Annotated in this window: 48 protein-coding genes and 1 other RNA gene; 21 read left to right on the top strand and 28 right to left on the bottom strand. The window is 62.7% G+C overall.

Going from position 1 to position 57,671, the window contains the following annotated elements; all coding sequences use genetic code 11:
- Positions 1-16: 16 nt before the first annotated feature.
- From rarD to ACWHXP_RS01745, 5 genes are all read left to right on the top strand, one after another.
- Entirely contained in the window at positions 17-922 is a 906-nt protein-coding gene (rarD, locus tag ACWHXP_RS01765) for an EamA family transporter RarD (protein WP_209582697.1), read from the top strand.
- Between the two features lie 121 nt (positions 923-1,043).
- Complete coding sequence (locus tag ACWHXP_RS01760) at positions 1,044-2,603, top strand: sensor domain-containing diguanylate cyclase (protein ID WP_489634628.1); 1,560 nt, start codon at positions 1,044-1,046, stop codon at positions 2,601-2,603.
- A 296-nt stretch (positions 2,604-2,899) separates the two neighbouring features.
- Positions 2,900-3,232, top strand: a complete 333-nt coding sequence (locus ACWHXP_RS01755) for a type II toxin-antitoxin system Phd/YefM family antitoxin (RefSeq protein ID WP_310838363.1) — start codon at positions 2,900-2,902, stop codon at positions 3,230-3,232.
- A complete protein-coding gene (locus ACWHXP_RS01750; RefSeq protein WP_209582694.1) occupies positions 3,177-3,452 on the top strand; it encodes a type II toxin-antitoxin system RelE family toxin in 276 nt (91 codons plus the stop codon). The genes ACWHXP_RS01755 and ACWHXP_RS01750 overlap by 56 nt, the downstream gene beginning before the upstream one ends.
- 69 nt (positions 3,453-3,521) lie before the next feature.
- Positions 3,522-4,882 (top strand): IS3 family transposase gene (locus tag ACWHXP_RS01745; RefSeq protein ID WP_489624614.1). Its coding sequence is split into 2 segments (ribosomal slippage): positions 3,522-4,005 and positions 4,005-4,882, totalling 1,362 coding nucleotides; the frame shifts between segments, so codons are not numbered across the junction.
- A gap of 122 nt (positions 4,883-5,004) precedes the next feature.
- Here the strand turns inward: ACWHXP_RS01745 and ACWHXP_RS01740 are convergent.
- Together ACWHXP_RS01740 and pepN are read right to left on the bottom strand one after the other, a co-directional pair.
- Positions 5,005-6,006: a class 1 fructose-bisphosphatase gene (locus ACWHXP_RS01740; RefSeq protein WP_039784418.1), complete on the bottom strand. Its 1,002-nt coding sequence runs from the start codon at positions 6,004-6,006 to the stop codon at positions 5,005-5,007.
- Positions 6,007-6,081: 75 nt separating this feature from the next.
- The gene (gene pepN / locus ACWHXP_RS01735; protein ID WP_489623568.1) at positions 6,082-8,778 is read right to left on the bottom strand and encodes an aminopeptidase N; all 2,697 of its coding nucleotides are present in this window, start codon (positions 8,776-8,778) and stop codon (positions 6,082-6,084) included.
- Positions 8,779-9,203: 425 nt separating this feature from the next.
- Here pepN and ACWHXP_RS01730 point away from each other — a divergent pair, with 425 nt between their 5' ends.
- Positions 9,204-9,857 (top strand): DUF4136 domain-containing protein, encoded by a 654-nt coding sequence (locus tag ACWHXP_RS01730; RefSeq protein WP_034339484.1) that lies wholly within the window; start codon positions 9,204-9,206, stop codon positions 9,855-9,857.
- A 6-nt stretch (positions 9,858-9,863) separates the two neighbouring features.
- On the opposite strand, the gene ACWHXP_RS01725 is transcribed toward ACWHXP_RS01730, so the two are convergent.
- The 7 genes from ACWHXP_RS01725 to ACWHXP_RS01695 form a co-directional block, all read right to left on the bottom strand.
- Positions 9,864-10,799: a DMT family transporter gene (locus ACWHXP_RS01725; RefSeq protein ID WP_489623569.1), complete on the bottom strand. Its 936-nt coding sequence runs from the start codon at positions 10,797-10,799 to the stop codon at positions 9,864-9,866.
- Between the two features lie 121 nt (positions 10,800-10,920).
- Positions 10,921-11,124, bottom strand: a complete 204-nt coding sequence (locus tag ACWHXP_RS01720) for a hypothetical protein (RefSeq protein ID WP_489637773.1) — start codon at positions 11,122-11,124, stop codon at positions 10,921-10,923.
- Positions 11,058-12,083 carry an ABC transporter substrate-binding protein gene (locus ACWHXP_RS01715; protein WP_489637756.1) on the bottom strand — a complete coding sequence of 342 codons (1,026 nt, stop codon included), beginning with the start codon at positions 12,081-12,083 and terminating at the stop codon, positions 11,058-11,060. The genes ACWHXP_RS01720 and ACWHXP_RS01715 overlap by 67 nt, the downstream gene beginning before the upstream one ends.
- Before the next feature lie 179 nt (positions 12,084-12,262).
- Entirely contained in the window at positions 12,263-12,433 is a 171-nt protein-coding gene (locus ACWHXP_RS01710; protein WP_166675083.1) for a hypothetical protein, read from the bottom strand.
- A 44-nt stretch (positions 12,434-12,477) separates the two neighbouring features.
- Entirely contained in the window at positions 12,478-13,452 is a 975-nt protein-coding gene (locus tag ACWHXP_RS01705) for a quinone oxidoreductase family protein (protein WP_489623571.1), read from the bottom strand.
- A gap of 69 nt (positions 13,453-13,521) precedes the next feature.
- Positions 13,522-14,442 carry a DMT family transporter gene (locus ACWHXP_RS01700; RefSeq protein WP_209582679.1) on the bottom strand — a complete coding sequence of 307 codons (921 nt, stop codon included), beginning with the start codon at positions 14,440-14,442 and terminating at the stop codon, positions 13,522-13,524.
- A 58-nt stretch (positions 14,443-14,500) separates the two neighbouring features.
- Positions 14,501-16,150 carry a helicase HerA-like C-terminal domain-containing protein gene (locus ACWHXP_RS01695; RefSeq protein ID WP_489634629.1) on the bottom strand — a complete coding sequence of 550 codons (1,650 nt, stop codon included), beginning with the start codon at positions 16,148-16,150 and terminating at the stop codon, positions 14,501-14,503.
- 229 nt (positions 16,151-16,379) lie between these two features.
- Here ACWHXP_RS01695 and ACWHXP_RS01690 point away from each other — a divergent pair, with 229 nt between their 5' ends.
- From ACWHXP_RS01690 to rng, 9 genes are all read left to right on the top strand, one after another.
- Positions 16,380-17,105 (top strand): YebC/PmpR family DNA-binding transcriptional regulator, encoded by a 726-nt coding sequence (locus ACWHXP_RS01690; protein ID WP_034336305.1) that lies wholly within the window; start codon positions 16,380-16,382, stop codon positions 17,103-17,105.
- Between the two features lie 84 nt (positions 17,106-17,189).
- Entirely contained in the window at positions 17,190-18,458 is a 1,269-nt protein-coding gene (gene purD, locus ACWHXP_RS01685; protein WP_034336307.1) for a phosphoribosylamine--glycine ligase, read from the top strand.
- 189 nt (positions 18,459-18,647) lie between these two features.
- Positions 18,648-19,478 carry a mechanosensitive ion channel family protein gene (locus ACWHXP_RS01680; protein WP_088757255.1) on the top strand — a complete coding sequence of 277 codons (831 nt, stop codon included), beginning with the start codon at positions 18,648-18,650 and terminating at the stop codon, positions 19,476-19,478.
- 133 nt (positions 19,479-19,611) lie between these two features.
- Entirely contained in the window at positions 19,612-20,532 is a 921-nt protein-coding gene (hemF, locus tag ACWHXP_RS01675) for an oxygen-dependent coproporphyrinogen oxidase (protein WP_489623573.1), read from the top strand.
- The gene (locus tag ACWHXP_RS01670; RefSeq protein WP_034336321.1) at positions 20,532-21,200 is read left to right on the top strand and encodes a nicotinate-nucleotide adenylyltransferase; all 669 of its coding nucleotides are present in this window, start codon (positions 20,532-20,534) and stop codon (positions 21,198-21,200) included. Before hemF ends, ACWHXP_RS01670 begins: the two co-directional genes overlap by 1 nt.
- Positions 21,200-21,961 carry a ribosome silencing factor gene (rsfS, locus tag ACWHXP_RS01665; RefSeq protein WP_034336324.1) on the top strand — a complete coding sequence of 254 codons (762 nt, stop codon included), beginning with the start codon at positions 21,200-21,202 and terminating at the stop codon, positions 21,959-21,961. Before ACWHXP_RS01670 ends, rsfS begins: the two co-directional genes overlap by 1 nt.
- Positions 21,961-22,431: a 23S rRNA (pseudouridine(1915)-N(3))-methyltransferase RlmH gene (gene rlmH, locus ACWHXP_RS01660; protein WP_489634630.1), complete on the top strand. Its 471-nt coding sequence runs from the start codon at positions 21,961-21,963 to the stop codon at positions 22,429-22,431. The genes rsfS and rlmH overlap by 1 nt, the downstream gene beginning before the upstream one ends.
- Before the next feature lie 57 nt (positions 22,432-22,488).
- Positions 22,489-23,103, top strand: a complete 615-nt coding sequence (locus ACWHXP_RS01655; RefSeq protein ID WP_121043269.1) for a Maf family protein — start codon at positions 22,489-22,491, stop codon at positions 23,101-23,103.
- Positions 23,100-24,563, top strand: coding sequence for a ribonuclease G (rng, locus tag ACWHXP_RS01650; RefSeq protein WP_034336330.1), 1,464 nt, complete (start codon positions 23,100-23,102; stop codon positions 24,561-24,563). Before ACWHXP_RS01655 ends, rng begins: the two co-directional genes overlap by 4 nt.
- A gap of 862 nt (positions 24,564-25,425) precedes the next feature.
- Here rng and ACWHXP_RS01645 read toward each other — a convergent pair.
- The 7 genes from ACWHXP_RS01645 to dnaE all read right to left on the bottom strand — a co-directional run bounded on the left by ACWHXP_RS01645 (position 25,426) and on the right by dnaE (position 36,685).
- Positions 25,426-26,757, bottom strand: coding sequence for an O-antigen ligase family protein (locus ACWHXP_RS01645; RefSeq protein WP_489634631.1), 1,332 nt, complete (start codon positions 26,755-26,757; stop codon positions 25,426-25,428).
- Positions 26,758-26,820: 63 nt separating this feature from the next.
- Positions 26,821-27,957 (bottom strand): glycosyltransferase family 9 protein, encoded by a 1,137-nt coding sequence (locus ACWHXP_RS01640; protein WP_489623575.1) that lies wholly within the window; start codon positions 27,955-27,957, stop codon positions 26,821-26,823.
- A gap of 54 nt (positions 27,958-28,011) precedes the next feature.
- A complete protein-coding gene (locus tag ACWHXP_RS01635) occupies positions 28,012-29,007 on the bottom strand; it encodes a glycosyltransferase family 8 protein (protein WP_489623576.1) in 996 nt (331 codons plus the stop codon).
- Positions 29,004-30,128, bottom strand: a complete 1,125-nt coding sequence (locus ACWHXP_RS01630; protein WP_489634632.1) for a glycosyltransferase family 9 protein — start codon at positions 30,126-30,128, stop codon at positions 29,004-29,006. Before ACWHXP_RS01630 ends, ACWHXP_RS01635 begins: the two co-directional genes overlap by 4 nt.
- Positions 30,129-31,313: a glycosyltransferase family 9 protein gene (locus ACWHXP_RS01625; protein ID WP_489634633.1), complete on the bottom strand. Its 1,185-nt coding sequence runs from the start codon at positions 31,311-31,313 to the stop codon at positions 30,129-30,131. It abuts the gene before it with no gap.
- Between the two features lie 38 nt (positions 31,314-31,351).
- On the bottom strand, positions 31,352-33,136 hold the full coding sequence (msbA, locus tag ACWHXP_RS01620) for a lipid A export permease/ATP-binding protein MsbA (protein WP_489623579.1): 1,785 nt from the start codon (positions 33,134-33,136) through the stop codon (positions 31,352-31,354).
- Positions 33,137-33,226: 90 nt separating this feature from the next.
- Positions 33,227-36,685 (bottom strand): DNA polymerase III subunit alpha, encoded by a 3,459-nt coding sequence (gene dnaE / locus ACWHXP_RS01615; RefSeq protein WP_489634634.1) that lies wholly within the window; start codon positions 36,683-36,685, stop codon positions 33,227-33,229.
- A 220-nt stretch (positions 36,686-36,905) separates the two neighbouring features.
- Between dnaE and ACWHXP_RS01610 the strand changes: the two genes are divergently transcribed.
- On the top strand, positions 36,906-37,787 hold the full coding sequence (locus ACWHXP_RS01610; protein WP_034336354.1) for a sulfurtransferase: 882 nt from the start codon (positions 36,906-36,908) through the stop codon (positions 37,785-37,787).
- Positions 37,788-37,874: 87 nt separating this feature from the next.
- Here ACWHXP_RS01610 and ACWHXP_RS01605 read toward each other — a convergent pair whose 3' ends face one another.
- Together ACWHXP_RS01605 and ACWHXP_RS01600 are read right to left on the bottom strand one after the other, a co-directional pair.
- The gene (locus ACWHXP_RS01605; protein ID WP_039784374.1) at positions 37,875-38,450 is read right to left on the bottom strand and encodes a flavodoxin family protein; all 576 of its coding nucleotides are present in this window, start codon (positions 38,448-38,450) and stop codon (positions 37,875-37,877) included.
- A 117-nt stretch (positions 38,451-38,567) separates the two neighbouring features.
- The gene (locus ACWHXP_RS01600) at positions 38,568-39,269 is read right to left on the bottom strand and encodes a pirin family protein (protein ID WP_489623581.1); all 702 of its coding nucleotides are present in this window, start codon (positions 39,267-39,269) and stop codon (positions 38,568-38,570) included.
- A 149-nt stretch (positions 39,270-39,418) separates the two neighbouring features.
- Here ACWHXP_RS01600 and ACWHXP_RS01595 point away from each other — a divergent pair, with 149 nt between their 5' ends.
- Positions 39,419-40,357 carry a LysR family transcriptional regulator gene (locus ACWHXP_RS01595; RefSeq protein ID WP_276841542.1) on the top strand — a complete coding sequence of 313 codons (939 nt, stop codon included), beginning with the start codon at positions 39,419-39,421 and terminating at the stop codon, positions 40,355-40,357.
- Positions 40,354-41,238, top strand: a complete 885-nt coding sequence (gene gluQRS, locus ACWHXP_RS01590; RefSeq protein ID WP_489634635.1) for a tRNA glutamyl-Q(34) synthetase GluQRS — start codon at positions 40,354-40,356, stop codon at positions 41,236-41,238. The genes ACWHXP_RS01595 and gluQRS overlap by 4 nt, the downstream gene beginning before the upstream one ends.
- A 24-nt stretch (positions 41,239-41,262) precedes the next feature.
- On the opposite strand, the gene ACWHXP_RS01585 is transcribed toward gluQRS, so the two are convergent.
- Together ACWHXP_RS01585 and ACWHXP_RS01580 are read right to left on the bottom strand one after the other, a co-directional pair.
- Positions 41,263-42,735: a DEAD/DEAH box helicase gene (locus ACWHXP_RS01585; RefSeq protein ID WP_489634636.1), complete on the bottom strand. Its 1,473-nt coding sequence runs from the start codon at positions 42,733-42,735 to the stop codon at positions 41,263-41,265.
- Between the two features lie 357 nt (positions 42,736-43,092).
- A complete protein-coding gene (locus tag ACWHXP_RS01580) occupies positions 43,093-43,776 on the bottom strand; it encodes a fumarylacetoacetate hydrolase family protein (RefSeq protein WP_034336373.1) in 684 nt (227 codons plus the stop codon).
- A gap of 263 nt (positions 43,777-44,039) precedes the next feature.
- On the opposite strand from ACWHXP_RS01580, the gene ACWHXP_RS01575 reads away from it, so the two are divergent.
- Both ACWHXP_RS01575 and ACWHXP_RS01570 read left to right on the top strand, forming a co-directional pair.
- Positions 44,040-45,851 carry a tetratricopeptide repeat protein gene (locus ACWHXP_RS01575; protein WP_204725887.1) on the top strand — a complete coding sequence of 604 codons (1,812 nt, stop codon included), beginning with the start codon at positions 44,040-44,042 and terminating at the stop codon, positions 45,849-45,851.
- Between the two features lie 181 nt (positions 45,852-46,032).
- Complete coding sequence (locus ACWHXP_RS01570) at positions 46,033-47,037, top strand: glucokinase (RefSeq protein ID WP_489634637.1); 1,005 nt, start codon at positions 46,033-46,035, stop codon at positions 47,035-47,037.
- Positions 47,038-47,202: 165 nt separating this feature from the next.
- On the opposite strand, the gene ffs is transcribed toward ACWHXP_RS01570, so the two are convergent.
- Together ffs and ubiD are read right to left on the bottom strand one after the other, a co-directional pair.
- An RNA gene (ffs, locus tag ACWHXP_RS01565) (signal recognition particle sRNA small type) lies at positions 47,203-47,301 on the bottom strand.
- Positions 47,302-47,464: 163 nt separating this feature from the next.
- Positions 47,465-48,949 carry a 4-hydroxy-3-polyprenylbenzoate decarboxylase gene (gene ubiD, locus ACWHXP_RS01560; protein WP_489634638.1) on the bottom strand — a complete coding sequence of 495 codons (1,485 nt, stop codon included), beginning with the start codon at positions 48,947-48,949 and terminating at the stop codon, positions 47,465-47,467.
- Between the two features lie 463 nt (positions 48,950-49,412).
- Here ubiD and ACWHXP_RS01555 point away from each other — a divergent pair, with 463 nt between their 5' ends.
- Positions 49,413-50,411 (top strand): transglycosylase SLT domain-containing protein, encoded by a 999-nt coding sequence (locus ACWHXP_RS01555; protein WP_489634639.1) that lies wholly within the window; start codon positions 49,413-49,415, stop codon positions 50,409-50,411.
- Positions 50,412-50,519: 108 nt separating this feature from the next.
- Here ACWHXP_RS01555 and ACWHXP_RS01550 read toward each other — a convergent pair whose 3' ends face one another.
- From ACWHXP_RS01550 to typA, 6 genes are all read right to left on the bottom strand, one after another.
- Complete coding sequence (locus ACWHXP_RS01550) at positions 50,520-51,701, bottom strand: pyridoxal phosphate-dependent aminotransferase (protein ID WP_034337122.1); 1,182 nt, start codon at positions 51,699-51,701, stop codon at positions 50,520-50,522.
- A gap of 96 nt (positions 51,702-51,797) precedes the next feature.
- On the bottom strand, positions 51,798-52,268 hold the full coding sequence (gene nusB, locus ACWHXP_RS01545) for a transcription antitermination factor NusB (RefSeq protein ID WP_034337125.1): 471 nt from the start codon (positions 52,266-52,268) through the stop codon (positions 51,798-51,800).
- 105 nt (positions 52,269-52,373) lie between these two features.
- Positions 52,374-52,859, bottom strand: a complete 486-nt coding sequence (gene ribH, locus ACWHXP_RS01540; protein WP_006465461.1) for a 6,7-dimethyl-8-ribityllumazine synthase — start codon at positions 52,857-52,859, stop codon at positions 52,374-52,376.
- A 57-nt stretch (positions 52,860-52,916) separates the two neighbouring features.
- Positions 52,917-54,038: a bifunctional 3,4-dihydroxy-2-butanone-4-phosphate synthase/GTP cyclohydrolase II gene (ribBA, locus tag ACWHXP_RS01535; protein WP_489634640.1), complete on the bottom strand. Its 1,122-nt coding sequence runs from the start codon at positions 54,036-54,038 to the stop codon at positions 52,917-52,919.
- A gap of 93 nt (positions 54,039-54,131) precedes the next feature.
- Positions 54,132-55,112, bottom strand: coding sequence for a tRNA dihydrouridine(20/20a) synthase DusA (gene dusA / locus ACWHXP_RS01530; RefSeq protein WP_489635885.1), 981 nt, complete (start codon positions 55,110-55,112; stop codon positions 54,132-54,134).
- A gap of 650 nt (positions 55,113-55,762) precedes the next feature.
- Complete coding sequence (typA, locus tag ACWHXP_RS01525; RefSeq protein ID WP_008331395.1) at positions 55,763-57,604, bottom strand: translational GTPase TypA; 1,842 nt, start codon at positions 57,602-57,604, stop codon at positions 55,763-55,765.
- Between the last annotated feature and the right edge of the window lie 67 nt (positions 57,605-57,671).

The following is a 57,671-nucleotide window of genomic DNA, read 5'->3' as shown; positions in this document are numbered from 1 at the left end:
CGCACCTGGTCCTGCGATGAATCCTCAACTTGTCGGCCGCGGCATCGGCTTGTCCGTGCTGGCCTCTTCCCTGTTCGCCTTTCTGTCCGGATACACCCGCCTGCTGGCCCCGCTGGATGGCACGGACATCTTTGCCTGGCGCATCCTCATCACCCTGCTCTGCGTGCTCGGCCTGCTGGCCTGGCGCGGCGAACTGCCCCGGCTGCGCGCGGCCATGGCCGAACTGCTGGCCAGCCCCGCGCGCATCGCACTGCTGGTGCTGATGGCGGCCCTGCTGGCCCTGCAGCAATGGCTGTTCCTGTGGGGATCGGTCAATGGCCGGGCACTGGAAGTCTCGCTGGGCTACTTCATGCTGCCGCTGTCGATGGTACTGGTAGGCCGCTTCCACTATGGCGAGAAGATGGACCTGCTGCAGCGCCTGGCGGTGCTGTGCGCCTGCGTCGGCGTGGCGCATGAACTGTGGATGACGCGCGCCTTCTCGTGGCCAACGCTGGCAGTGGCGCTGGGCTATCCCCCCTACTTCATGTTGCGCCGGCGCATCCGCCTCGACTCCATGCTCATCTTCGCGGTGGAACTGATGGTGCTGGCGCTGCCCTCGCTGCTGGCCCTGGTGCTCAGCCCGGCCACCGGCCCTACGCTGCGCACACCCGCCATGTGGCTGTTGCTGCCGGGCCTGGGCATTCTCAGCATGATCGCCCTGACCAGCTACCTGCGCGCCGGCAAGCTGCTGCCGATGGGGCTGTTCGGCATCCTCGGTTATGTGGAACCGGTGCTGCTGGTGCTGGTGGCCATGGCGGTACTGGGCGAAAGCCTGCAGCTGGCGCAACTGGGCACCTATGTGCCGATCTGGCTGTCGGTGCTGCTGACCGCACTGCACAGCGTCAAGCTGATGCGCCGGCCGGCGGTGCAGCCCACGAATTGAGGGCTTTTTCACGGACTGATCGCGGCCAGTACGGCTGAGCCATCTCCTTATACTGGTTCAAACGGTCCACCCTGGGGAGGGAACAGACCGGCCGGGAGAGGAGACACGGACGATGCGGCCAATGCTGGCAAAGGCAGGGCGGGTAGCGCGCCATTCCGTGGCGCGGCGGGCACGGCTGTTCGTCGCGCTGATCTGCGTGACCATCGCGGCTGGCCACGTCTGGCAAAGCCTGGCCGCGCGCACGGTGCAGCTGGACAACACCCGCACCTATTCCGGCAACATTGCGCGTGCCCTGGCGCGCCATGCCTATGACGTGTTCCAGGCCACCCACGGCGCGCTGATCAACATCAGCGACCGTATCGACGATGCCGGCACCACCCATGCGCAACTGCACGCCATGAGCCCGGTCCTGCGCCGCCTGGCCAGCGAAATGCCGCAGCTCGACGGGCTCTACATCTTCGACGAGCACGGCAATCGCGTGGCCAGTTCTTCGCCGCCGCGCCCCAGCGATGCCAACAACAGCGACCGCGCGTATTTCATCTATCATCGCGATCACGACGATCCCCAACCGCACATCCATCCGACCCTGCTCAGCCGCAGTACCGACCAGTGGATCATTCCGATGTCGCGCCGCCTGAATCATTCGGATGGCCGCTTCGCCGGGCTGCTGCTGGCGACCTTGCGGCTGGATCACTTCAACGCCCTGTACCAGACCGTGGAGATCGGCCGCGACAGTTCCATCCTGCTGCTCCTGCGGCCCGGCAAGGTCCTGACGCGGCAGCCTTTCGATCCCGCCTACATCAATCACGACCTGAGCCTGGACCCGGTCATCGGCGAAGCGCTGGCCAGTCCAACCAGCGGCCATGTACTGCTGCATTCGCCGCTGGACGACATCGACCGCTACGTGTCGTACCAGCCGGTGCAGGGCTTCCCGCTGATCGTCACCGTGACCACATCGAGCAATGAAGCGCTCGCCCCGTGGCGGCAGCAGACCATCGTGTATGGTGCGGCGGTGCTGCTGTTGCTGATCATCATCGGGCTGTTCGGGTGGCGGCTGATCGGGCAGATCGAGCTGCGCCTGGTGGCCGAGGATCGCGCGCTGCAGGTGATGGGCGAGCTGCACCAGGCCAACCAGCGGCTGGAGCAGCTGGCGCATCAGGATGGCCTGACCGGCCTGGCCAACCGCCGTCATCTCGATACCGTACTGGCGGCGGAATTCCGGCGTGCCGCACGCAGCAAGTCGGCTCTCTCGCTGATCATGATCGATGTGGATTTCTTCAAGCAGTACAACGACCTATACGGCCATCAGGCGGGCGACGAATGTCTGCGCCGCATTGCCGCCGTCCTGCGCGAGCGCCAGCGCCGGCCGGGCGATCTGGCCGCGCGCTATGGCGGCGAGGAAATGCTCATGCTGCTGCCCGATACCGATGCCGACGGTGCGGTGCAGGTGGCGGAAAAGATCCGCGCCGGCATCCAGGCGCTGGACCTGCCCCATCGCGGCAATCCGCGCGGCGTGGTCACGGCCAGCGCGGGCGTGTGTGCCATGGAATTGCTGCCAGCGGGCGAGCGCACCGTGGAAGACTTGCTGGGGCGCGCCGATGCGGCCCTCTATGAAGCCAAGCATGGCGGACGCAATCAGGTGCGGCTGGCGCAGGCGGGAGCGCCATCGGCGCAGGGATGAGGCGTAGGCGAAAGCACAAAGGACCGTAACGTCAAAAAAGCGGGACAGCGGAGAAAATGAGGAAAGTAGACAAAATGACCATTTTGGTCATTTTGATCATTTTGGTACAAAATGGTTATTGTGGTTCAAATCGTTTTTGGTTATGCTTTTCAGCGCGTCACTACTGACGCAATAACAGCAGGCGTTTCGAAGGGGCTGCCTGCACGTCGCATGTCGATAATCCAGCCGCCTTGGGATGACGCCCGGGTCGGTTGAGCCAACCTGGAGTTTCAGGTTGAGTTAACGGAGTGATTTCAATGAATGCAACCACCCTCACGTTGTTCAGCGCGAGGGACGCAAAGACCAGGTTTGGCGAGGTCTTGGATACTGCACTGGGGAGTCCGGTTGGCATCACGAAACATGATCGCTTGACCGCGTACGTGGTTTCGAAGAGCCAATATGAAGCCCTGGTGAGCAAGGTTGAAGAGCTTGAAGATCGGCTTTGGGTCGTTGGAGCCGAGCTTGCTCGCGAGGATGGCTACGCGAGCGCCAAGGAGGTCGATGCGTTCCTTGCTTCGTTAAGGAACCCTCAAGATGCAGCTAAAAATAAGCAAGCAGGCGCTGAAGTTCCTAAGCGACCTCGACGCTAAGCAGTACAAGCAAGTCGGATCCGCTGTCATGTCGTTGTTGTCCAATGCCGCCCCGCACGATAGCTGTATTCTGAAGGGGAGCAAGACTGGCGATCGCCGCATCGATATTGGTGAATACCGGATTATCTATGCGGTGGCTGGCGACGTGATTGACGTTGCACTGATCGGCAAACGAAACGGGGACGAGATCTACAAATTGTGGGAGCGTCTTCGAAAATGACATGAAAGCCCGCACATCTGAACTGCACCCCAAAAGTTGGACACCGATCCAACCTTTGGGGTGTTTTTCATGGCGAAGTACGACACGAAGTTTAAATATGAAGTGGTCAGGCGCTGCTTGAAGGGCGGCAAAAGCGCCAGAGCGGCGGGTAAAGAATTCGGAATTGATCATGCAACTGTACACCGCTGGGTGCAGAGGTACCGGCACCATGGTCTCAATGGCCTGAACAAGAAGCACGAGTATTACAGCGCCGAATTCAAGCTTTCGGTATTGAAACGAATGAAGAAGGAAGGCTTGTCCTACCGGGAGGTAGAGGCGATGTTCAATCTTCGGGGAGTAAGCACGGTCAGCCGGTGGGAGCGTCTGTATCATGAGCATGGCTTGGATGGATTGAAACCCAAGCCGAGAGGACGCCCAAAGATGATGAAGCCTAAAATTCCCCCTAATCCACTCAAGACCAAAGCCGAGGATGCACGTACGCGGCAAGATTTACTCGATGAAATCGAGTATCTGCGCGCGGAGGTGGACTACCTAAAAAAGCGGAAGGCCTTGATTCAAGCAAAGCAAGCAGCTGCGCAAAAGTAGCGCGACTAGTGCAGGAATTGAGGCCACATCACAAGCTGTCGATTCTGTTGAGAATTACAGGATTGGCACGCAGCACCTTCTATTACCAAGTCCGGGCGCAGGCAGCCGACGATAAGTACGCTGCCGTGAAGACCCACATCTGCAAGGTTTATGAGCTCCACAAAGGCCGATACGGCTATCGGCGGATTACGACCACATTAAGAAAAGCTGGCGAAGTGATCAACCACAAAACCGTTCAGCGCCTGATGCTCCAACTTGGTTTGAAATCGCTAGTGAGGCCGAAGAAATACCGCTCGTATCGCGGCCCTGGCCATGTCAGTGTAGCGAACGTACTCCAACGGCAATTCAAGGCGGAGCGATTCGGGGAAAAATGGGTAACGGATGTGACGGAGTTCAACGTCAGCGGGGAAAAGCTCTATCTTTCGCCCGTCATGGACCTGTACAACGGCGAGATCGTGGCGTATCAGACAAGCCGTTCACCGCAGTTTCATCTGGTCAAGAGCATGCTCAAGAAAGCCATAGCAACCTTAAAGGGAGTAACCCGGCCGATGCTTCATTCCGATCAGGGGTGGCAGTACCAGATGCATGCTTATCGGCGTACCTTGGCGGAAACTGGCATCACACAGAGTATGTCGAGAAGGGGAAATTGCCTGGACAACGCGGCCATGGAAAGCTTCTTCGGCACACTCAAATCGGAGTGCTTTTACTTGCACAGATTCTCTTGTATTGACCAGTTGCAGACCGAGATCCGCAAGTACATCCATTACTATAACCATCACCGCATCAAGACCAAATTAAAAGGACTGAGTCCCGTGCAATACAGAACTCAGTCCTCTGGGCCTTAACCGGCTAATGACCGTCCAACTTTATGGGGTCAGTTCACATCGCGGGCTTTTTTCCGCCCGGCGCACACCGGGCGTTTTTTCTTTCTGCACGCGCGCGGGACTCGCCCGCGCCGTGACTGCCTTTACTCCTTGTGATAGGAGGTCACGCGCTCCACTTCATTCTTCGAGCCCAGGAACACGGCCACGCGCTGGTGCAGCTTTTCCGGCTGGATGTCGAGGATGCGCTGCTGGCCATCGGTGGCGGCGCCACCGGCCTGCTCGACGATGAAGGCCATCGGGTTGGCTTCGTACATCAGGCGCAGCTTGCCCGGCTTGCCCGGCTCACGCGCATCGGCCGGGTACATGAAGATGCCGCCGCGGTTCAGGATGCGATGCACGTCGGCCACCATGGAGGCGATCCAGCGCATGTTGAAATCCTTGCCGCGCGGACCGGTGGAACCGGCCAGCATTTCATCCACGTAGCGGGTGACCGGCGGGAACCAGTGACGCTGATTGGAGGCGTTGATGGCGAATTCCTTGGTGTCTTCGGGAATCTTGATGTCCTTCTGGGTCAGCACCCAGGCGCCCATTTCGCGGTCCAGCGTGAAGCAGTGCACGCCGTCGCCGGTGGTCAGCACCAGCACGGTCTGCGGGCCGTAGACGGCATAGCCGGCGGCGACCTGCTTGGTGCCGGGCTGCATGAAGTCCTGCTCGCTGGGTTCGGTCATGCCTTCCGGGGCCTTCAGCACCGAGAAGATGGTGCCGATGGAGACGTTGACGTCGATGTTGGAGGAGCCATCCAGCGGATCGAACATCAGCAGGTATTCGCCCTTGGGATAGCGGTTGGGGATGCGGTGGATGGTCTCCATTTCCTCGGAGGCCATGGCCGCCAGGTGGCCGCCCCATTCATTGGCTTCCAGCAGGATCTCGTTGGAGATCACGTCCAGCTTCTTCTGCACTTCGCCCTGCACGTTCTCGCTGCCGGCGCTGCCCAGCACTTCGCCCAGCGCGCCCTTGCCGACCGCATGCGAGATCGACTTGCAGGCACGGCCGACGACTTCGATCAGCAGGCGCAGTTCGGACGGGATCTTGTTGTGCAGACGCTGCTGCTCGATCAGGTGTTGCGTGAGGCTGATACGTTTCATGGTGGTCTTCCTTGCAGTGGTTTTTATTTAATGAATCGGATGAATGAGTGAGGGGTCAATTATCTGTCTGACAGATCAATCGGCCAGGGCCTTGGTGATGACTTCGGCCACATCGCGCGAGAGTTTGGGGGAAGCTGCAACCTGTTGCAGGGCCAGGCGCATCTTTTCCTGCAGCGCCGGGGTGTACTTGCGCCAGCGGTCCAGGCTGCGCGCCAGGCGGGCGGCCACCTGCGGATTGCTGCCGTTCAGGGCGATCACCTGTTCGGCCCAGAAGGCATAGCCATTGCCGTCCAGCGCATGGAAGGCCGAGGGGTTGCCGTTGCAGAAGCTGAAGATCAGGCTGCGTGCGCGATTCGGATTCTTGAGCGTGAAAGCCGGATGCTCGGTCAGGGTGCGCACGGTGTTCACGTCGGCATTGCGGGCCGTGGCCTGCAGGGTGAACCACTTGTCGATGACCAGGGCTTCCTGTTCGAACTCGGCGTAGAAGCGCTGCAGGGCTTCGCTCTTGCCGGGGGCGGCGCTGTTGAGGACCGCCGAGAGTGCGGCCAGGCGGTCGGTCATGTTGTTGGCGTCCTGGTCCTGCTGCTGGGCCAGAGCCATGGCTTCTTCATCATCCAGTTCGGCCAGGTAGGACAGGGCCACGTTCTTCAAGGCACGATGACCGGCCGAAGCGGCGTCGGGGCTGTAGGCACCCGGGGTCTGGTGGGCGCGATACACGGCCAGCAGATCATCGCGCAGTTCGCGCGCCAGCGAGCGGCGCAGGAACTGGCGCGCCACGTGGATGGCGTGCGGGTCGATGACTTCCATCTGTTCGGCGATCATGGTTTCCGACGGCAGGGTCAGTACCAGTTCGCGGAAGGCAGGATCCAGCGACTCGTCCTTGAGGGTGGCGCGCAGCGCTTCGGCCAGGGCACCGTCGTGCTCGATGTTGTTGAGCACGGTATCGACCGCCACCACATGGCCGGACTGGCGCGCGGCCTGCACGGCCACCGTCAGGTTCAGCAGACGGCGCGTGGCCAGGCGCTGGCCGGCTTCCCAGCGGTTGAAGGCATCGCTGTCGTGGGCCATCAGGAAGGCCAGTTCGGCATCGCTGTAGTCGTATTGCAGGACCACCGGCGCGGAGAAACCGCGCAGCAGCGACGGCACCGGCTTTTCATCGACGTTGATGAAGGTGAAGCTCTGCTGGGCCTTGGTCAGTTCCAGCACGCGGGTGGTGGCACCGGCCTTCTTCTCGCCTTGCAGGGTCAGCGCCAGGTCACGGCCCTGCGCATCCAGCAGGCCCACGGCCACCGGGATGTGGAAGGGCTGTTTCTTCTTCTGGCCGGGCGTGGCCGGGCAGCTTTGTTCCAGCGTCAGGGTCAGGGTCTTGCGCTTGGCGTCGTAGTCCGCGCTGGCTTGCACCAGCGGCGTGCCGGCCTGGCTGTACCAGCGTTCGAATTGCGACAGGTCGCGGCCATTGGCGTCGGCCATGGCGGCACGGAAATCGTCGCAGGTCACGGCCTGGCCATCGTGGCGCTTGAAGTACAGGTCCATGCCCTTGCGGAAGCCGTCACGGCCCAGCAGGGTCTGGTACATGCGCACCACTTCAGCGCCCTTTTCGTAGACGGTGACGGTGTAGAAATTGTTGATCTCGACAAACGAATCGGGACGCACCGGGTGGGCCATCGGACCGGCATCTTCCGGGAACTGCGCCTGGCGCAGCACGCGCACGTCATCGATGCGCTTGACGGCACGGCCGCTGTCGCTGCCGATCATGTCGGCCGAGAATTCCTGGTCGCGGAAGACGGTCAGGCCTTCCTTCAGCGACAGCTGGAACCAGTCGCGGCAGGTGACGCGGTTGCCGGTCCAGTTGTGGAAATATTCGTGGCCGACCACCGCTTCGATGTTGGCGAAGTCGACATCGGTGGCGATGCGCGGATTGGCCAGCACGTACTTGGTGTTGAAGATGTTCAGGCCCTTGTTTTCCATGGCACCCATGTTGAAGTCGCCCACCGCCACGATCATGAAGCGGTCCAGGTCGAGATCCAGGCCGAAGCGTTCCACGTCCCAGGTGATGCTGTTCTTGAGCGACTCCATGGCGTGCTGGGTCTTGTCGAGGTTGCCCTCTTCCACCCACACCTGCAGCAGCGCATCGCGGCCCGAGTGCAGGCGCACGGTTTCTTCCTGGCAGACCAGCTGGCCGGCCACCAGGGCGAACAGGTAAGAAGGCTTCTTGAACGGATCTTCCCACTTGGCGTAGTGGCGGCCATCGGGCAGCTCACCCTCTTCGATCAGGTTGCCGTTGGACAGCAGCACCGGATAGCGTGCCTTGTCGGCGCGCAGCATGACGGTGAATTTGGCCATCACGTCCGGGCGGTCAGGGAAGTAGGTGATCTTGCGGAAGCCTTCGGCCTCGCACTGGGTGAAGAAATTGCCATTGGACACGTACAGGCCCATGAGCGAGGTATTGCGATCCGGATGGACCAGGGTCTCGATCTCCAGCGTCACCTTGGCCGGGGCGGCGGGGATGGTCAGCACGCCGCCAGCGATGCGGAAATCGCCCTTGGCCTGCGAGAGCGTCTTGCCGTTCAGGCGCAGGGCCACCAGTTCCAGCTCTTCGCCGAAGAGGATCAGGTCGCGGCCCTTGGCGGCCGGGTTGCGGGTCAGGGTGATGCGGGTGGCCACATGGGTGTCAGCGGGATCGAGGTCGAAACCCATCTCGACGGTGTCAGCCAGGTAATTGGGAGCGGCGTAGTCTTTACGGTAGATCGTCTGGGGCGTATCGGTGCGCATGGAGGCCTGTCCGGGAAGGGAAATGGAGGTCAGAAAATGAGGGCTAAAGTGAAGGCTAAGACAGCAGGAAGCCAATTCAGGTGCAGCAAAAACCCGATTTTACCAATCATCCCGCACTGCGCGAATGGAATCGGCCGGATTTGCCGCGCTCGTCTCCATCAGGGACTGTTGGCGGGAAGCATGGTTCATATCGGCCTCCGGCCGGTACAATGGCGAAACCGGCCCTTGCCCCAGATTGGGGCGAAGCAGGCAGGCGCAGCGGGGGTTTCCGGCTGTCGCTTTCCACGCGGGATCAAAATGGCCGCGCGCAAGGTCTGACGAGGCAAGGTTTTTGGCATTTTGCTTCATATCGCCCCGCAAGCGCCCTTCCCACGGCATCCCAGCCTTCTGCCCGGTGCCCGGCTTTTTTCTGATGGAGTTCGTTCATGAAACGCTGGCTTTATCCCCTTCTTGCAGCGGCCAGCCTGCTGCTGTCCGGTTGCGCCTCGGTGATCGAGAGCAACGTCACCTCTTTCCACGCCTGGTCGCCCGACTACAACCAGCGCGCCTATGCCTTTGCGCCCGCCAAGGAACAGGAGAATGACCTGCAATACCAGAACTACGCCGGGCTGATCCGCCAGGAGCTGCAATTCCTCGGCTTCACCGAGGCGCGCGATCTGAAGTCGGCGCAATTGCAGGTCAGCTTCGGCTACGGGATGAATACCGAGCAGGTGGTAGTGAGCCGGCCGGCCTATGATCCCTTCTTCTACGGACCGGGGCCGGGCTGGGGACGCTTTGGTCCGCGCCCGTTCGGCTTCTACGGCCCTTACGGACCGTTCTATGATCCCTTCTGGTATGGCGGTCCGATGCAGACCACCAGCTATCCGGTCTTCCTGCGCCGGCTGCAGATCGGCATCAGCCAGGCCAGCGACGGCAAGAAGCTGTTCGACGTCGTGGTCGACAGCGAAGGCCAGCGTGCCGGACTGACGGCCGCCATGCCGGCCATGGTGCGCGCGGCCTTCGAGGATTTCCCCGGTCCCAGCGGCGTGACGCGCCACATCCGCATCAAGGTGGACAAGAACGGCCAGCCGGAGAACTGATCCCGCTCACCCGTGCGGCGACCGCCCGAGCCGCTTGCCCAGGCCCCAGATGCTCAGCAACAACAGCGCGCCGCCCAGCCACTGGGTAGCGCTCAGGGTCTGGCCCAGCAGTACGGCGGCCAGCAGGACCGCCGTGAGCGGTTCGATCAGGGTCGCCACGGTCAGCGCCGTGGGCGTCAGGCGTGCGGCGCCCCAGCTGAACACCAGCAGCGCCAGCGCCGCCGTGACCACCCCCAGGTACAGATACCAGGCTTGCGGCGGCAAGCCGCTGGGCCAGTGCAGCGGCCGCGCCAGGCTGGCCAGTCCCATCACCAGCGCCGCCACCACGGTCAGGCAGGTTGCGGAGGGGCCAGCTCCCAGCGCCGTCGAGAGCCGTCCGCTGACCAGCGTGAATCCGGTATAGAGCAAGGCCGAGGCGACCGAACAGGCCAGTCCGATGAGCAGGTCCGTCTGGCCTGATGCGGCGCTGCCATTGGCCTCATGCCGCGCCACGATCAGCACGGTGCCGCCGAGTGCGGCGGCCAGCACCGCTGCCAGTGTCCAGTCCAGCTTCTCGTGCCCGCGCAACAGCGCGATGACGGTGGAAAACACGGGTGGCAGGCACAGGGCGATCAGCGTGGGAATGGCCGCGCCGATGCGCTCGATTCCCAAGAACCAGAACAGCACGTAGCCGGCCATGGTGGTCCCGGCCAGCACCACGGGCAACAGCAGCGCGCGCAGGGTCGGCAGGTGGATGCGTGCGCCGAATACCAGACACAGGAACACCGCACCGACCGCAAAGCGCCAGAAGGAGATGTCGCCCGGCGCGAAGCCGTATTGCGCGATCAGGATGTTGACCACCAGGGCTCCGGTGCCCCACAGGAAACCGGCGCTGCAGGCGGCCATCAGGGCCACGCCGGAGTAGGCGGGCGCAGCCAGCGAAGAGGAGCGGGAACCAGACACGGCGGATCCTTGATGAGGGTGGCAAGGGAGGCGATGGCGTACGGCCGGTCGCCGGGCGCCGCGTCACAGTGTAGCCGATCAGGACAGGACCGCGCCGGGCGGCTGCTCCGCTGCCCTGCCCTCAATTGATGAAGCGTCCACCCGTGCCGATGGCGGTGAGGTCAACGAAATCGGACCCGCTGTGATCGGTGCGCCCGAACTGCAGGCTGAAGCCGCCGCCATCGTAGTTGGCCGGGGTGATGCTCTCCAGCGCCCGGATCAGGCCGGCACGCGTAAGTTGCGGGCCGGCACGGCGCAGGCCCTCGACCAGCACGCGGGCGGCGATGTAGCCTTCCAGCCCGATGAAATTGCAGCGCGCGCCGGGGGCTGCTTTCCATGGCCTTCTGGTATTCGTAGACGATGGGCAGCCTGGCCTTGTTGGGAAATGGCACCACCTGGGTGATCTCGGTACCGACCCCGGTCTGCTTGAGGCGTGCGGCCAGCGACAGGCTGCCGACGAAGGAATAATGGGAAAAAGCCGCCGAGGTAGCCCGCCGCCCGCATGCGCGTGATGAGCGCCGCGGCCGGCTCGTAGGACACGGCCTGGATCACCACATCGGGGCGCATCTTCATGAACTGTTCTGCAGCCGGCCCCACGGCATCGCTGTTGCGCTCGATGGGCATGCTGCCGACCAGGGTCAGTCCGTATTGCGCTGCGCGCTGGCGCAGGTTGTCCAGCAGGCCCTTGCCGAGCTCATCGTTCTGGTAGAACACCGCCACGCGCTTGCGCCCGGTGCCCTGCAGCTGACGCAGCAGGAAACCGGTTTCCTGGTCGTAGCTGGCGCGCACGTGGAAGATCAGGCGATTGAAGGGTTCGCGCAGGGCGGCAGCCCCGGTGTGCGGGGCGATCAGCGGAATGCCGGCCTCGCGGATGGCCGGCAGCGCCGCCAGCACCGTGGGCGTGCCGGAAAAACCGAACAGCGCGAATACCTTGTCGCGCCAGATCAGTTGCTGGGTATTGGCCAGGGTGCGTTCGGGCTGGTAGCCGTCATCCAGGCTCAGCAGCCGCACGCGCCGCCCATGCACGCCGCCACGGGCATTGACCTGGGCGAAATAGCTGCGTGCCCCTTCCTGGAAGTCGCGCCCGACCTCGGCGGCCGGGCCGGTAAAGGGGGCCGACTGGCCCAGCACGATTTCCTGCGGGCTCACCCCGTTCTCGGCCGCCTGCGCAGCGTGCAGGCCGCACGCCACGCCCAAGGCCAGACGGCCGCACCAGACAACGACCGCTTGCCAGTTCCTTCCCATCTCCCTCTCCCGCCAAAAATGTTCTCCCTGGAGGCGTTCAGGTGAAGAAATTCACCCGAACGCCGAAGGCAGCATTTGACGATCAAGACGGAGAAAAATGCGTGATCCACGCATAGTCTTGGGTAAACCCCGATAACTTGCGAGATCCGTACCGAAGAATTTCGATATCCAGTGGAAAATCAGGAGAAGTAGGCTTCGCTGGCAAAGGTGATGACCACGATCATGAGCACCGCACAGATCAGCACCGCCAACAGCCGCCCGAACTTGGGCGAGCCGTCGGCGCCGGCCGCCTGCTCGGGGGGATGGCCCATGGGATTGTCGAGGCCGGGGTCGCGCGGGGGCTGGTCCATAGGCATTCCTCTTGTGTCAGGGTCATCAGGCGATTACGCGGCCATCACGGGATCAGGATGGTCGAACCGGTGGTCTTGCGGCCTTCCAGGTCGGCGTGGGCCTGGCCGACATCCTTCAAGGCATAGCGCTGGTTGATCTCGATGCTGATCTTGCCGCTCTCGACCATGTCGAGCAGGTCGCCGGCGGTGGCATCGAGTTCGGGGCGGGTGGCGATGTAGTTGCCCAGCGAGGGGCGGGTCAGGAACAGCGAACCGCGCGAGGCCAGTTCGGACACGCCGAACGGCGGTACCGGACCGGAGGCATTGCCGAAGCTGACCATCATGCCGCGCGGGCGCAGGCAATCCAGCGAGCCGGTGAAGGTGTCCTTGCCGATGGCGTCATAGACCACCGGCACCCCTTTGCCGCCGGTGATTTCCTTGACGCGTTCGACGAAGTTTTCAGTGGTGTAGTTGATGACGTGGGCCGCGCCATGCTGCTTGGCCAGGGCCGCCTTCTCGTCGCTGCTGACGGTGCCGATCAGGTTCACGCCCAGGGCGCGCGCCCACTGGCAGGCGATCAGGCCGATACCACCGGCGGCTGCATGGAACAGGATGGTCTCGCCCGGCTGCACGGCATAGGTCTGGCGCAGCAGGTATTGCACGGTCATGCCCTGCAGCATCATGGCCGCTGCGGTATCGAAACTGATGGCATCCGGCAGCTTGACCAGGATATCGGCCGGCATCACGCGCGCTTCGGCATAAGCCCCATTGGGACGGCCGGCATAGGCCACGCGGTCACCGACCTGGAAACCGGCCACGCCCGCACCAACGGCCTCGATAGTGCCGGCCGCTTCCTGGCCCAGGCCGGCTGGCAGCGGCTGCGGATAGAGACCGGAGCGGAAATAGCAATCGATGAAGTTCAGGCCGATGGCAGCGTGGCGGATGCGGACTTCACCGGGACCCGGTTCGCCCACTTCCACGTCCACATATTCCATGACTTCGGGGCCGCCGGTCTTGCTCATGCGGATTGCTTTTGCCATCTGGGTCTCCTTGTAGTGAGTGGATTTCTAGCCTGAACATTCATATATCGAGAGGCAGTATAGAACGCCTCAGCGCTTCTTGCGCGACAGCAGCCACATGCCCGCCAGCACCAGGGCGGTGCCGGCCAGCTGGATGCCGGTGATCGGTTCATCCAGCAGCACGGCGCCCATGAAGAGCGTCGAGACCGGCCCCACCAGGCCCGCCTGGGCGGCCGTGGGGGCGCCGATGCGGGCTACCGCCACCATGGTCAGGAACACCGGCAGCACCGTGCAGAACACTGCATTGAAAAGTGAAAGCTGGTACACCGGGGCCACCTGCGTGACCAGGTCGGTGGGCGCGCGCAAGATGAAGAACTGGATCAGGCAGGCCACGCTGGACACGCACATGGCATAGGCCACCAGCCGCACCGCGCCGACCCGGCGCACCAGTTCGCCCGAAGAGATCAGGTAGATCGAATAGCTCAGGGCCGATCCCAGCACCAGGGCGCTGCCGAGGATGACGTTGCTGCCGCCGGTATGCAGGTCATGCTGGAGCACCAGCACGGTACCGAAGTAGGACACCAGCAGCGCCGCCCATTCGATCCAGCCGACCTTGCGCTTGAAGAAGAAAAAGGCGATCAGCATCACGAAGGAAGGCGTAAGGAACAGGATCAGGCGTTCCAGCCCGGCCGAGATGTATTGCAGCCCGAGGAAGTCGAGGAAGCTCGACAGGTAATAGCCCATCAATCCCAGCACCACGATGCGCAGCACGTCGGCGCGCGCCAGGGGCGGCTGGGTGCGCGCTTTCCAGAGCGCCACGGCGGCAAACATGGGGAAAGAAAACAGCATGCGCAGCGTGATCACCATAACCGCATCGACCTGGTAGCGGTACATCAGCTTGGCCACGATGGCCTTGGCGGAAAAGAAGATGGCACCAATGATGGCGAGCAGCAGCCCGCCCAGGAAGGCCTGGCGCGGGGTGGAATGAACGGGGGTGTGAGCGGCAGTCATGGCCGCGATTGTAAACCCTGGGCTGCGCACTCGCCGCGCGGGCGGGCTCAGCACCGTGTCAGCGCTTCTTCATCAGCGAGCCAAGCACGCCGCGAATGAGCTCGCGCCCGACCTGCGAACCGATGCTGCGTGCGGCCGACTTGACCATGGCCTGCAGGGGAGAATCGCTGCGGCGATTGCCGCTGCCGCTGCCGAAGATGCCACCGGCGGCATCCTTGAGCAGGTCGCCCAGACCACCGCCCTGATCCTGCTGTGACTGTGACTGTGGCTGTGGAGCGGGTTGCGGCTGCGGCATGCGCGCACCCCCACTGGGACGCGAGGTGCTGGCAGGGGCCGGTGCGCTACGGCCTGCCGATGCGCCCCAGGCATTGTCATCGGCCGAAGCGGGGGCTGGTTGCGGCGCCGGAGCAGGCGCTGCCTGCGGCTGCTGCACCGCGCGTCCCTTCAGGCGCTCATAGGCCGATTCGCGGTCGATGGCCTGTTCGTAGACGCCGGCCACCAGCGAAGAGGCGATCAGGGCGCGCCGTTCCTCCACGCTGATGGGACCGATCTGCGACGCCGGGGTCAGCACGTAGCCGCGCTCGACCATGTTGGGCCGCCCCTTCTCATCGAGGAAGGACACCAGCGCCTCGCCCACGCCCAGCTCGGTGATGGCCTGGGCGGTATTGACCATGGGATTGGGACGGAAGGTTTCGGCGGCCGCCTGCACCGCCTTCTGGTCGCGCGGGGTGTAGGCGCGCAGGGCGTGCTGGACGCGGTTGCCGAGCTGGCCCAGCACGGTGTCGGGGATGTCCAGCGGATTTTGCGTGACGAAGTAGATGCCCACGCCCTTGGACCGGATCAGGCGCACCACCTGCTCGATCTTCTGCAGGAGCGGCTTGGGGGCCTCATCGAAGAGCAGGTGCGCTTCGTCGAAGAAAAAGGCCATCTTGGGCTTGTCCAGGTCGCCCACTTCGGGCAGGTGCTCGAACAGTTCCGACAGCATCCACAGCAGGAAGGTGGAATACAGGCGCGGCGCGTTCATGAGCTTGTCGGCGGCGAGGATGTTGATGATGCCGCGGCCCTGGGCATCGGTCTGCATCCAGTCCTCGATGTTCAACATCGGTTCGCCGAAGAAGCGGTCGCCGCCCTGCTCGTCGATGGCGATCAGCCCGCGCTGGATGGCCCCTACGCTGGAGGCCGAAATGTTGCCGTATTCAGTCTTGAACTGGGCCGCGTTTTCGCCCACGTGCTGCAGCATGGCGCGCAGGTCCTTGGTATCGAGCAGCAGCAGGCCGTGGTCATCGGCAATCTTGAACACCAGTTGCAGCACGCCCTGCTGGGTATCGTTCAGGTTGAGCATGCGGGCCAGCATCAGCGGGCCCATGTCGGAGACGGTGGCGCGCACCGGATGGCCCAGTTCGCCGTAGACGTCCCAGAACGCCACCGGTGCCGCGGCCCAGGCCGGTTCGGGCAAGCCCAGCTGGGCCAGGCGCGCGCTGGTCTTGGGGGAGGCGCTGCCGGCCTTGCCCAGGCCGGAGAGGTCGCCCTTGACGTCAGCCATGAAGACCGGCACGCCGATATCGGAGAGGGCCTGGGCCAGCACCTGCAGGGTGACCGTCTTGCCGGTGCCGGTGGCACCGGTGATGCAGCCGTGACGGTTGGCCAGTTGCGGCAGCAGGCACAGTTGCCCGCCGGAATGGGTAGCGATGGGAAGCGGATTAATCATCTCGACTGGGCCTTCAAGGCAAAAATGACGGGGTGGCGGTATGGTAAAATGCCCGCCCGATTATAGTCAGAACATGGCGTCAGGAAATGCATTATCGAACCCTGGGCGCCGGGTCCCCCTGCTGCAGCGATGCCTTGCCCGCGCCCGCCGGTCTTGCCGAGGCGCCTCCAGGAGCGGCTTGCGCAGGCGGGACGGTTCTGGCCTCACCCTCTCGCAGGAAAGATTCAACATGGCTGGACACAGCAAATGGGCCAATATTCAGCACCGTAAAGGCCGTCAGGATGAAAAGCGTGGTCGCGTCTGGACCCGCCTGATCAAGGAAATCACCGTCGCCGCCCGCATGGGCGGGGGCGATCCGGACACCAACCCGCGCCTGCGCCTGGCCGTGGACCGTGCCTCCGACGCCAACATGCCCAAGGACAACGTCACCCGCGCCATCCAGCGCGGCACCGGTGCCCTGGACGGCGTGAACTATGAAGAAGTGCGCTATGAAGGCTACGGCATCAACGGCGCAGCCATCATCGTCGATTGCATGACCGACAACCGCGTGCGCACCGTGGCCGAAGTGCGCCATGCCTTCTCCAAGTTCGGCGGCAACATGGGGACCGAAGGTTCGGTGGCCTTCCTCTTCAAGCACTGTGGCCAGCTGATGTACGCGCCCGGTACCGATGAGAATGCCGTCATGGAAGCCGCGCTCGAAGCCGGTGCCGAAGACGTCCTCACCGACGACGAAGGCGGCATCGAAGTGCTGACCGCTCCCAATGATTTCTCGGCCGTGAAGTCCGCCATGGAAGCCGCCGGCTTCAAGGCCGAAGTCGCCGAGATCACCATGAAGCCCTCCACCGAGACCGTGTTTGCGGGCGAGGACGGCGTCAGGATGCAGAAGCTGCTGGATGCGCTGGAGAACCTGGACGATACCCAGGAGCTCTATACCAACGCCGTGATCGAAGAATAATTCACCCGATCACCCAGCCGGTTTATAAAGATACGGACAAGACGACCCTTTCCGCCCCATTCGCCACTTTTATCTTCCTATCCCATGAAAATCCTAGTTGTTGGCTCCGGTGGCCGTGAACATGCGCTGGCCTGGGCCATTGCCAAGTCGCCGCGCATCCAGACGGTCTATGTTGCTCCCGGCAATGGCGGCACCGCGCTCGACGAGCGCCTGCAGAACATCGCCATCACCGATCCCGTGGCCCTGGCCGACTTCGTCGAGCAGGAACACGTGGCGCTGACCGTGGTCGGCCCGGAAGGCCCGCTGGCGGCCGGCATCGTCAACGTCTTCCGCGCCCGTGGCCTGAAGATCTTCGGTCCCACCAGGGAAGCGGCGCAGCTGGAAAGCTCCAAGGACTTCGCCAAGGCCTTCATGCAGCGCCATGCGATCCCGACCGCCGAGTACCAGACCTTCTCGGACGTGGCGGCCGCGCATGACTACATCGCCAAAAAGGGCGCGCCCATCGTCATCAAGGCCGACGGCCTGGCCGCCGGCAAGGGCGTGGTGGTCGCCATGACGCTGGAAGAAGCGCATACGGCCGTGGACATGATGCTCTCCGACAACAAGCTGGGCGACGCCGGTGCGCGCGTGGTGATCGAGGAATTCCTGGCCGGTGAAGAAGCTTCCTTCATCGTCATGGTCGACGGCAAGAACATCCTGCCGCTGGCCACCAGCCAGGACCACAAGCGCCTGCAGGATCACGACCAGGGCCCCAACACCGGCGGCATGGGTGCTTACTCGCCCGCTCCCATCGTCACCCCGGCGCTGCATGCGCGCGTCATGCGCGAGATCATCGTGCCGACCGTGCAGGGCATGGCCAAGGATGGCATCCCTTTCTCCGGCTTCCTGTATGCGGGCCTGATGATCGACGCCGAGGGCAACCCCAAGACGCTGGAATTCAACTGCCGCATGGGCGACCCCGAAACCCAGCCCATCATGGCGCGCCTGAAGACGGACCTGCTGACCGTGTTCGAACATGCGGTCACCGGCACCCTGGACAAGATCGAACTGGAATGGGATCGCCGCACCGCGCTGGGCGTGGTCATGGCCGCCCATGGCTATCCGGAAGAACCGCGCAAGGGTGACCTCATCACCGACATCCCGGCCGAGACCGCCGATTGCGTCACCTTCCACGCCGGTACCACCCTCAACGGCGACAAGCTGACCACCAACGGTGGCCGCGTGCTGTGCGTGGTGGGTCTGGGCGACAGCGTGAAGGTCGCGCAGAAGCACGCCTATGACGCCGCCGACCTGATCCACTTCGCCGGTTCGCAGATGCGCCGCGACATCGGCTGGCGCGCCCTCAAGCGCTAAGCCGGGCCGCATGCCGTCTCCATCCCCCGCAACGCCGTGTGTGTTGCGGGGGATTTCATTTGGAAGGCATGCGCGGCACTTGCCGTGCCACTGCAACAAAATGACGCCTCCGCAGCCTAAGCACGACGGGCGTTTCCGGGCAGCATGCCCCCGCCACGACCCGCATTCCCAGAAGAAAAGGACATATCGATGCCAGACCACCTGCTCAATTTTGAAACTTTGATCAACCTCTACCTGGTGCCTTTCGGGCTCAAGGTGATTGCCGCCATCGTCATCTGGATCGTCGGCGGCATGTTCATCAACACGCTCTCCAAGATCGTGCGCCGCGTGCTGACCGCGCGCCAGTTCGAGACCACGCTCATCAACTATGCCAGCTCGGCCATGCACGTCATCCTGCGCATCCTGCTGGTGATGGGCATCCTGGAAGTGTGCGGCATCCCGACCACATCCTTTGCGGCCATGATCGGCGCAGTCGGCGTGGCCCTGGGTGTGGCCTGGTCGGGCCTGCTGTCCAATTTTGCGGCCGGCATCTTCCTGGTGGTGTTGCGTCCTTTCAAGGTGGGCGACTACATCACCGCCGCCGGCCAGACCGGCACGGTCTCCGACATTGGCCTGGTGACCACCATCATCACTACCGACAACAACCTGCGCGTGATCATCGGCAACAACAAGCTGTTCTCGGAAAACATCATCAACTACAACGTCAACGCCACCCGCCGCACCGACCTGCGTTGCCAGATTGCCTACAGCGTCGATCCGCAGCAGGCCATCGCCAAGCTTTCCGAACGCATCAAGGCCATTCCTAACGTCTTGCAGACGCCGGCACCGGGCATCGTGATCCAGGAATTCAATGCCACCGGCACCCTGATCGCCCTGCGCGTGCATGCGCCCACGCCCAATTTCGGGCAGGTCTACAACGACGTGCAGAACGCCATCGCCGAGGTCTGCCTGAAGGAAGGCTGGCCGGCGCCGGCGACTTATCAGGTGGCCGTACCGCTGGCCCAGCCGCCGCAAAACTGAGGCCTTTGCCCCACAACGCCGGTCCGGCATCGCCTGCGGACCGGCTTTTGACGCCCCAGCCGGGGGCGGTCAAGGTACAATGGCGGGTTGGAACGCATTTCCGTCCAGTAACCGTGTACCAGAGCGACCCGCCGTGACCACCCATTCCAACGCCGCCACCAACACCGCTGCCGTCAAGGCTTACCTGCAGGACCTGCAACAGCGCATCGTCGCCGCGCTGGAAGCCGCTGATGGCAAGACTTTCCTGTCTGATTCCTGGGAACGCCCTGAAGGCGGTGGCGGCACCTCGCGCTTGCTGGAAGAAGGCAACCTGCTGGAGCGCGGCGGTGTCGGCTTCTCTCACGTGATGGGCAAGAACCTGCCGCCCTCGGCTGCGGCCAACCGCCCGCAACTGGCGGGCCGCGCCTGGGAAGCGATGGGCGTGTCGCTGGTGCTGCATCCGCGCAATCCCTACGTGCCGACGGTGCACATGAACGTGCGTTTCTTCACCACCCATGCGGAAGGCGAAGAAGCCGTCTGGTGGTTCGGCGGCGGCATGGACCTCACGCCCTACTACGGCGTGAAGGAAGATGCAGTGCACTTCCACCGCACCTGCCGCGATGCGCTGCAGCCCTATGGCGAGGACTTGTATCCGCGCTTCAAGAAATGGTGCGATGACTATTTTTACCTGAAGCACCGCAAGGAGCCGCGCGGCGTCGGCGGCATCTTCTTCGATGACTTCAACGCCCTGCCCTTCGAGCAGGCCTTCGCCCTGCAGCGCAGCGTGGGCGATGCCTTCCTCGACGCCTACCTGCCCATCTTGGCGGCGCGCCGGGAAACGCCTTATGGCGAACGTGAACGCGACTTCCAGGCCTATCGCCGGGGGCGCTATGTGGAATTCAACCTGGTCTTCGACCGGGGCACGCTGTTCGGGCTGCAATCCGGCGGACGCACCGAGTCCATCCTGATGTCCATGCCGCCGCTGGTGAAGTGGCGCTATGACTGGCACCCGGAACCGGGTAGCCCGGAAGCGGCGCTGTATTCGGACTTCCTGGTCCACAAGGAATGGCTGTAATGGTGCCGCCTGCGGCGCAGCGCTGCATTGCCGTGCTCGGCGGCAGCTTCGATCCGGTGCACAATGGCCATGTCCTGCTGGCCGAGCATTTCGTGCAATTGCTGCAGCCCGATGAGCTGCGCGTCATCCCCACCGGCAATCCGTGGCAGAAGCACGGCCTGCAGGCCGAAGCGGCCGACCGGGTGGAAATGGTCAGGCGCGCCTTCGGCCAGCAGCAGGTACCGGTGGTCATCGATGAGCAGGAAATCCGCCGCTCCAGCGCGACCTATACCATCGATACCCTGCGCGCACTGCGCGCGGAGCTGGGGCCGGAGGTGTCCATCGTGTTCCTGATGGGCGCTGACCAGTTGCAGCACCTGGACACCTGGCAGCACTGGCAGGAATTATTCGAGTACGCGCATTTGTGCGCGGCCTCCCGGCCCGGCTTCGCGCTGGCCGATGCGCACGTGCCGCCGGCCGTGCGCGACGAATTCAAGCGGCGCAGCGCTGCGCCGCAAGAGATCCGCAGCACCACGCACGGATACGGCTACCTGGCCCTCGGGCTGGCGGTCGATATCTCGTCGACTGAAATCCGTGCCCAGCTGCAACGCGGCACCCGACCCGATTCGCTGATCCCGGGCAGGGTGCTAGACTATATCGAACAACAACATCTGTACCGAAATTCATAATGGACATCAAAAAACTGCAAACCCTGGTCGTGGACGCTCTGGAAGACGTCAAGGCGCAAGAAATCCGCATCTATGACACCTCGCACCTGACCTCCCTGTTCGACCGCGTGGCCATCGCCTCCGGTACCTCGAACCGCCAGACCAAGGCGCTGGCCGCCTCGGTGCGCGACAAGGTCAAGGCCAAGGGCGGCAACGTCGTCAGCGTCGAAGGCGAAGACACCGGCGAATGGGTGCTGGTCGATCTGGGTGACATGATCGTGCACATCATGCAGCCGGCCATCCGTACCTACTACCGTCTGGAAGAAATCTGGGGCGACAAGGAAGTCAAGCTGGGCGCGGCCAAGCGCACCGGCACTTCGGCTGCCGCCAAGCGCGCCGCCGTCGACGAAGCCCCGGCCCCCAAGACCCGCCGCACCCGCGCCCAGGCGGAAGCCGTCGAAGCCAGCCAGGCCCTGGACGACGACGAGGACGCACCGAAGAAGCCGGCCCGCAAGCCGCGCGCGACGACCACCAGCACCACCGGTACCCGCGCTGCTGCCGGCACGACCCGCACCACCCGTACTACCGGCACCAAGACCACGGCGGCCAAGACCACCACCACCCGTGGTACGGCAGCCGGCAGCAAGACCACCACCACCAAGGCCGGCACCACCCGCAAGGCCGCTGCGCCCAAGACCCCGACCGGCAAGACCGTGCGCGTGGCGCCCGCCAAGAGCGAGACCGCCAAGAAGCCGGCCGCCAAGCGCACCAGCAAGGCTTGATGCAGCTGGTCATCGCTGCCGTCGGCCACAAGATGCCGGCGTGGATAGAAACCGGCTTCCAGGAGTATGCCAAGCGCATGCCACCGGAATGCCGGATCATCCTGAAGGAAATCAAACCCGTCGAACGCTCCGGCAGCCGCACGGCCGAAACCGTGATGGCGCAGGAGCGCGAGAAGATCGAAGCGTCGCTGCCCAAGGGCGCGCGCGTGATTGCCCTGGACGAACGCGGGCGCGACTGGACTTCAGTGCAGTTGTCGCAGCAGTTGGAGCAATGGCAGCAGGATGGACGCGACGTGGCCTTCGTCATCGGCGGGGCTGACGGGCTCGATCCCGGCTTCAAGGCCGGGGCCGATACGCTCATCCGCATCTCCAGCATGACCTTGCCGCATGGCATGGTGCGGGTGATGCTGGCCGAGCAGCTCTATCGTGCCTGGTCGATCACGCAGAACCATCCGTATCACCGCGCCTGACGGCGTCCACCGCCGGATTCCGGCCTCCCGGTACCGGCTCTTGACATCCCTGGCTCAATGAAACAAGCGGACCACAAAATCTACCTCGCCTCGAAAAGCCCGCGCCGCCGCGAACTGCTGCGCCAGATCGGCATCGATTTCGAACTCATGCTCTCGGACAAGGAAGTCGACGAGAGCGTCCTGCCCGGCGAAGCCCCGCTGGACTATGTCGCCCGCGTCACCCGCGCCAAGCTCGACAGCGCCCAGCAGACCATGATCCTGCGCCAGCTGCCGCATCGTCCGCTACTCGCGGCCGATACCACCGTGGTGGTGGACGACCTGATCTTGGGCAAACCGGCCGATCACGATGAAGCCGTGCGCATGATCACCCTGCTCTCCGGCCGCACCCATCAGGTCCTGACCAGCGTGGCGGTGGGCGTGACCCACGGGGTCGAAACCGAGGTCTGGCAGATCGTGCAGCAGTCCGATGTCAGCTTTGCGCCCTTGACCGAAGAGGCCATTGCCGCCTATTGCAATACCGTCGAACCTTACGACAAGGCCGGCGCGTATGGCATCCAGGGGCTGGCCTCGGTCTTCATCAGCCATATCGTGGGCAGCCATTCCGGTATCATGGGGCTGCCGCTCTTCGAGACGGCTCAACTATTACAACAAGCGGGCGTTCGCATCCTATGAGCGAAGACATCCTCATCAACATCACGCCGCAGGAGACGCGCGTGGCGCTGATCCTGCAAGGCGCCGTGCAGGAACTGCACATCGAGCGCACCCTCTCGCGCGGCCTGGCCGGCAACATCTACCTCGGCAAGGTGGTGCGGGTGCTGCCGGGCATGCAATCGGCCTTCATCGACATCGGCCTGGAGCGCGCCGCTTTCCTGCACGTGGCCGACATCTGGGAAGCCCGTCCGCACGACGGCCAGAACGCGCCGGCCATTCCCATCGAGAAACTGCTGCACGATGGTCAGACCATCACGGTGCAGGTCATCAAGGACCCCATCGGCACAAAGGGGGCGCGGCTGTCGACGCAGATCTCGATTGCCGGGCGCATGCTGGTCTACCTGCCGCAGGACAAGCACATCGGCATCTCCCAGCGCATCGAGAACGAAGCCGAGCGCGAACTTTTGCGCAGCAAGGTGCAGGCGCTGCTGCCGCCCGAAGAAAAAGGCGGCTTCATCATCCGCACCATGGCCGAGGATGCTTCCGACAGCGACCTGCAGATGGACGTGGAATACCTGCGCACCACTTGGGCCACCATCATCAAGCAAGCCAAGACCAAGCCGGCGCCTACTCTGCTGCACCAGGACCTGTCGCTGGCGCAGCGCGTGCTGCGGGACTTCGTCTCGGACCAGACCGCCACCATCCAGGTCGATTCGCGCGAGAACTTCCATATGCTGCAGGAGTTCGGTGCCATCTATACGCCCTCGGTGCTGCCCAAGCTGATGCACTACCGGGGCGAGCGTCCGCTGTTCGACCTGTATGGCGTGGAAGAGGAAATCGAGCGCGCCCTGGGCCGCCGCGTGGACCTGAAGTCGGGCGGCTACCTGATCGTCGACCAGACCGAAGCGATGACCACGATCGACGTCAACACCGGCAGCTTCGTCAATGGCCGCAACTTCGACGACACCATCTTCAAGACCAACCTGGAAGCGGCGCACGCGATTGCGCGCCAGCTGCGGCTGCGCAACCTGGGCGGCATCATCATCCTCGACTTCATCGACATGGAGAGCACGGAGCACCGCCACGCCGTGCTGGCCGAACTGGGCAAGGCGCTGCAGCGCGACCGCACCAAGATCTCGGTCTCGGGCTTCTCCACGCTGGGGCTGGTGGAGATGACCCGCAAGCGTACCCGCGAATCGCTGGCCCACATCCTCTGCGAGACCTGCCCGGCCTGCAAGGGACGCGGCCAGGTCAAGACGCCGCGCACGGTGTGCTACGAGATCCTGCGCGAGGTCATGCGCGAGGCCAAGCAGTTCAATCCGCGCGAATTCCGCATCCTGGCGTCGCAGGTAGTGGTGGACATGTTCCTGGAAGAAGAATCGCAACACCTGGCCATGCTGGGCGATTTCATCGGCAAGCCGGTGTCGCTGCAGGTGCAGAGTGATTACCAGCAAGAACAATACGACATCATTCTGATGTAACGCCCAGAGTCCGCCCAGTCCGCCCCCTCTTATACGCTTTGCCCATGAACTCCTTCTCCAGCGCATCCACCGCCACGCCCTCCCTGTCCGCGTATGTCGATTTCAGCAAATTGCGGTTGGGCGACCGCATGGCCTCGGCATGGTATGCCCAGCAGCGGCGCCTGCGCACGGGGGAACGATTCGGCATGGTGGATGAGCACCTGCTGATTCCTGAACCGTTTCCGATGGATGTGTTTTTCCCGGAAACCTTCGTGGCCGTCTCGCGCGAAGAGATCGCCGCGACCGCCTTGCCGCAGTGGGACCAGACCATCCTGTGGATCAATGCCACCAATGAATTTGCCCTTCATCCCGCCAACGGATTTTTCGAGCATATCCCCGAAGACTTGATGGTGGCCGCCCAGGAACTGCTCAAGCAGCGCAAACCGAAGCGTCCGCGCGTACTCATGCACGTGCTTGACGATGCCACTTACAATCACCGGCGCAACTGGCAGCGCAGCGATGCGCAGGCTACGGCACGGGCGCTGCAAGGAGCGGGATGCGAGGTAATCATCCTCAACCCGGCCCAGGGTCAGTTCAATGGATCCTATCGCGACATGATGGCGCAGATGCTGGCGGCCGATGCCTTCATCGGCGGCGATACCGGGCCCAGCCATCTGTTTGCACAGCTCTGCCCGCTCAAGCCGCAACTGGCGATCTATCCGAACATGGCCCGCGACCAGCGTACCTACCGGCCGGTGCAGCAATCCCTGGGCCTACCACTGGCCTGGAACAGCCTGCCCTTGAAAGCCAATCTGGCGACGATCCAGTTGAAACAGGTCAGAAAGCTGACGCTGGAAGGCTGGAGAGTGCGCCGGCGCCGTTATCAGCACTTCTTCGCAGCGGACGTGCTGGCGGTATTGATGCCGCTGCTCAAGGCGCATCGCGCATTTCCGTTGAGCGACATCCGTTCCACCGCGCCCATCAGCACGGCCAGTACGATGACATAAAAGAGCGCGCATTCGCGCCACAACAGCATGACGTCCACCAGACCGTAGGCGACGTAGCTCAGCACCAGCGTGACACCCATCATCGCCGCTGCGGCACCGGTCTGCGGCGCGCGCGTCACCGCGCGGAGGAAGTAGATCAACGGCACCACATACAAGGCCAACAGCGAGACGATGCCGGCGCTGCCGAGAATGACGGCAAAGAACAGTGCTTCATTGTGCGAGTGGGGAAACTGGCTGCTCTGCTCGGACAAAAGACCGCGTCTGGCCATCTCCTTCAAAGCGGGCGAATACCCCGTCAGTCCGACTCCGATCAGCGGATGCTCGGCAAATATGCGCGCCGAGGCCTTCCACAACTGCATGCGCGTGCCGATGGAAGAATCGCTTTTGTCGTGTACCTTCATGTCATGCACATCGGCCTGTATCTGCGCTACCCGCTGCTGCACCGAAGAAGTGGTGCCATAGATCACGCCGATGAGCAGCAATGCAACCAGGGCCACCAGCATCTTCCTCACTGCGGTCTTGCCGGGCAGGAAGGTCAGGCTGATGGCGATGGCAAAAACGGGAATGGCCAGCCACGCACCACGCGACTGATAAAGATAAATCGTGTAGAGACTGCACACGCCCGCCAACACCAGTGGCAGATGACACCTGCGCAAACGATAGCGCTGGTCCTCGCTGCGCTGAGACCAGGCGATGGACAAGACCGCCATCACACCCAGCAGGCCGCCCAGTTCCGAGAAGGCGAGAATGGGCATGAAGTTGGGATGATCGCGGGTGACGCCGCCACCGGTGAGCCAATATGTCTTGAGCATGACGATGACGGCCCCCCCGGCGAAGAGCCAACCCATCCAATGGAAGAAGCGCTTTTCCAACTGGCAGATGCCCCAGAAGAAAAAAACGAAGCCAAAGAAGCGCAGGCCGAAATTGAGCTCGTTGGAAGAGAATTGATGGAAGAACCACTGATTCAACGCCAGCGACAGCAGCACCGACGTCATCGCCAGATAAAGTGGCCAGTAACGGCGCCAGGATCCTGCATACGCCACCAGGCTGGCCCGGCCGCCCTGCAGAATGCTGGCCAGACCCAGCAGGATCAGCAGGTAAAAGCAGGCGCCCGCCACTCTGTCCACGCTCAGCCCCAGAAGCAGGAACACGGAAAGGACGCCGAAGAACGACCATTGCAGCCACAGGGGCGTGGTGGGGTGATTCATTTTGAAAGAATTCTTATAAGAAATAGAAGTAGGTGACCTGCGGCAAGAAGTGGCGGCGTTCGTTCAATCAGATGGGGCCATCGCCGGTGCCATGGCGCCATGGCGCAAGACGGTCTCCAGCACCTCATCCACGGAAATCTCGGTAATCCAGCCCTTGCGCGTCTTCACGCCAATGAGCGTGGTCGAGGCCGCATCGAAGGGCACCCACTCCGGGCTGGTCTGGCGCATCAGCGCGATGACCGGCACATGGACCGCATTGGCCAGATGCATGATGGCGGTCTCGACCGAGACAATCAGCGTGCACAGACTGAGGACAGCAGGAAGTTCGAAAAAATTCTCCTGGGCACTGAAGAGATGAAGGAAATTATTTCCTGGTGGCAGCAAGGCCTGTGCCTGCGCCATCTTCTCGGGCACCACATTGATGATGAAATGCATCTGCCCTGCCCCCGGGCTGTGGCGGATGCGCTGCGCCAGTTCGATCATGCGTTCCAGCGGCCAGCTGCGTTCCTGCGATTTCGAGAAGGCATTGAGGAAGATGAGCCTGCTGCCCGGCGCCACGCCGGCCGCCTGCAAGCGCTCGCGGGCGCGGTCGATCCAGACGGGCGCGATGTCCACGTAGGGGAACAAGGCATCCCGGTCGATGGGCATGCCAAAGAGCTGCGAGAACCAGCCGGCATAGATCTCGCTGATGTGCCGGCCATTCAGATCGGCCGTGGTGTAGGCAGGAATGACCGCATCCAGCTTGCGATAGGCCAGATGCTTGCGGATATCGAGCAGGCGCACCCGTTTCTTCTGTCCCACCACGAAGCCATGGGGCGACAGCTTGCGGGCCAGTTCGGCATAAAGATGACGGCGCAGCACGGCAAAGGACACCACGATGGGATAGTTTTCCTGGCGCGCCTCTTCGATGGATTGCCGGTACAGCTCCGGGCTGTAGGTGCGGTCGTAGATGCGCTCGAACATCCCGCAATCGCGCACCCAGTCGTAGAGCGAATACTTGCTCAGGTGCTCCCACTGGCTCGGATCCGGGGTGCGCCTGACCTCATCGACCCAGAGATGGATGCGGATATGCGGATAGGCTTGCCGGAATGCGCGGAAGCAATTCTGCATGTAAGTGAAATCGCCCAGTGCCAGATGGGCGACGAAGAGAATCTTGTCCGCCTTGCCGAGCAAGTCTGCGGGAATCAATTGTTGTGTCATGTTGTGCTTTCTGACGTCCTGGGGCCGTATGGGTCTGCCTGGGGCGAGCGGCGGTCAACGATGCAACCGGCGGCGCGCCATCAAATAGCGCCAGTACCAGCGCAAGCTGTCGACGTACTGGCCGCGTGCCCATTGGAAGCGGGAATGCATGCGCAATTCCTTGTGATTCTCCGGTGCCAGGTCCAGCGGCAGATCCGACCAGGCCGATTCGGCGTGATAACGCTGGAACAGCGCCACGGCGTCGTGGCCGCTCCATACCCCCCACGGCTTGACCGACCCGGCAAAATGGATGAGGCTGGCCGCGCCCTCGGGAATGGCCAGCGCGGTGCGCCTGCTCTCCAGATCGCCCACCAGGCCATAGAGATAATTCCAGCGGATGTCGACGTATAGGGCGCGGCCGTCCAGCACCAGGTTGAGCGCGTCCTGATCCGGGAAACGGAAATCCTCCCATTCCTTGAGCAGCACATCAATGATCTGCTGGGTGATGCCCTCCGCGATCCAGTTGGCGATATTGATGTAGAGCATCCCCGAATTGAAGTAGCGCCCATGCTTGAGCTTGAGCGCCTCCACCCGGCGCCGCGTGGTGGCTTCGGCGTCGGGAACGACGGCGGCGATCGTGTCTTGCTGATCCAGCGCCAGCAGTGCGTCAAGACTACCGACGCACAGGATGTCCGCATCCAGGTACAAGACGCGATCCGTGACCGACTTGAGCACATCGGCAATGACCAGCCGCGCAAAGATGGCCGAGGAGTAATAGGTCGACTTGGTGTAGTGCTCGAAGCGGGAAAACAGCGCAGCATCCAGCACGTGCAACTGCGTGGCAACGCCGGGCTGCTGCCCGAGCGCAGCGAAGCGGCGGCGGTTGTCTTCATTGACCTGCGTGGCCAGCACGTGGAAGCTGAAACGGCGGCGCGGGTTGTTGACCAGCAAGGAGGCAATGGTGGCGCCCATGCAGCGGAAATAGCGATCATCGACGCAGAAGGCGATGTGCACCGTGTCCTGGTCGCGCTGGGCGGCACTGGGCACCGGATTGGAAGACAGGCTGTTCACTGCTTGAGCTCCGGTGTTTGCAGCACTTCCAGCACTTGCTGCGTGGAGATGGCATCCACCCAGTCACTGCGGCGCGCGGCCATGATGACCGTGCTGTGGGCGCGGTCGATAGGTGCCCACTCCGGATTCTTGCGGCGCATCAGCGCCACCACCGGGACATGCACGGCATTGGCCAGGTGCATGACGGCCGTCTCCACCGAGATGATCAGGCCGCAGCGCTGCAACACGGCCGGCAGCTGGAAGAAATTCTGCTGGGCGCTGAACCAATATGTCCGCGCCGGCAGGTGATCGGCGATCTCGGCCTTGGCCGCTTCGATCTCCTGGGGGGTGGCGTTGACGACGAAACGGGTCTGCGCCCACGCCGGATTGGCCTGCAGCGCCGAGATCAGTTCTGCCACGCGGGTCACGGGCCAGCAGCGTTTTCTGGTCTTGGCAAAGGGATTGATGAACACCAATGCCGGCTTGCCGGTGCCGGTAACGGGACTGTCAACGCCCCACTCCAGCAGCTGCGCCCGGGCAGCCTCTTGCCACTGCTGCGGAATCTCGACGAAGGGCAGGCGTTGTTCCCCCTCCACGGACACGTTGCCGAGTTGCCGGAACCAGTGCGCATACTCATCGGTGATGTGATAGCCGGCAAAGGGCTTGAACGGCGCAAAGGCGGCATCCAGGCAGCGATAGGCCAGCTGTTGCAGCGGCGCGTACCAGCGCAACTTGCCGCGCATGCCGACGACCCAGGCATCGGGGCCGATCTGGCGTGCCAGGCGCGCATACTGCGCCGGTCGCAAAGTCGCCAAGGAAACCACCAGCGGATAATGCTGGGCGCGCGCTTCTGCGATCGACTCTTCCAAGAGGGCCGGGCTGTAGGTGCGGCGATAGACCTTGGCGAAGAACGGGCAATGCTCGGCCCAGTCATAGAGCGCGTAGTTTTTCAGATAGGGCCACTTGCTCTGGTCATCGGTGCGGCGCACCTCATCGATCCACAGATGCACCTGCAGGTGCGGATATGCCTGGGCGAAGGCCCGGAAGAAGTTCTGCAGATAGGTGAAGTCGCCAATGGCCAGGTGGGCGATGAAGAGAATCTTGTCGGCGCCAGCCAGGCGGGGTGCGGGTATCGCGCTCATTCAGTTGGCCATCCGTCTCAGCTGTTCGGGGGAGAAGCGCGGTGCGCTTCCCATCGGGATATCGAGGAAATGCATCACCTTGTCCACCGGAATGCGGTCGAGGCTGTCCTCGAACCCCTCGGTGTAGAGGATGTTGGTCTGCGCCGCATCGATCGGCGCCCACTCCGGATTGATCTGGCGCATCATCGCCACCACGGGCACCCGCACGGCATTGGCAAAGTGCATGATGGAGGTCTCGACGGTGATGATGAGATCGCACTGCTCCAGCATCGCCGGCAGCTGGAAGAAATGCTCCTGGGCGCTGAACACATGCAGGCGGGGCAATGCGCTGTCCCTGACCGCCTGGCGGACCTGCTCACTGGCTTCGGGCGGGGCGTTGAGGACGAAATGGGCATCCTTCCAGCGGGCATCGTTCTGCATGCGCTGCACCAGCGCAATGGCGTTGCCCAGCGGCCAGTTACGCTCCTTCTGTTTGGAAAAAGCGTTGACGAAAATGAGGGGATGACTGCGCTCTCCCTTGGCTGCACTGCCCCACTGCGCCAACTGCGCCTGGGCCTGGCCGCGCCAGCTGGGCGGGACCGGCAAGTCCGGCACGCGCGCCTGCAGCGGCACCTCCAGACCGAACAACTGCAGGAACCAGTCCGCGCAGATATCGCTGATGTGCTGGGTCTTCTGACGCGAATAGGGATAGCTGCCATCCAGGGAGCGGTAAATCAGGTGCTTGCGGAGGTCATAGAAACGTACCCGCTTGGACATGCTCACCACGAAACCCTTGGGGCTGATCCGCCGCACCAGCTGGGCGTAGAAATCACGCCGCGCGATGCCGAAGGACACCACGATGGGATACTGCTCCAGACGTGCCTGGCGCAGCGAACTATGGAGTGCGAAGGGACTGTAGGTCTTGGTATAAAGCCGGTCAAACATGGGGCAAGCCTCGAGCCAGTCGAAGACCACGTAGTTTTGCAGATGCTTCCACTGGCGGAAGTCATAGGTGCGCCGCACCTCATCGACCCACAAGTGCATCTTGATGTGCGGGTACGCCTGCGCAAACGCCTTGAAGCAGGCCTGCATGTAAGTGAAATCCCCCAGTGCCAGATGGGCAACGAACAGTATCTTGTCGGCCCGCTGCAATAAAGCTTGCGGAACGATTTGCGCCCCCCCGGGCGCCGTTTCTTCGTTATGCATGGACATGTCGTTGTATATACGCTCTTGTTGTACGCCTGTCAGACCAGCTTTTTCAGTTGCTGCAATTTGCTCTCATCCTGTTCAGTATCGTCGCCGGAAAATTGAAGGTGATACAGCTTGGCGTAGGCGCCGTTCTGTTGCAGCAGCTGCTGGTGGGTTCCGACTTCGACGATCTTGCCGGCCGATAGAACCACGATACGGTCGGCACGTTCCACCGTAGACAGACGGTGGGCGATAACGAAGGTGGTCCGGCCTTCCATCAGCCAGTCCAGAGCGGCCTGAACGGCGCGCTCCGATTCGGTATCCAGCGCCGAGGTGGCTTCATCCAGGATCAGGATGGGGGCATTCTTGTAAATGGCGCGTGCAATGGCCAGACGCTGGCGCTGACCGCCGGAGAGGCGTGAGCCGTTGTCGCCGACCACGGTATGCATCCCGTCCTGCAGCTCCTTGACCAGCCCGCCCAGATGGGCCGCTTCCAGCGCGGCCTCGACCCGTGCCAGATCAGGCTGGGCATCACCATAGGCCACGTTGTCGATGATGGTGCCGTTGAACAGCACGACGTGCTGGCTGACCATGGCAATCTGCTTGCGCAGGCTGCGCAGGGAAATCTGCTCGATGGGTTCGCCGTCCAGCAGGATCTGCCCGCCGGTGGCCGAATAGAAACCCGGAATCATGTTGACCAGAGTGGACTTGCCTCCACCGGACATGCCGACGAACGCGATGGTCTCGCCGGCCTTCACGCTCAGGTTCAGATGATCCAGTGCAAGTTGCTCGCGCTCGGGATAGGCGAAACACAGATCGACCAGATCGATCTTGCCTTGCGCGCGGCCGGGCAGTTCGCGTCCGCCGGTGCGCTCGGTGGGCATGTCGATCAGGTTGAAGACCGCCTCGGCAGCCGCCATGCCGCGTTGCAGGGGGCCATTGACTTCTGCCAGCTGCTTCAAGGGCGTCAGCAGCATCAGCATCGCGGTAATGAAGGAAACGAAGCCGCCCACGGTGATCTGGCCATTGCCCGACTGGATGAGTGCCATCACGATCACGATGGCCACCGCCGATGCCGTCATGAACTGGGTGATGGGCACGGTCGAGGAAAAGGTCTTGGTCATGCGCATGGTGTAGCGGCGCAGGTTTTCTGAACTCATATGAAAGCGCTGCTTCTCGAACTCCTGGCCGCCAAAGATCTTGATGACCTGTTGGGCACGAGTGGACTCTTCGATGACTTGGGTCAGCTCCGCATTGACCTTCAGGGATTCCTGGTTGAGCTTCTTCAGGTTGCGGCTGGTGAAGCGCACTACCGTCGCCAGCAAGGGCAACAGGATCAGGGTGACGATGGTCAGCGACCAGTTCAGATATAGCAGCCAGGCCAGCAATCCCAATACGGTCAAGGCCGAACGGATCATCGATGTGAAGATTCGGGTCACCATGTCGGTGATGCCCTGCACCTCGAACATGATCGAATTGATGACCTTGCCCACGCTGTTGCTGGCATAGAAGGCCAACGGAAAATCGAGCATCTGGGCGAACATGCGGCCGCGTACCTCATTGAGGATGCGGGTGGTGACCCAGGTCATCAGATAGCTGCTGGCGAAGGTGGAGGCGCCGCGGATGACGAAGATCCCGATCACGGCCACCGGCACCAGCCACAGCGAGAATGCCGGCTTGCCCACGAAGCCCTTGTCCAGCAACACCTGAAAGATATAAGGCACCACAGGTTCGGTGCCGGCCGTGACCGCCATGGCGATGAAGGCCATCAGCAGACGCCAGCGATAAGGCATGTGCAAGCGCAGCAGGCGAAGAAAATACGGCGAGATTTTTAGTTTCATTCTTTTACGTCCATGAGGAAATATCCCTGCGGCCGGGGCCGGGAGAGTGCGCCCGGGTCCTTCCCCGGTCCCATGTGCAGGCTTGCGGGATCAATATTCGACCACCACCGCTTCCTTGCCAAAGGAAGCCACCAGCGTCGATTGCAGGCTGTCGCTGGGATTGACGCGCCAGGCATCGCCCAGCACCACCTCGCAGGCAGCGTCGGCCTGGCGGTAGCGCATCACGAAGGGCAGGCCCTGCTCCTGGCGATGCGCGGCCAGGGTGTCGCGCAGGTGATTCGGGTCGATCGCCTTGTTGAGCGACACCACCATGCGCACCCCGTACTGGATACGCGCCGCGCCCAGGTCCATGACCTTGTCGGCGGCCACCCGCAGGCCGCCGTTGAAACGGTCTTCCGACACCTTGCCCGAGACCACCAGCAATTCATCTTCCTTGATGAGGTGCTTGAAGGGCTCGAACAATTCGTTGTAAATCGTTGCCTCGATCACGCCCGTGCCATCGTCCAGCGTGCAGATCACCAGCTTGCCGCGCTGGGTCATCTGCACCCGCACGCCGGTGATGATACCGGCCAGGCTGCGCGGTTCCCACGAGGGTTCGAGGCTGGCGATCTTGGTGCGCACGAAACGGCGCACTTCCTTTTCGTAAGCCGAGAACAGGTGGCCGGAGAGATAGAAGCCCAAGGCGCCCTTCTCTTCCGTCAGGCGCTGCTTGTCGCTCCAGGCCGGCACCTGCACGTATTCCAGCGGCGCTTCGAGGTCGCTGTCGTCGCCACCGAAGAGGCTGACCTGGTTGGCCGATTTCTCGGCCTGCTCGGCACTTTCCCAGGCCAGGTTGACCGAGGCCTGCAGGATGGCACGATCGACCTTGAAGCAGTCGAAGGCACCGGCGCGGATCAGCGAATCGATGGTGCGGCGGTTGATCTGCTTCTTGTCCACCCGCTTGGCGAAGTCGAACAAGTCCTTGAAGGGACCATTCTTGCGCGCCTCCAGGATGGCTTCGATGGCGTTCTGCCCTGCCCCCTTGACGGCCCCCAGGCCATAGCGGATCTGGGTGGCCTTCTTGCCCGGCTCGCCCACCGGCATGAAGCGGTAGTCGGACTTGTTGATGTCCGGTGGCAGGATGGCCAGCTTGCAGATGTCGATCGAGTCTTCGATCAGGATCTTGACCTTGTCCGTGTCTTCCATGGCCAGCGACAAGTTGGCGGCCATGAACGCGGCGGGGTGATGCGCCTTCAGGTAGGCGGTGTAATAGGACAGCAGCGCATAGGCGGCGGCGTGCGACTTGTTGAAGCCGTAGCCGGCGAACTTTTCCATCAAGTCGAAGATTTCATCGGCCTTGGCCTGGTCCAGCCCGTTCTTGGCCGCGCCTTCGCGGAACAGTTCACGGTGCTTGGCCATTTCCTCGGCCTTCTTCTTGCCCATCGCCCGGCGCAGCAAGTCGGCGCCGCCCAGCGAGTAGCCACCGATCACCTGCGCCATCTGCATCACCTGCTCCTGATAGACCATGATGCCGTAGGTCTCGGAGAGGATGCCCTCGGTACGCGGGTCAGGATAGTCGAAGGCTTCGCCGTGCTTGCGCTTGCAGAAGTCGGGGATCAGGTCCATCGGGCCGGGACGGTACAGCGCCACCAGGGCGATGATGTCCTCGAAGCGGTCAGGACGCGCATCCTTCAACATGCCTTGCATGCCGCGGCTTTCCAGCTGGAACACGGCGACCGTCTTGGCCTTGGTCAGCAGTTCGTAGGAGGGCCGGTCGTCCAGCGGCAGCTTGGCCAGGTCGAAATCGGCCATGGCCGGATCGAGCATGCGGATGTAGCGCACTGCCCGGTCGAGGACGGTCAGCGTGGTCAGGCCCAGAAAGTCGAACTTCACCAGGCCGACGGCTTCCACGTCGTCCTTGTCGTATTGCGAGACCACGCCGGAGTCGCCACCCTGGGTGTAGAGCGGGCAGAAATCGGTCAGCTTGCCGGGTGCGATCAGCACGCCACCGGCGTGCATGCCGATGTTGCGGGCGATGCCTTCGACCTGCTGGGCCAGGCCCATCAGCTGCTTGACCTCTTCCTCGTTCTCCAGCCGCTCCTTCAGGAGAGGCTCTTCCTCGATGGCGTCGGCCAGCGTGACCAGCTTGCCCGGCTTGAAGGGAATCAGCTTGGAGATGCCGTCACAGAAGTTGTAACCCAGGTCGAGTACGCGGCCCACGTCGCGCACCGCGCCCTTGGCGGCCATGGTACCGAAGGTGGCGATCTGCGAGACCGCCTCCTTGCCGTAACGATCCTTCACATACTGGATGACGCGGTCGCGGCCTTCCTGGCAGAAGTCGATGTCGAAGTCGGGCATCGAGACGCGTTCGGGGTTCAGGAAACGTTCGAACAGCAGGTTGTAGCGCAGCGGGTCCAGGTCCGTAATCAACAGGCAGTAAGCCACCAGCGAGCCGGCACCGGAACCCCGGCCGGGGCCGACTGGCACGCCATTGTTCTTGGCCCACTGAATGAAGTCAGCCACGATCAGGAAGTAGCCCGGGAACTTCATCTTGATGATGGTGTTGTTCTCGAACTCCAGGCGCGCTTCATAGCGCGGGCGCTGCTTCTCGCGTTCGGCTTCGTTGGGGAACAATTCCTTCAGGCGCACTTCCAGCCCGGCCTTGGTCTGGGCCACCAGGAAGTCGTCAATGGTCATGCCGTCCGGCGTGGGGAAGTCGGGCAGTTGCGGCTTGCCCAGCTGCAGCACCAGGTTGCAGCGTTTGGCGATTTCCACGGTATTGGCAATCGCACCGGGCAGGTCGGCGAAGAGCTCGGCCATCTCGGCCTGCGACTTGAAATATTGCTGCTCGTTGAAGCGGCGCACGCGGCGCGCATTGGCCATGATCTCGCCTTCGGCGATGCAGGTGCGGGCTTCGTGGGCGATGAATTCTTCCGGGCTCTGGAACTGGATCGGATGCGTAGCCACGCACGGCAAGCCCAGCTTGGCGCCCAGGGCCACGCTCTGGCGCACCTGCAGTTCCATGTTGGCCTGGCCGGCGCGTTGCAGTTCCAGATAGAAGGCACCGGGGAAGATCTCGGCCCAGCGGCGGGCGCAGGCCTCGGCCTGGGCCAGGTTGCCGTTGTCGATGGCCTGGCCGATGTCGCCCATGGCGGCACCCGACAGGGCGATCAATCCATTGCCGCCTTCCTGGTGGCGCAGCGCGTCCAGCCATTCCATGCGGACTTCAGCACGGCCCTTGTACTGGTTGGTAAGCCAGGCCTGGGACAAGACTTCACATAACTGCAGGTAGCCATGACGGCTTTTGATCAAAACCAGCAGGCGGAAGGGTTTTTCGCGGTCGGCGTCGTTGGTGATCCAGAGGTCGCAGCCGGCGATGGGCTTGACGCCCTTGCCGCGCGCTTCCTTGTAGAAACGCACCATGCAGAACAGGTTGGCGAGGTCGGTCACCGCCAGGGCGGCCTGTCCATCCTTGGCGGCGGCCTTGACGATGTCGTCGATACGCACCAGGCCATCCACGATGGAGTACTCCGAGTGCATACGGAGGTGTACAAATTGCGGGGTAGTCATAGGGTAGCCATTTTACCGGAGCTTGTGCCCCTGACCGATTCCGATTGCTACCGATTTGTGAGAAATATGAAGACTTTACACCTGCCCTTTCTGCCAGATCCTCCCGGCGTGCCTTGATCTGCATCAGAGAAGCCGCAGGCTCCGGCCAAATAACTGCGGCGAGCCGGGGTGCACGGTTATAATGCTGACGATTCAAAGACTTACAGTTGAGTACGCCATCATGCAGTCCCCGCAGACCCCCTACGTCAACATCGCCGCCTACAAGTTCATCAGCTTCGATGACACCGCTGAAAAGCGTCCGGCCTTTCTCGAAATTTGCCAGAAGAACAACCTTCGTGGCACCGTGATCCTGAGCCCGGAAGGCATCAATCTCTTCCTGGCCGGCCTGCGCCATGAAATCGACGCCTTTCTGGCCTGGCTGCGCGCCGATGCGCGCTTTGCCGATCTCACGGTCAAGGAGAGCTATTCCGAGAAGCAACCCTTCACCCGCATGCTGGTGAAACTGAAGGCCGAGATCATCACCATGAAGCATCCGCTGATCAAGCCGGAGCTGGGCCGTGCGCCTTTCGTGGAGCCGAAGGAACTCAAGCGCTGGCTGGACCAGGGCCATGACGACGAAGGCCGTCCGGTGGTGATGGTGGATACCCGCAATGGCTTCGAGGTCGATGTGGGTACGTTTGACAACACGGTGGACTATCGCATCAGCAAGTTCACGGAATTCCCGCAGGTGATCGAGGAGCACAAGGCCGATTTCGAGGGCAAGACGGTCGTCACCTTCTGCACGGGCGGCATTCGTTGCGAAAAGGCCGCGATTCATATGCAGAACATCGGCTATGACCATGTCTACCAGCTCGAAGGCGGCATCTTGAAGTATTTCGAGGATGTCGGCGGTGCCCATTACAACGGCGACTGCTTCGTCTTCGACTATCGCACCGCCCTGAGCCCGGAGTTGAAGGAAACCCAGACCGCCCAATGCTTCGCCTGCCGCGCCGTGGTCACCCCGCGTGAACAGCTCTCGCCGGATTACGTGCCGGGCAAGTCCTGTCCGCACTGCGCGCCCAAACAGCGGGCGGCGCAGGAAGCCAGCTCTGCAGCAGCCTGATTGCAGCGCGCTCTGGCAACGAAAAAGCCGACCCCTTGCGAGGTCGGCTTTTTTACATCTTCACGACTTGCGTCGATGAGATGAAGATTATTTCTTGAACTTGGCAGCCGTTTCAACCACGCGCGCACCGAACAGCTTGGCCGTTTCCAGGTCACCCGGCAGCGGGCCTTCTTCCGGCGAGGAGTCCGACGGGCTTTGCGCCATCAGGCCCGAGAAGGAACCGACGAAGTTGATGTCATTGCGCTGGGCCGCCTTGCTGTTGGCAGGCATCAGGCCGGTACCGACCCAGATCATGCTGTGCTGCATGCCCAGCGTGAACAGGTAGTGCAGGGTCGACAGCTTGTCGCCGTTCATGGTGGCAGAGTTGGTGAAGGCGGCACCGACCTTGTCCTTCCACTTCTGGCTGAACCAGGGCTTGGAGGAGGCGTCGGCGAACTTCTTGAACTGCCAGGACACGGTACCCATGTAGGTCGGCGAACCGAAGATGATGGCGTCGGCCGCGTCCAGGCTGGCCCATTGTTCATCGGTAATGGTGCCTTCGGCGCTGATGGCGATCAGCTCGACATCGGCACCGGCAACGCCGGCCGCGCCAGCCTGCACGGCTTCGGCCTGCTTCTTGGTGTGGCCGTAGCCGGAGTGGTAAACGATGGCAACTTTGGTCATGACGAAATTCCTTCTCTAGAGAGTGAAGTGACGCGGGGAAAACCGCCGGTGTGATCGGTACCGGCGGGTTGCTACTGCAAACTGCCTACTGCATTACTGAGTACGGCGCGCTCAAGATCAGCGCGGCAGGTCGAACAACAGGACTTCAGCCTTCTCGCCACCGCTGATCTCGATGCGGTCGACCGCACTGAGCTTGACGGCATCGCCCGCCTGCAGGGCCTGGCCATTGACGCTGATCTTGCCGCGGGCCACGTGCACATAGCCCAGGCGGCCCTGCGGCAAGGTGTACTCGGCCGCTTGTGCGCCGTCGAACAGACCGGCGTAGAGCTGGGCATCCTGGTTCATGCTGACCGAACCTTCACGGCCATCACGCGAAGCCACCAGGCGCAGCTTGCCGTCCTTGTCGGCGGCTGAAAAGTGCGCTTCCTGATAGCCCGGCTCGGCGCCGGCGCGGTCCGGCATGATCCAGATCTGCAGGAAGTGCGTGGTGCCATCCTGGGAGTGGTTGAACTCCGAGTGGCGCACGCCGGTCCCGGCACTCATGCGCTGCACGTCACCGGGACGGATCACGCTGCCGTTACCCATGCTGTCCTTGTGCGCAAGTTCACCTTCGAGCACATAGGAAATGATCTCCATGTCACGGTGGCCATGGGTACCAAAGCCCTGGCCTGCTGCCACGCGGTCTTCGTTGATCACCCGCAGCGGACCGAAGCCCATGTGCTTGGGATCATAGTAGTCCGCGAAGGAAAAGCTGTGATACGAATCCAGCCAACCGTGGTTGGCGTGGCCACGATCGTTCGCTTTGCGAAGTTCCATCATGTCAACACCTCTTTCTTGAGTGGGACCAAACCGGAATTGATTTGGTCAAAATGTTTGTCGATGGCGTCACTATAGTGGCTAACTTTTATGCAGATAAGGTCTAAAATCCGTAGTGTTCGTTCAAAAAATTTAAACAAGCGGAGCAAGACGTGAACCTGACCTTGGAATCCCTGCTGATCCTCGACATGATCGACCGCAAGGGCAGTTTTGCCGCGGCTGCCGTGGCCCTGGACCGGGTGCCCTCGGCCCTGACCTACAGCGTGCGCAAGCTGGAGGATGACCTGGATGTGCTGCTGTTCGACCGCCGTGGCCACCGGGCCCAGTTGACACCGGCGGGCCTGCAATTGTTGCAGGAAGGCCGTCATCTGCTGCTGGCTGCCAGCGACCTGGAGCAGCGCGTCAAGCGCACCGCCACCGGACGCGAAACGGAACTGCACATCGTGCTCAACAGCCTGATTCCTTTCGACAAGATGCTGCCGGTGATCGAAGCCTTTGACCGCGAAGAGTCCGGCACCCGCCTGCGCTTCACGCCCGGTGTACTGACCGGGGCCTGGGAAAAGCTCATCGAGGGCCGCGCCAACCTGGTCATCGGGGTAACCCTGGACGGGCCGGAAGTAGTGCGCACCAGCGGACGCTTCCAGATGCAGGAGCTTGGATCCGTGGACTGGGTCTTTGCAGTGGCTCCGACGCACCCGCTGGCCTCGGCCACCGAACCGCTGTCAGCAGAGCTGGTGCGCAGCCACCGGGCCATTGCCGTGGGCGACAATAGCCAGTCCCTGCCCACACTGACCATGGGCCTGCTGTCCGGCCAGGAAACGCTGACAGTGGCCACCGTGGCCGACAAGTTGCAAGCCCAGCTGGCAGGCCTCGGTTGCGGCCATCTGCCGCGCATCTGGGCCGAGCCCTATCTCGCCACCGGTGCGCTGGTGGAAAAACAGACCCTGGCCGCCAAACCCAATGACAACTTCATGGTGGCCTGGCCCAAAGCCGAGCAGGGCAAGTCACTGAAATGGTTCATTCAGCATCTGGCACAGCCGCACGTGCGGCAATCGCTGATCGGACCGATATCCATGCGGGATCCGGCATGAGCGGCGAAGCTTATACAGGACGCTTCGCGCCCTCACCTTCCGGTCCGCTGCATGCGGGTTCGCTGGTGGCGGCACTGGCCAGTTACCTGGATGCACGCGTGCACAACGGCCGCTGGCTGCTGCGTATCGAAGACATCGACGAGACCCGCACCGTGGCCGGCGCAGCAGACGACATCATCGCCACCTTGGCGGCACTGGATATGCACTCTGACGGACCGATCCTCGTGCAGAGTCAGCGCAAGGCTCGCTACCAGCTTGCGCGCGAGCATCTGGGCGCACTGGCCTACCCCTGCGGCTGCAGCCGCAGGGAAATCGCCGATTCGAGGGTGGGCACGGCCAGTGACGGTGCTGCGCTTTATCCGGGCACCTGCCGCCACGGACTGGCCCCCGGCAAGACACCGCGCACGCTGCGGCTGCGCGTACCCGATGCCGGCCAGCCGGGCGAACTGGTGCAATTCACTGACCGCTGGCTGGGTCCGCAGGCGCAGCATCTGGCCTCGGAAGCCGGGGATTTCGTGCTGCAGCGGGCCGATGGCTTTTGGGCCTATCAGCTGGCGGTGGTGGTGGATGATGCAGAACAGGGCGTCACCGACATCGTGCGCGGGGCCGACCTGCTGGACTCGACGGCGCGGCAGATCTACCTGCAGGGCCTGCTGGGCTATGCGACGCCGCGCTACCTGCACGTGCCGCTGTTGATGAATGCGTCGGGGGAAAAGTTTTCCAAGCAGAACGGCGCCCAGGCACTGGACCTGGGCCAGCCGCTGCAAGCCTTGCAGCAGGCGGCGGCCTTTCTTGGACTGGACACGGGCGCGGCCCGCGACAGGGAAGGATTCTGGACATTGGCGCTCACCGGCTGGCGAGCGCGTTTCGGTCCGCGCTGAGAAAACGGATCAGCGCTTGCCGGATCAGCGCTTGGGCATGCCGCCCAGCAAGGCGGCGACCTTGGGCTTGGGACGGTTGTTCTTGGGCAGTTCCGGCTTGGTGGAGACGGTCTCGGTGGCGCTGGGCTCATAGGGCTTGAGGAACCAGGGATCGACCTTCTCGCGGCGTCCCGACGGGGCTGCGCCGTCGCGGCTGCTGCGGCTGCGCTCGCCACGGTCACTGCGTTCGCCACGCTCGGCGCGTTCGCCCCGGTCGCTGCGCTCGCCACGTTCCGAACGTTCACCGCGTTCACCCCGGTCAGCGCGCATGCGCGGCGCAAAGCCAGTCAGCTCTGCACGCTCGAATTTCTTCTTGATCAGCTTTTCGATATCGACCAGCAGGCGCTCATCCTTGTCGCAGAACAGCGAGATGGCGTCGCCCGAGGCACCCGCACGGCCGGTACGGCCGATGCGGTGCACGTAGTCTTCGGCGTTGTAGGGCAGGTCGTAATTGATGACGCAGGGCAGTTCGGCGATGTCCAGCCCGCGTGCGGCCACGTCGGTGGCCACCAGCACTTCAATCTGACCTTGCTTGAAGGCCTCCAGGGCGGCCATGCGCTCGGACTGGGTCTTGTCGCCGTGGATGGCAGAAGCCTTCACACCTTCGGCCAGCAAAGTGCGCGCCAGGCGCGACGCGCCGATCTTGGTGTTGGAGAAGACGATCACTTGCTTCAGTGCGCGCTGGCGAATGATGAAGCTGACCGCATCCGCCTTGGCAGCTTCCTCCACCTTGTAGATGGTCTGGCTGACGTTTTCTGCCGTGGCATTGCTGCGCGCGACTTCGATGGTCACCGGGTTGTTCTGGAAGCTGGCGGCCAGCTTCTTGATCTCGGGCGAGAAGGTGGCCGAGAACAGCAGGTTCTGGCGCTGCTTGGGCAGCAGGTTGATGATGCGCTGCAGGTCCGGCAGGAAGCCCATGTCGAGCATGCGGTCGGCTTCGTCCATGACCAGGATCTGGGTCTGGGACAGGTTCACCGTCTTTTGCTGCACGTGGTCCAGCAGGCGGCCCGGGGTGGCGATGACAATTTCCACGCCGGCACGCAGGGTGGCCGTTTGCGGTGCCAAGTCCACGCCGCCGAAGACGACGGTGGAGCGCAGCGGGGTGAAGCGTGAATACGCCTTCACATTGTCGGCCACCTGGTCGGCCAGCTCGCGGGTCGGGGTCAGGATCAGGGCGCGCACCGGGTGGCGGGCGGGCGAGGCACTGTTGCTGGCATGGGCCAGCAGGCGCTGGATGATCGGCAGCGAGAAACCGGCGGTCTTGCCGGTGCCGGTCTGGGCGGCGCCCATCACGTCACGGCCTTGCAGCACCACAGGAATGGCCTGGGCCTGGATCGGGGTCGGATGGACGTAGCCTTGTTCGGACAAGGCTCGCAGGATATCGGGCGAAAGGCCGAAATCTTCAAAACGGACGGCAGGGGCAGCCGGTGCTGCGGACGCGGACGTGGTGTCGGACATGGTTTATTGCGAACGGTGCGACAGCGCCGCGGCAGCCGCCAGGCGGCTCCGGTGCATGGGGTGCATGCGCACGGGTTCTGATTGCTTTCTGTGTTGATGTGTTACGGGCGAACCGGCCAAACCTGCTCGGCCGGGCGCTTCGGATGATGCAAACGCTAACAACGATGCTGACCGGACGGACGACTTGCAATGCCCGGCATTCCTTGCGGAACTCCGTATTATACGCCGCATCGCCGCTGGCTTCATGACAGTTTGGTTTCGCCCCCCCTGCGCCCGGTCCGGGACCGGTGCAGGAAGCTGGCTGCGGGAGCCGGGCCGGGACCGCCAGAACCCGGCTGCACCCGGCCCGCGAGCGCTTCAGCCGATGGTGATGTTGATGTCCGGCAAGCCGTCCACATGGCCTTGCAACTGGTCTCCCTTGACCACCGCGCCCACGCCTTCGGGTGTCCCGGTATAGATCAGGTCGCCGGGGAACAGCTCCACCAGGCCGGACAGATAGGAAATGGTTTCGGCCACGTTCCAGATCAGGTCCGACAGGTCGCCCTGCTGGCGTACTTCGCCATTGACCTTGAGCCAGACGGCCCCCTTGTCGGGATGTCCGGACTGGGCCACGGGGACGATGGGCGCACAGGGGGCGGACTGGTCGAAGCCCTTGGCCATGTCCCAGGGACGGCCCAGCTTCTTGGCCTGCGCCTGCAGGTCACGGCGGGTCATGTCAAGCCCGACGGCGTAGCCGTAGACCAGTTCCAGCGCCTTTTCCACCGGAATATCGCGGCCACCGCCGGAAAGTGCCACCACCAGTTCGATTTCGTGATGATAGTCAGCGGTCGCGGCCGGGTACGGCACCACGGAATCGGTGGGTACCACGGCGTCGGCCGGCTTCATGAAGAAGAACGGCGGCTCGCGGTCGGGATCATGGCCCATTTCGCGGGCGTGGGCGGCATAGTTACGGCCCACGCAATAGATGCGGCGAACCGGGAACGGCGCACCGCCGACCACCGGGACGGTGGCCTGGGCGGGTGCGGGAATGGCGAAACTCATCGGGAAGACTCCGTGGTGGCGACGTGCATGCAACTGCATGCGGTGGATGAGGAACCGGTCAATGCCGGCTTGGCTTGCGCATCAGTTGTCTGATGTCCGGCTAGTGTAAAAGAAAAGCCGCGACTCCGCTTGCGGCCCCCAGCGAGAGATATAGGTGAGATTTCGGGCTGTAATCTGCTGAATAAAACTGCGCGGATTTGGGGACACTTGCAGGTCAACTGGCTGGTATTGCGCCGGCCCCTTTCTCTGTCCAGAACAAGATCATGCACCAGCAAGCAAACGCCTCCCTCATCCTGCTGCAAAAAGCCCTGGCCCTGCATCAAAAGGGTGATCTGGCCCCCGCCGAAGAGCTCTACAAGAAGGTCCTGGTCAAGCTTCCTGATCATTTCGAGGCCAATTACCTCTACGGCATGCTCAAGCTCCATCAGGAGGACTGGGAGGCGGCCGAAGCCCAGCTGGCGCATGCCATCGAACTCAATCCCGATCACCGCGACACCTATTTCGACCATGCCGGTGCGCTGGTCCACCTGGGCCGCGATGCCGAAGCCGTACAGCGCTACGACGAGATCCTGGCGCAGACGCCGGACTTCGCCGACGCGCTGCTGGCACGCGGCACTGCCCTGCGCCGCCTCAAACGCAGCCGCGAAGCCCTGGCCGACATCGAACGCGCAGCCGCATTGACGCCGGACAACCCCGATGCCTGGTTCCAGCTGGGCAACCTCCAGCACGAGTTCTACGGCTATCGCGATGCACGCGCCAGCTATGAGCGCGCCGTCGCCCTGCGCCCCGATTTCATCGAAGCCTGGTTCAACCTGGGCAATACCTGCAAGGACAGCTACCAGTTCGACGAGGCCCTGCGCGCCTACGACCACGCGCTGGAGGTGCAGCCGGACTTCTTCGAGGCTCAGTCCAACCGCGGCTTCGTGCTATTCAAGATGCAACGCCCGATGGAAGCGCTGGAAGCCTACGACCGCGCCATGGCGCTGGACGACAGCTCGCCGGACCTGTGGTTCAACCGCGGCTCGACGCTGGAACAGCTGTATCGCTTCAGCGAAGCCACCGAGTGCTACCGCCGCGCCCGCGAGCTCAAGCCCGATGCCAGCTCCGCCGCCTGGAACGATGCCCTGCTGAAACTGCGCCAGGGCGACTTCGCCAATGGCTGGCCCGCCTACGAGTCGCGCTGGGCGACCGAACAGATGCGCACGCAGGTCCGCCAATTCCTCCAGCCGCTCTGGCTGGGACAGCAATCCCTGCAGGACAAGACCATCCTGATCCACGCCGAACAAGGCTTTGGCGACACCCTGCAATTCGTGCGCTACCTGCCCCAGGTGGCCGCTCTCGGCGCACGCGTGATTCTGGAAGTGCCACCGGCGCTGGTCCGCCTGCTGGCCAAGGTGCCGGGAGCGGCCCAGGTCATCAGCAGCGACCAGTTCATGCGTCCCGGTTTCGACTATCACTGCCCGCTGATGAGCCTGCCGCTGGCCTGCAAGTCCTTCAGCGAAGCCGACATTCCGCGCTCTCCCTATCTGCTGCCCGACGCCGACGCCTGGGCCACCTGGCTGCAGCGCCTGCCGCGCAACCGCGCCATGCGCGTCGGCCTGGTCTGGGCCGGCAGCTCGGCCCAGACACATCCGGATGCAGTACGCATCGACGGCGAGCGCTCCCTGCCCTTCGAGGCGCTGGCTCCCGTGGTGGAACTGGCGCAGGAGCATGCACAACTGGAATTCTATTCCGTCCAGGTTGGCGAGACCGCGGTGGCCCAGCTGCGCAACCATCCGCTGGCCAGCCATGTGCGTGATTGTTCTGCGGAATTGCAGGACTTTGCCGACACCTCCGGGCTGATCGCCAATCTCGACCTGCTCATCAGCGTCGACACCTCGGTCTGCCATCTGGCCGGTGCCCTGGGCAAGCCGGTGTGGCTGCTCAATCGCGCCAACACCTGCTGGCGCTGGCAGCTGGAACGCAGCGATACGCCCTGGTATCCGGGCATGCACCTGTTCCGCCAGAAGCAGACCGGCGACTGGAGCGAGGTCGTCGCCGAAGTGCGCAACGCGCTGCTACAACAGTTGGCCTGATGCTGTTACCATGCGCGCCGATGCGGATGAGCAGCTCATCCGCCGGAACCTGGCGCGCCGCTTCGCCTCATACCCTGTAACGCATCCGCACCAGGATCCGCCCGAACTCCATTGCAATTCGACAGGCGGCACGGCCACGCGCCCTGCCGCCTGTTGGTATGAAGAAAACAAGGACAAGACGATGCACGCCCCCACTCCCTCTTCGAGCAAGCCGCCCCACGCCGGCGGTCCGCGCCTGCTGGCCGACATCGGCGGCACCAATGCCCGTTTCGCGCTGGAAACTTCACCGGGCCATATAGAGCAAGTGCAGGTCCTGCGCGGTGCCGACTATCCGCAATTCACCGATGCCGTGCAGGCCTACCTCCAGCTGGCTGGCCAACCCGCCGTGAAACACGCGGTGGTGGCCATCGCCAATCCGGTGCAAGGCGACCAGATCAAGATGACCAACCACGACTGGGCCTTCTCCATTGAAGCGGCACGCCAGTTGCTGGGCTTTGACCTGCTGCTGGTGGTCAATGACTTCACGGCGCTGTCGATGGCCGTGCCGCAATTGCGCGCCGATGAATTGCAGCAGATCGGTGGCGGCACACCCAGGGCGGGCCAGCCGGTCGGCCTGGTTGGTGCCGGCACGGGATTGGGCGTGGGCGGGCTGGTGCGCGGCGATGGCCACTGGCTGCCGCTGGCCAGCGAAGGTGGCCACGTTGCCTTCGCTCCGGCCAATGCGCGTGAAGCGGCCGTGCTGGCCTACGCCTGGCAATTCCATGAACACGTCTCGGCTGAACGCCTGGTCTCGGGCCCCGGCCTCGAATTCATCCATCGCGCCCTGCTGGCCATCGATGGCCAGCAGGGCGCCGAACTGAAGGCCGCCGAGATCGTGGACGGCGCACTCAAACAAGGCGATGCGGTGTGCATGGAAACGCTGGACCTGTTCTGCAGCATGCTCGGTACCGTCGCGGCCGACCTGGCGCTGACGCTGGGTGCGCTTGGCGGCATCTATATTGGGGGCGGGGTGGTACCGCACCTGGGCGAGTACTTCGCCCGCTCGCCCTTCCGCGCACGCTTCGAGAACAAGGGCCGCATGTCGGTGCTGACCAAGGCCATTCCGACCTATGTGATCACGGCGGAATATCCGGCCTTCACGGGTGTGTCGGCGATCCTGGCTGACCGGCTGGATCCGCACGAGTAATTGAAGGCAAGCCTGGGAGGTTTTGCAGGAGGCTGATGCGGCAAGTTCGCGTCAGCCTTTTTTCATGGCATCGCGCAATGACGACACTACAGGGACGACAACGAAAGAGGTAAAGCGAGAGGGAGGACCTGCGGGAACAACAGAAGAAGAAACAGAAGAGAGATAAGAGGCGAGCCTTGTCTGCGGCACTTGCGGGAAATGGCTGTGGCTGCTTCGTTCCCGACCTGACCAGGTTGACCATGCCACAATGCGCAGGGGCCCGCCGGGGTGCATTGTATCCCAGATCACACACTTGCTGCCAGAGAAATCATTGCAGTGCATCAGAAAGTGAAAAGCCGCGCAAATTGATTAAACAATTTACGCGGCTTTTTGCCTGAAGCTTCACTTCGGCGATGGGCGCATCCAACGGCGTGTGCACCCTGCCCGCTCAGATACCCAGGTCCTGCCAGATGGCATCGACACGTTTCTTCACATCGTCGCTCATCACGATGGGTGTACCCCATTCCCGGCTGGTTTCACCCGGCCACTTGTTGGTGGCATCGATGCCCATCTTGCTGCCCAGGCCGCTGATGGGCGAGGCGAAGTCCAGGTAATCGATGGGGGTGTTGTCCACCATGACGGTATCGCGCACCGGGTCCACGCGGGTGGTGATGGCCCAGATCACTTCCTTCCAGTCGCGGATATCGACATCCTCATCGACCACCACGATGAACTTGGTGTACATGAACTGGCGCAGGAAACTCCACACCCCGAACATCACCCGCTTGGCGTGGCCGGCGTAAGATTTCTTCATCTGCACCACGGCCATGCGATAGCTGCATCCCTCCGGCGGCAGGTAGAAATCGGTGATTTCGGAGAACTGCTTCTGCAGCAGCGGGACGAAAACTTCATTCAACGCCACACCCAGCACGGCCGGCTCATCGGGCGGTTTGCCGGTATAGGTGGAGTGATAGATGGCATCGCGCCGCATGGTGATGCGGTCGATGGTGAAGACCGGGAACCAGTCCTGCTCATTGTAGTAACCGGTGTGATCGCCATACGGACCTTCAAGCGCATGCTCGAATCCCGACGCGTGTTTTTCATCCGGATAGATATGCCCTTCCAGCACGATCTCGGCCGAGGCCGGCACGCGCAAATCGCTGCCCATGGCCTTGACCAGCTCGGTGCGGCTGCCGCGCAGCAGGCCGGCGAACTGGTATTCGGAGAGGCTGTCCGGCACCGGCGTGACTGCACCTAATATAGTGGCGGGATCGGCACCCAAGGCCACGGCGATCGGATAGGGCTTGCCGGGGTTGGCAATGCAGTGCTCACGGAAGTCCAGCGCACCGCCGCGATGGGCCAGCCAGCGCATGATGACCTTGTTCGGCCCCAACACCTGCTGGCGATAGATGCCCAGGTTCTGGCGCTTCTTGTTCGGGCCCTTGGTGATGACCAGGCCCCAGGTGATGAGCGGCGCGATGTCGCCCGGCCAGCAGTGCTGGATCGGCAGGCGCGACAGATCCACCTCCTTGCCTTCCCACACCACATCCTGGCAGGGGGCCGAGCCGCGCTCCTTGGGGGCCATGTCCCACAGCGACTTCACCAGCCCGCCCAGATCCAGCACATCCTTGATGCCCTTGGGCGGCTCAGGCTCCTTCAGGCGCGCCAGCAGATGGCCGATGCGGCGCAGTTCGCTGATGCTGTCGGCCCCCATTCCCAGGGCCACACGATGCGGTGTACCGAAAAGATTCGCTAACACCGGGATATTTTTCTTGTCGACCTGCTCAAAAAGGAGCGCCGGACCTTCCGCACGGAGGGTGCGGTCGGCGATTTCGGTCATCTCAAGATGCGACGACACCGGGTGCGAGACACGCTTGAGCTCACCTTTTTGTTGCAACTGAGAAATAAAATCGCGTAAATCAGTGTATTTCATACTTTTTAACAAATTTCTTTTTGCATCACAGCCGGCTCAAGTAACCCCGGCAAACGCTTGATTCTATTGATTTTTGAAGGAAGGCCACGCGCAATATGATACACAAAAGTTATAAAGAACTATTTTCATAGTATTGACTCGATATAAAGTGGCTTCTACAATGCGCCCACTCTAAACCGAAGAGGTGAGCCGTGGGCTCGTAGAGGCTTGATCGAAAACAGTCGAGCCAAGCAAGGTATCCAGGGATCCGGGGTCCCAGCAACTCAAGAAGTGTGTCCAGGGCGTCAGCCCTACCCCCCGAAACATGCCATCCGACGGCAGGGCCAGCAGGCCTCGCGGATGGCCTTGCCGTAACGCCTTGCGACGGTAACGTAATAGATTGCAGCGACGACAGTTCAGCCGTTTGGTCTTCACTTCTTGGCCAGGCGCGCCCTGTTTTTGCCGCAATAACGCAGGAGGTTCAATGTCCAACCAAGCTTCCGAGGCGCCTTTAGCGGGCACCTCGCAGATGGTTCGCCGCGTGGATTTCCGGAATCTCTCCGGGAACCCGCGCATTGCCCAATTTTTCGGCATCGCCCATCGTCTGCTGACGATTCTGGGTATGGCCGCGCTGTTCGTACTGGGCCTGATGTTCTTCAACCCCGACCTGGCCGACAAGCTGATCAGCATGTCGCCCTTCTCGGATGCTGCTGAAGAGGTCGCGGAAGCCGACGCTCCCGCCGCTCCGGCGCTGGCTGACCTGATGGCACCCACCGCACCGGTCGCTACCGTGAGCGCCCTGGCGGGCGCAGCAGCTGCCAGCTCGGTGCAGCAGGCTACGGCACCCGCACCCGCCCAGGCCCTGTCGCCTGAGGAACGCCAGTTGATCGGCAATCCGCGCCAGCAGAAGCTGGTGACCAACTGGCTGGCCAAGCGCTATCGCGTAGCAAGCGATGCTGCTGACATGCTGGTGTCGGCGGCTTACCTGACGGCGCGCGACATCAAGCTCGATCCGCTGCTGATCCTGTCGGTGATCGCCATCGAATCGCGCTTCAATCCCTTCGCCGAAAGCCCGATGGGTGCGCAGGGCCTGATGCAGGTGATGTCCAAGGTGCACCACGACAAATTCCAGGAACTGGGCGGCATCAAGGCGGCCCTCAATCCGGTGGCCAACATCCGTGTCGGTTCGCAGATCCTGAAGGAATATGTCACCCGTGGCGGTTCGGTGGAAGCCGGCCTGAAGAGCTACGTGGGTGCGGCTGACATGGCCAATGATGGCGGCTATGGCATCAAGGTGCTGTCCGAATACCAGAACCTGAAGCAAGTGGCGATGGGCAAGAACGTCTCCATCTACACCACGGCCACCGTCAAGCTGCCGCCGGCCTCGGGTGTGTCGGCCAGCGCCGATCAGCCGAAGCCAACGGCCAACAACGTAGCCTCGGCGGCCAAGCCCAAGACGGAAGAACAACTCGCTGCCCTGTAATATTGTTTGTGCAGTTTGGCGTGTTGCGATGTGAATATTACCGGTATTCAGAACGCATGAAAAAAGGAGCCCTCGGGCTCCTTTTTTTGCGTCTTCTCGTTCCGTGCTTCAGGCCGCCTTGCGACGTCCGTCGAAGAACACACGCAGACGCGCTACGGCTTCCTGCAGCTTTTCCATCGACGTCGCATAAGACAGGCGGATGTAGCGGCGCGCCGTGAAGGGCCCGAAATCCAGCCCTGGCACCAGCACCACGCCGGCCTCGTTGAGCATGTCCAGGCTGAGCTGGTCGGCATCGTCGGACAGCGCGCTGCAATCAGCATAAACATAGAAGGCACCGTCGGGAACGACCGGTACCGTGAAGCCCAGGCTTTCCAGCGCCGGCACGATGTAGTCGCGGCGGCGCTTGAACTCGGCCTTGCGTTCTTCGTAGATGGCCAGGGTCTCGGGCGTAAAGCAGGCCACGGCGGCATGCTGGGCAATCGAGGATGCACAGATCAGCAGGTTCTGCGCCAGCTTCTCGACCTGCGGCACCAGGGCCGGCGGCAGCACCAGCCAACCCAGGCGCCAGCCGGTCATGTTGAAATACTTGGAGAAGCTGTTGATGACCACCACGTCCTCGCCCAGCGACAGCGCCGAGAACGGCGCACCTTCATAGGACAAGCCCTGGTAGATCTCATCGACGATGGTAAAGCCGCCGCGCTGGCGTACTTCGCCCAGGATTGCGCGCAACTCATCAGGTTCGATGGACGTGCCGGTGGGATTGGAAGGCGAAGCCAGCAGCACGCCGCGCGTCTTGTCACCCCAGTGCTCGCGCACCATCTGCGCCGACAGCTGGAAGCGATGTTCCGGCCCGCTGGCGATGAGCTTGGCGCGTCCCTCGAAGGCCGCCACGAAATGGCGGTTGCAGGGATAGCTGGGGTCGGGCATCAGTACTTCGCTGTCGCGCTCCACCAGCGCGGCACAGGCCAGCAACAGCGCGGCCGAGGCCCCGGCGGTGATGACGATGCGTTCCGGCGCGATCTCCAGGCCGTAGACGCTGCGATAGTGCTGCGAGATGGCCGTACGCAGGGCCGGCAGGCCGGTGGCCGAGGTGTACTGCATCTTGCCTTCGGCCATGGCGCGGGTAGCGGCCTCGACCACGGCGGGCGGCGCGGTGAAATCGGGCTCGCCGATGCCCATGTGGATCAGGTCACGTCCCTGCTGGGCCAGGATATCGGCCTTCTTGGACAATTCCATCACATGGAAGGGAGCGATGTGCTGCAAACGTGAAGCAAGCTGGTTCAGGTTCATGCGCTAATTCCAGACAACATGGGCAAAAAAAGACAAGACGGCGACCGCCTCTGCTGTGCCGTCCGAAAAACGAGCAAAGCGCCGGCACGGAGCCGGTCAGCGGCGACCGGCCGCTTCCACTTCGGTGGCGCGTGCCTGGGCCGCGAAACGGTCCAGCACGCCGTTGACGTACTTGTGACCATCGATGCCGCCGAAGGACTTGGTCAGTTCAACGGCTTCGTTGATGACCACCTTGTAGGGGATCTCGATGTGGTTCTGCAGCTCGTAAGCACCGATCAGCAGCGCGGCGTGTTCCACCGGCGACAGCTCCTTGATGGGACGGTCGATCAGTGGCTCCAGCGCTGCACGCAGCTTTTCGGCGTCACGGATGGCGCCGGTGAGCAGGGTATCGAAGTGCTCGGCGTCGGCCTTGTCGAAACCGTGGGCTTCGCGGATGTGGGCTTCGATGGCACCCGCGTCCTCGTGGTTGAGCAGCCACTGGTACAAGCCCTGCAACGCGAACTCGCGCGCGCGATGGCGCGGGGTGCGGTTCTTGTTCGAATTGGCGTGTGGAGTTTTGTTCGACATGATGAATGCGGCCTGAGCCTTGGATAACTGAAACAAATGAATGCGAGTGCCGGCGCGGGCCGGCGGGGGCGGCAGCGGGATGTGCATCCCGCCACTGCCCGTGAATTATTCTTCTTCGGTGGCCTGGCCGAGTTCTTCCAGCACGATGGACAGGTTGGCCATCTCCACCGCCACGCGGGCCGCGTCAGCGCCCTTCTCGGCCATGCGGACTTCGGCTTGCTCGTCGTTCTCGGTGGTCAGCACGGCGTTGGCGATGGGCAGGCCGAAATCCAGTCCGATGCGGGTGATGCCGGCACCGGATTCGTTGGAGACCAGCTCGAAGTGATAGGTCTCGCCACGGATGACGGCACCCAGGGCGATCAGGGCGTCGAACTGTTCGGTCTCGGCCATCTTCTGCAGCGCCAGGGGGATTTCCAGGGCACCCGGCACGGTCACGTGCAGGATGTCCTCGTCGGCCACGCCGAGGTGCTTCAGCTCAGCCAGGCAGGCGGCCAGCAGGCCGTGGCAGACGTCTTCGTTGAAGCGCGCCTGGACGATACCGATGCGCAAGCTCTCGCCATTGAAGTCTGGTTCATAGGTTCCGATGGTCATGGCTGTTCCTTCTTGATAGGTTGACTTGCGTAATTCTTGATAGCCGGAGCCGTGCGCTCACGCACCTTCGCGTGCCTGGTAACCGGTCACTTCCAGCTGGAAGCCGGTCATCGACGGCATCTTGCGCGGGCTGGCCAGCAGCTTCATCTTGCACACGCCGAGATCCCTCAGGATCTGCGCGCCGATACCATAGGTGCGCAGGTCCATCCGGTCCGCGCGGCTGGGCTTGGCAGCCTCGGGCGTGCCGACCTTGTTGAGTGCGCCGAACTGGTCGAACATCTGCTGCGCCGATTCTTCGCAGTTGAGCAGCACGATCACGCCGGACTCGGCTTCCTGCACCGCCTTCATGGCGGCGGTCAGGTTCCACGAGTGAGTGGTCACGCCGGCTTCGAGCAGGTCCAGGATGGAGACCGGCTGGTGCACGCGCACCAGGGTTTCGCGGCCGGGCTGGATGTCGCCACGCACCAGCGCCAGGTGCGCACCGCCCGAGGGGGTGTCGCGGTAGGCGATGGCCTTGAAGCTGCCGTGGGCAGTCTGCATCTCGCGCTCGGCCACGCGCTCGATGATGCTTTCGTTGCGGCTGCGGTAATGGATCAGGTCGGCGATGGTACCGATCTTCAGTTTGTGTTTTTCGGCGAACTCCAGCAGGTCCGGCAGGCGCGCCATGGTGCCGTCATCCTTCAGGATCTCGCAGATCACGGAAGCAGGCGTCAGGCCGGCCATGGCAGTGAGGTCGCAACCGGCTTCGGTGTGGCCGGCGCGCATCAGCACCCCGCCCTTTTGTGCGCGCAGCGGGAAGATGTGGCCCGGCTGCACCAGATCCGACGGCTTGGCGCCCTTGGAGGCGGCTACCTGGATCGTGCGCGCGCGGTCGGCGGCGGAGATGCCGGTAGTCACGCCTTCCGCAGCCTCGATGGAGACGGTGAAATTGGTGCCGTAGGGCGTGCCGTTGCGGGTGGCCATCAGCGGCAGGTCGAGCTGGTCCACGTGCTCTTCGGTCAGCGTCAGGCAGACCAGGCCACGCGCATGCGTGACCATGAAATTGATGGCTTCGGGCGTGACGAAGTCGGTGGCCAGCACCAGGTCCCCTTCGTTTTCGCGGTCTTCTTCATCGACCAGAATCACCATGCGGCCGGCACGGAGTTCGGCGACGATTTCTTCGGTTGTAGCAAGTGGCATGTTCGCGCTCTTTTCCCAATTGGAACCCGCTATTTTAAAGGATTGCGGGCCTCTTCCGCTGGCCAATTACGCCAATCCGGCGATTCAGGCCATTCAGGCGATTTGTGCCGCCTGGGCCGCCTGCGTGCGTTGCAGCGCTTCCAGCAACAGAGCCGGGTCGCCCAAGGCCAGGCGCTTGGAATCCGACAAGGTCTGGCGAAAAGCGCGCGCACCAGGCATGCCGGTCAGCAGGCCCAGCATGTGACGGGTGATGCTGTTCAAGCGCAGGCCGCGGCCATTGTCGCCGTGCAATTCCAGCTGGCGCTTGATGTAGGGCAACATGGCCTCGATCACCTCGGCCCGGCTGGGCTGGCGGCCGCCGTCCAGATCACCGTAATAGCGGGCATCGAAGGACGCCATCAGATAGGGGTTGTGATACGCCTCGCGGCCCAGCATGACGCCGTCCACATGCTTCAAATGCTCATCGATCTCGGGCAGGGTCTTGATACCGCCGTTGATGAGGATTTCCAGCTCCGGGAAATCCTGCTTCAGCTGATAGGCGTAGTGATACTTCAGCGGCGGGATCTCGCGATTTTCCTTGGGACTCAGGCCCTTGAGGATGGCATTGCGGGCATGCACGATGAAGGTCTTGCAGCCGGCCTCAGCAATCTGGCCGACGAAATCGCGCACGAACTCATAGGATTGCACGTCATCGATGCCGATGCGGTGCTTCACGGTCACGTCGATGGAGACCGCATCCTTCATGGCTTTGACGCAATCGGCCACCAGCGTGGGCTCGCCCATCAGACAGGCGCCGAAAGCCCCCTTCTGGACGCGCTCGGACGGGCAGCCGCAGTTCAGGTTGATCTCGTCATAGCCCCATTGCTCACCCAGTTTGGCGCTGTGCGCCAGGTCGGACGGCTCGCTGCCGCCCAGCTGCAGGGCGACCGGATGTTCCTGCTCGTCGAAATCCAGATGGCGCGGCACATCCCCATGCAGCAGCGCACCGGTGGTGACCATCTCGGTATACAGCCAGGTGTGGCGGGTGATCTGGCGATGGAAGACGCGGCAGTGGCGGTCGGTCCAGTCCATCATGGGAGCGACCGACAGCGTACGCGGAGGCAGGGCTTTCTTCATAAAAAGACGAAATGCTTCATTCAAGGTTCTGGGATGCGCACCGGAAAGCGGATGGCAGGTGGCTATGCGGCGCAGGAGACGAAGGAAGGTTCACATCCCCCTCCTGGCGCCCGGGATCAGCCGCAGCGGCAAATAGAAAGCCCGCAAGGCTTGCGCATTGCGGGCTGGTGTCCCCTCTATCCTCTTCGAGATAGGATTTTTCGTACAACGGACACGATTCTGCACCACAATCCGGCAGCCGTCATTTCGCAATGCACAAAAACAGCGCATCGCAAACGATCTTGGACAAACGTTCATCTCACACACCGGTGAACGGAAGCAAACAGCTTCATTTTCCCCCGCCCGGCAGGCCTGACACCCACAGCAGCAAGCCTTCGCGCCGAAAGGCAAAAAAAAAGCCCACAACCGAAGTTGCGGGCTTGAATCCAATTCTTTAGGAGGAAATTGGAGGAGACAGGTGTAACTATATGGCAGTGCATCATGGCTGTCTGCTTTTTTATGCTGATATCAGTTATTCACCAACCAGATATCACCACCAGCCCAGCCTGCCATTTCCCGTTCCCCACTGCAGGCAGCCCATCCAGCGACTGCCCTTCCATACTAACGAATCAAATGGATTCTTCGCGCGACGCCTTCTTGCGCTCGTGTTCCTTCAGGTGACGCTTGCGCAGGCGGATGCTCTTCGGGGTCACTTCGACCAGTTCGTCGTCTTCGATGAATTCCACCGCGTATTCCAGCGACAGTTCGATCGGCGGCACCAGGCGCACCGCTTCATCGGTACCGGAAGCGCGCACGTTGGTCAGCTGCTTGCCCTTGATCGGGTTCACGACCAGGTCGTTGTCACGCGAGTGGATACCGATGATCATGCCTTCATACACCGGGTCGTTGTGGCTGACGAACATGCGGCCGCGATCCTGCAGCTTCCACAGTGCGTAGGCCACGGCAGCGCCGTCGTCCTGGGAGATCAGCACGCCGTTGCGACGGCCGGCCAGTTCACCCTTGGTCGTGTCGACCGGCTTGTAGTCGTCGAAGACGTGGCTCATCAGGCCGGTGCCGCGGGTCAGGGTCATGAATTCCCCCTGGAAGCCGATCAGGCCACGCGCCGGGATGTGGTATTCCAGGCGCACACGGCCCTTGCCGTCCGGCTCCATGTTCTGCAGGTCGCCACGGCGGCGGCCCAGTTCTTCCATGACGCCGCCCTGGTGGGTTTCTTCGACATCGACGGTCAGGTTTTCGTACGGCTCTTCGCGCACGCCGTCGACCATGCGGAACACCACGCGCGGACGCGAGACAGCCAGCTCGAAGCCTTCACGGCGCATGTTTTCGATCAGGATGGTCAGGTGCAATTCGCCACGGCCCGACACTTCGTAGGTCGAGTCGTCGTTTTCGGCCTGTACCACGCGCAGCGCCATGTTGGACTTCAGTTCCTTTTCCAGGCGGTCGCGGATCTGGCGGGTGGTGACGAACTTGCCTTCGCGGCCAGCCAGCGGCGAGGTGTTGACCATGAAGTTCATGGTCAGGGTCGGTTCATCCACCTTCAGCATCGGCAGGCCGTTGGGGGCATCCGGCGCGCAGATGGTGGAGCCGATGCCGATTTCTTCGATACCGTTGATCAGGACGATGTCGCCAGCCAGGGCTTCATCGACCAGCACGCGCTCCAGGCCCTTGAAGGTCAGCACCTGGTTGATGCGGGCCTTGGTGGGCTTATCTTCCGGACCATTCATCCACACCACGTCCTGACCGCCCTTGACGCGGCCAGCCAGGATGCGGCCCACGCCGATCTTGCCGACGTAGGAAGAGTATTCCAGCGAGGTGATCTGCAGTTGCAGCGGCGCGTCCGGGTCATCCTTGCGGGCCGGGACGTACTTCAGGATGGCGTCGAACAGCGGCTCCATGTTGCCTTCGCGCGTTTCCGGATCCAGGCTGGCGTAGCCGTTCAGGCCTGAGGCGTAGATCACGGGGAAGTCCAGCTGCTCTTCGGTGGCGCCCAGCTTGTCGAACAGTTCGAAAGTGGCGTTGATGGCCCACTCGGCGCGTGCGCCCGGACGGTCGATCTTGTTCAGGACGACGATGGGCTTCAGGCCCAGGGCCAGTGCCTTGCGGGTCACGAAGCGGGTCTGCGGCATCGGGCCTTCCTGCGCATCCACCAGCAGCAGCACCGAGTCCACCATCGACAGCACGCGCTCGACCTCACCGCCGAAGTCGGCGTGGCCCGGGGTGTCGACGATGTTGATGTGGGTGCCCTTGTATTCCACCGCGCAGTTCTTCGACAGGATGGTGATGCCGCGTTCCTTTTCGATGTCGTTGGAGTCCATCACGCGGTTGTCCACTTGCTGGTTGTCGCGGAAGGTGCCGGACTGACGCAGCAGCTGGTCCACCAGGGTGGTCTTGCCGTGGTCAACGTGGGCGATGATGGCGATGTTGCGAATTGCGCGGATATTGTTTGACATGGTGAATGTGGTTGGGAATGCCGAATCTCGGGAGGCGCGCATTATAGCATGTTGCGACGCATGAACT

It is taken from the genome of Herbaspirillum sp. Her2 (genome assembly GCF_057961375.1).
The sequence above is the reverse complement of the archived record's forward strand: the minus strand, read 5'-3'. Positions and strand labels throughout refer to the sequence as shown.

Bases quoted from the DNA above. Each gene is read 5' to 3' on its own strand.
- rarD (WP_209582697.1), top strand. From the start codon at position 17: ATGAATCCTCAACTTGTCGGCCGCGGCATCGGCTTGTCCGTGCTGGCC.
- ACWHXP_RS01760 (WP_489634628.1), top strand. From the start codon at position 1,044: ATGCTGGCAAAGGCAGGGCGGGTAGCGCGCCATTCCGTGGCGCGGCGG.
- ACWHXP_RS01755 (WP_310838363.1), top strand. From the start codon at position 2,900: ATGAATGCAACCACCCTCACGTTGTTCAGCGCGAGGGACGCAAAGACC.
- ACWHXP_RS01750 (WP_209582694.1), top strand. From the start codon at position 3,177: ATGCAGCTAAAAATAAGCAAGCAGGCGCTGAAGTTCCTAAGCGACCTC.
- ACWHXP_RS01740 (WP_039784418.1), bottom strand. From the start codon at position 6,006: ATGAAACGTATCAGCCTCACGCAACACCTGATCGAGCAGCAGCGTCTG.
- pepN (WP_489623568.1), bottom strand. From the start codon at position 8,778: ATGCGCACCGATACGCCCCAGACGATCTACCGTAAAGACTACGCCGCT.
- ACWHXP_RS01730 (WP_034339484.1), top strand. From the start codon at position 9,204: ATGAAACGCTGGCTTTATCCCCTTCTTGCAGCGGCCAGCCTGCTGCTG.
- ACWHXP_RS01715 (WP_489637756.1), bottom strand. From the start codon at position 12,083: ATGGGAAGGAACTGGCAAGCGGTCGTTGTCTGGTGCGGCCGTCTGGCC.
- ACWHXP_RS01710 (WP_166675083.1), bottom strand. From the start codon at position 12,433: ATGGACCAGCCCCCGCGCGACCCCGGCCTCGACAATCCCATGGGCCAT.
- ACWHXP_RS01705 (WP_489623571.1), bottom strand. From the start codon at position 13,452: ATGGCAAAAGCAATCCGCATGAGCAAGACCGGCGGCCCCGAAGTCATG.
- ACWHXP_RS01700 (WP_209582679.1), bottom strand. From the start codon at position 14,442: ATGACTGCCGCTCACACCCCCGTTCATTCCACCCCGCGCCAGGCCTTC.
- ACWHXP_RS01695 (WP_489634629.1), bottom strand. From the start codon at position 16,150: ATGATTAATCCGCTTCCCATCGCTACCCATTCCGGCGGGCAACTGTGC.
- ACWHXP_RS01690 (WP_034336305.1), top strand. From the start codon at position 16,380: ATGGCTGGACACAGCAAATGGGCCAATATTCAGCACCGTAAAGGCCGT.
- purD (WP_034336307.1), top strand. From the start codon at position 17,190: ATGAAAATCCTAGTTGTTGGCTCCGGTGGCCGTGAACATGCGCTGGCC.
- ACWHXP_RS01680 (WP_088757255.1), top strand. From the start codon at position 18,648: ATGCCAGACCACCTGCTCAATTTTGAAACTTTGATCAACCTCTACCTG.
- ACWHXP_RS01670 (WP_034336321.1), top strand. From the start codon at position 20,532: ATGGTGCCGCCTGCGGCGCAGCGCTGCATTGCCGTGCTCGGCGGCAGC.
- rsfS (WP_034336324.1), top strand. From the start codon at position 21,200: ATGGACATCAAAAAACTGCAAACCCTGGTCGTGGACGCTCTGGAAGAC.
- rlmH (WP_489634630.1), top strand. From the start codon at position 21,961: ATGCAGCTGGTCATCGCTGCCGTCGGCCACAAGATGCCGGCGTGGATA.
- ACWHXP_RS01655 (WP_121043269.1), top strand. From the start codon at position 22,489: ATGAAACAAGCGGACCACAAAATCTACCTCGCCTCGAAAAGCCCGCGC.
- rng (WP_034336330.1), top strand. From the start codon at position 23,100: ATGAGCGAAGACATCCTCATCAACATCACGCCGCAGGAGACGCGCGTG.
- ACWHXP_RS01645 (WP_489634631.1), bottom strand. From the start codon at position 26,757: ATGAATCACCCCACCACGCCCCTGTGGCTGCAATGGTCGTTCTTCGGC.
- ACWHXP_RS01640 (WP_489623575.1), bottom strand. From the start codon at position 27,957: ATGACACAACAATTGATTCCCGCAGACTTGCTCGGCAAGGCGGACAAG.
- ACWHXP_RS01630 (WP_489634632.1), bottom strand. From the start codon at position 30,128: ATGAGCGCGATACCCGCACCCCGCCTGGCTGGCGCCGACAAGATTCTC.
- ACWHXP_RS01625 (WP_489634633.1), bottom strand. From the start codon at position 31,313: ATGCATAACGAAGAAACGGCGCCCGGGGGGGCGCAAATCGTTCCGCAA.
- msbA (WP_489623579.1), bottom strand. From the start codon at position 33,136: ATGAAACTAAAAATCTCGCCGTATTTTCTTCGCCTGCTGCGCTTGCAC.
- dnaE (WP_489634634.1), bottom strand. From the start codon at position 36,685: ATGACTACCCCGCAATTTGTACACCTCCGTATGCACTCGGAGTACTCC.
- ACWHXP_RS01610 (WP_034336354.1), top strand. From the start codon at position 36,906: ATGCAGTCCCCGCAGACCCCCTACGTCAACATCGCCGCCTACAAGTTC.
- ACWHXP_RS01605 (WP_039784374.1), bottom strand. From the start codon at position 38,450: ATGACCAAAGTTGCCATCGTTTACCACTCCGGCTACGGCCACACCAAG.
- ACWHXP_RS01600 (WP_489623581.1), bottom strand. From the start codon at position 39,269: ATGATGGAACTTCGCAAAGCGAACGATCGTGGCCACGCCAACCACGGT.
- gluQRS (WP_489634635.1), top strand. From the start codon at position 40,354: ATGAGCGGCGAAGCTTATACAGGACGCTTCGCGCCCTCACCTTCCGGT.
- ACWHXP_RS01585 (WP_489634636.1), bottom strand. From the start codon at position 42,735: ATGTCCGACACCACGTCCGCGTCCGCAGCACCGGCTGCCCCTGCCGTC.
- ACWHXP_RS01580 (WP_034336373.1), bottom strand. From the start codon at position 43,776: ATGAGTTTCGCCATTCCCGCACCCGCCCAGGCCACCGTCCCGGTGGTC.
- ACWHXP_RS01575 (WP_204725887.1), top strand. From the start codon at position 44,040: ATGCACCAGCAAGCAAACGCCTCCCTCATCCTGCTGCAAAAAGCCCTG.
- ACWHXP_RS01570 (WP_489634637.1), top strand. From the start codon at position 46,033: ATGCACGCCCCCACTCCCTCTTCGAGCAAGCCGCCCCACGCCGGCGGT.
- ubiD (WP_489634638.1), bottom strand. From the start codon at position 48,949: ATGAAATACACTGATTTACGCGATTTTATTTCTCAGTTGCAACAAAAA.
- ACWHXP_RS01555 (WP_489634639.1), top strand. From the start codon at position 49,413: ATGTCCAACCAAGCTTCCGAGGCGCCTTTAGCGGGCACCTCGCAGATG.
- ACWHXP_RS01550 (WP_034337122.1), bottom strand. From the start codon at position 51,701: ATGAACCTGAACCAGCTTGCTTCACGTTTGCAGCACATCGCTCCCTTC.
- nusB (WP_034337125.1), bottom strand. From the start codon at position 52,268: ATGTCGAACAAAACTCCACACGCCAATTCGAACAAGAACCGCACCCCG.
- ribH (WP_006465461.1), bottom strand. From the start codon at position 52,859: ATGACCATCGGAACCTATGAACCAGACTTCAATGGCGAGAGCTTGCGC.
- ribBA (WP_489634640.1), bottom strand. From the start codon at position 54,038: ATGCCACTTGCTACAACCGAAGAAATCGTCGCCGAACTCCGTGCCGGC.
- dusA (WP_489635885.1), bottom strand. From the start codon at position 55,112: ATGATGGACTGGACCGACCGCCACTGCCGCGTCTTCCATCGCCAGATC.
- typA (WP_008331395.1), bottom strand. From the start codon at position 57,604: ATGTCAAACAATATCCGCGCAATTCGCAACATCGCCATCATCGCCCAC.